This is a genomic window from Ruegeria pomeroyi DSS-3 (assembly GCF_000011965.2).
GTDB classification, from domain to species: domain Bacteria; phylum Pseudomonadota; class Alphaproteobacteria; order Rhodobacterales; family Rhodobacteraceae; genus Ruegeria_B; species Ruegeria_B pomeroyi.
Map to the genome: position 1 here is coordinate 2,405,433 of NC_003911.12, position 54,449 is coordinate 2,459,881.

A 54,449-nucleotide genomic window follows, 5' to 3' on the forward strand; every position below is an offset into this window, starting at 1 on the left:
CGACGGATCAGGCTCAGCATCGGGTGCGTCTCATAGCGCTGCATCCGGTCCTGCAACACCAGGGGCAGCGCCGCCGCCGCCTCGGAAATCAGCTTGACCGACCGGAACCCCACCGGATTGCCCGCAAACCCCGTCCGCGTCAGCGAGGCGGTGTCGCGCGGGCTCCAGGCGACCCGGCCCGCGTTGTGCCAGGCCACCACCGGCCCCGCCGCGCTGGCCTTGGCCTCGGGCGCTTCCGCTCCGGCTCCACGACGCAGGAAATCAAAGATCATGGCAATGCTCCTATCTTCTCGCCCGGCGCCGGATGCGCTGCGGCCTTGTTGATCAGAGTTATCGTCGAAGATTGTTCAGGACCCGGAAACAGAGCGTTCGCAGCTAGTGCAACAGCCCGCACCGCTCACAGCACCCGCACCCGCGGGCGCCTGTAGGCCGCGGCAGGTGCGATCATCAGCTCGTGCAGTGCCCAGACCAGCGCATCCACGCGGTCGGGCGATCCCTGCCCCTCATACCCGCGCGCGGTCATCTGGCCCATCTGTTCTTCCAGCGCGGTCAGGCCCGCCACATGGCGCACCCGCTCCTGTTCATAAAGCGCCGCCACCGGTTCGGCCCGTGCCACCTTGCCCCGCGCCGCATGCACCGCCTTGAAGGGCACCAGCGGGTCCACCTGGCGCAGCACCTCCTCGACCAGCTGGCCACCCTGATTGACCTCGGCCACCAGCCGCTCGGCGCCAAACGCATCCATCGCGGCAATCGCCGCCTTGGCCCAGGTGGTCGGCCCGGCGCCCTGCACCGTGCGATCCGCCAGCACCCAAGCGCGCCAGTCCTGCGGTGGCCCCTGCATCTGCGCACCCACAACCACCATGCCGCAGGCATCACCACTGGCCCCTCCGCTGACCGAGGGGTCCAGCGCCACCACCACCCGATCGAGTTCAGGCACGCTCGACGTGCGCGCACGGTCCAGCATCTCGGCGGTCCACAACGCCCCCTCGGCATCGGCCAGCAACACCCCGTCCAGCTCCTGCCGCCCCAGCCGCGTGCCCGCATAGCGCGCCCGCACCTCCTCCAGAAAACTCTCGGCCAGATTGGCCCGGTTCGCCTCGGTCGGCGCATGGGTCTGCACGGTGCTGGGAGCGGCCAGCAGGTCCTTCAGCAGCTTCACGTTGCGCGGCGTCGTGGTCACGCAGACCTGTGGCCGCTCCCCCAACCGCAGCGCAAATTGCAGCATGTCCCAGGTCTCGCCCGCCTTTTTCCACTTGGCCAGCTCATCCACCCAGGCCGCGTCGAATTGCGGCCCGCGCAGCCCCTCGGGGTCCTGCGCCGAAAAGGCCTGCGCCTCGGCCCCGTTGGGCCAGATCAGCTTGCGCTCGCTAGCCTTCCAATTGGGGCGGCGGTCGGGTGGCGAACAGGCCAGGATACCGCTTTCGCCAAACACCATCACATCGCGCACCTGATCATAGGTCTCGCCCACCAGCGCCACCCGCCGCGCGCGCCCCGCATCCAGCGGGCGCGAGCCCTCGACCCGGGCGCGCACCCATTCGGCGCCTGCGCGGGTCTTGCCCGCGCCACGCCCGCCCAGGATCACCCAGGCGCGCCAATCGCCCTCAGGCGGCAGCTGATGCGCCATCGCCCAGAACTCGAAAAGAAAAGGGAGGGCACATAACCCCCCCTCCCCGATTTCATTCAGAAACCGCTCCCTCTCGGCAACACTTGCGCAGGCGAGCAAGGCGGCACCCGATCTCAGATCGGGCGCGGTCAAGGTCCAGGGCATATCCGCCCTGGGCAATGCCTGCTTCTCGTCGGACTTGTTCGGCAAAACTGGCCTCCACTTTCTGACACTCACGGATCAGGCTGGCCGCCTGACCCATCTGCTTGCCATATCCGGCAAGATCACCATCCTCCCCGGCTCGGATCCGTTTCTGCAGGTCTTCCGCCGCATTACGCAGATCGCGAATGGAATTTTCCAACGACTGAAGCAGTTCAGCCGTCCGGGAAATCCGCTCCTCCGGGGTAATCAAAGTCATATGTGCTCGTGACCTCATGCGAGAGTGATCTCCGCACGAGAGAGACGAAAAAACGGCCACCGGGGTCACCCCCGGGGCCGTTTGCGCATCTCTTCTAGCATGACACAACTTATACACGAAACCGCACGGTGAGTCAAGGCCCTCGCGCAACAGCGCAACAGCCAACGCACTGATATTCTTAACAAAAGATTGATTTCTCTGTGACTGGCGTGCATTCGGGCTTTTCTCTCGCCACCGCCACCGCCATATCTCGGACATGCGCAGCGATCTCAACCATTTCGAAACCATTGCCCGCCAGACCGTCGACGCGATGCCGCCCGCCTTTCGCGCCCATGCGCGGGCTGTGCTGCTCTGCGTGGCCGATTGGCCGGGGCCCGACATGCTTGGCCCGCTCGGGATCGACGACCCGCTGGAACTGACCGGCCTTTACGAGGGTATCCCGATGACCGAGAAATCGGTCAGCGATTTCGCCGCCCCGCCCGACACGGTCTGGCTGTTCCGGGAACCGATCCTGGCCGAGTGGCGCGACCGCGGCGATATCGCGCTCGACGATCTGATCGCGCATGTGGTGGTGCACGAATTTGCGCATCATTTCGGCTGGTCGGACGAGGATATCGCCTGCATCGACGAATGGTGGGCCTGATCGGCCACCCAACTCGTCACCAACGGGATCCCCCCTAGGGATAGGTCCCATGTGTTCCCGTCGTTCCGCTGCTCGTGGCCTGCCGCTACGGTCGGAAAGGCCCCACCGAAACAGGGAAACTCTCAGCATGGCGATAGACATTGGCAAGGTGTCAACGGCGGCGAGAGGCGCCTGAACTGACAGCGACGGCGTCTCGCCAAGCGCTCAACCCCTTGCAGCGGCGGCAGATCCGCTCTCCGAACCCTTCGCTCCAGAACTCGGTGCTGCAGCGCAGGCACCGACGTTCTCGCGCCACATCGCCCAGGGCGCGTTTCTCCGCCTTGGGCGGCAATTCAACCTCGGCCCGAGACCTGTCCCCCATCAGACCTCTCCAGCCTGCACGCGGCCGTGCGCCTGTTGCAACCGGGTCGGCAGGCCTTCGTTTTCTGCAACCTGGATTGCCATCTTATCTCTCGCTCTTTGGCTGTCGACTCCGGCATCCAGCACACCCGTGTACAAACGCGGTGTTCGGGCATCCGAATAGAGATGCCTCAGATGCGCCTCCGAAACGCCATCAGCCGCCATCACAAGGCGCACCATCGGGTCGGCCAGCATGTCCTCAAGGAACAGATCCGACACTGCCTTACCCGTCAGCTTGTCGCGGGCGCGGGCGTGATCCAGATCGGCAAGCGAAACTGACAGGGTCCGCGCAAGCCCGGGATGCGATGCGCGCGCGTGAAGCTTGACCAGAACCGAAGCCTTCCAGGCTTCACGATCCAGGTGGCCCGGGGGCGAAACCAGTTCGGTTTCGATCTCATATTCTCCCGCCGGCAGCGTCTCGCCAAACCCCGGCAGGGTAAAGGAGCGAACAAATACTGCGACGGTCTTGCTGATCAAGTCCTCCATCGGCGCGCTCCCATCTCATGACGTGCAGTCCACGCCCCTTAGAAACAAGGGGCGCGTATTCCCGGCAGCGCTTAAGAAGGGTTGGATTTGGGCGCCGTTTCCTTGGAGGCTGTCTCCGGCTCGTTCGTCTTGGCAGGTGCTTTTGCCGGATCGACAGGCTGCGACGTCATTGCAGCCGCGGCCCGGGCAGTCAGGTCCTTGAAGGACATGTCATCATTCCTTTGATTTTCCGGATCGAAAACTCGCCATCCATGCCGGACGGGGATGTTTGACACCGGTACAATCTATATGGGGGCTCGCCCTTCGATTTGCGAGGGTGCGCGGGTCAGAAGACCATGATCAGACCCTCCACCCGGCGCGGGTCCGATCATTCGTTCAGGCGTTGCTCGAAATGCACAGGCTCACAATGTATCACGCAAGGCCGACCCAAACCGCCCCAAAAGGAGCGACCGGCCACGACAGCCGGTCCCCCGTTTCAGTTGCCCTGTTGCTGCGCCTCGATCGCGCGCCATTTGGCGACGTTGCGATTATGCTCGTCCAGCGTTTCGGCAAAGGCGTGGCCACCGCTGCCATCGGCAACGAAAAAGACGTAATCGGTCGTGTCCGGATTGACGGCTGCTTCCAGGCTTGCCAGTCCGGGATTGGCAATCGGGGTCGGCGGCAGCCCCTCGATCACATAAGTGTTCCAAGGCGTTACGCCGCGAAGCTCACTTTGACGCAAACCCCGTCCCAGCACCCCTTTGCCCTTGGTGATACCATAGATCACGGTCGGGTCGGTCTGCAGGCGCATGCCCCGGTCCAACCGGTTTACAAAGACGCTGGCCACCTGGCGGCGCTCTTCGGGCACGCCGGTTTCCTTCTCGATGATCGAGGCCAGGATCAGCATCTCCTCGCGGCTTTGCAGAGGCAGGCCGTCGACGCGCGCCTCCCAGGCGGCGTTGATCCGCAGCTCCTGCTTCTCCTGCATCTGGGCCAGCAGCGCGGCACGCTCCATCCCCACCGTCACGTCATAGCTGTCGGGGGCCAGCAGGCCCTCGCGCGGCAGCTCGTCCACCTCACCCGCCAGCACGTCCCAGGCCTTCAGACCTTCGACCACCTGCCAGCTGGTGACGCCCTCGGCCATGGCCAACCGGTAGCGGGTGTCGCGCTCGGCGCGCTTCTCGGCATAGACCGCGGGCGCCTCGCCCTCGCTTGGGTCGAACTCGACCAGTTCCACGAATTGTTCGGTGGCCGGATCCAGCTCGCGCACTTCCAGCAGCAGGCGGTTGACGCCGATGCGATAGACGATCTCGGTGCCGCAGCTGCTCGCGCCGCCACGGGTGATCTGGTCGATGATCTCCTCCATCGAGGCGCCTTCCTTGACCAGATAGCTGCCTGCCTTCAGCTGCGTCGCCTTTTCGGAATAGCGCGCGCTGATGCGGAACATGGCACCGCTGCTGACCGCGCCCGAGGCCTCAAGATCGCGGCTGACGCGGGTCATGTTCGACCCGCTCTTGACCTGAAGGCAGATCGCCTCGTCCAGCGGGCCCTGCGCGGTGTATTGCGACTTGCCCCAAAGGATCACGCCGGCCAGCAGGAACAGGCCAACCGCCAGAACGGTCAGCATGTTCGAGGCGAGAGCACGCCACATCAGTCGGCCTTTCCGAAGATCACGCTCGCATTGGTGCCGCCAAAACCGAAGGAGTTCGACAGAGCCACGTCGATCTTGCGCGCACGCTTGGCATTGGGCGCCAGATCGACCGGGGTCTCAACTGCCGGGTTGTCCAGGTTGATGGTTGGCGGGGCCACCTGATCGCGGATCGCCAGGATCGAAAAGATCGCCTCGATCGCGCCGGCAGCGCCCAACAGGTGCCCGGTGGCCGATTTGGTCGAGGACATGGTGACATTGGCCGCATGGTTGCCCAACAGCCGCTCCACCGCGCCCAGCTCGATCGTGTCGGCCATGGTCGAGGTGCCATGGGCGTTGATGTAATCCAGATCCGACGGCTCCAGCCCGGCGCTGCGCAGAGCGGCGCGCATCGAGCGTTCGGCCCCGTCGCCGGTCTCGGAGGGCGCAGTGATGTGATAGGCATCGCCCGACATGCCATAGCCCAAGACTTCGGCATAAATCTTGGCACCGCGCGCCTTGGCGTGTTCATAGTCCTCCAGCACCACGATGCCGGCGCCCTCACCCATCACGAACCCGTCGCGGTCGGCGTCATAGGGTCGGCTGGCGGCCTTGGGGTTGTCGGCATATTTGGTCGACAGCGCCTTGCAGGCGTTGAACCCGGCAATGCCGATTTCGCAGATACAGGCCTCGCCACCACCGGCGATCATCACATCCGCGTCACCGGCCCGGATGATCCGGCTGGCATCGCCAATCGCATGCGCGCCGGTCGAACAGGCGGTCACCACCGAGTGGTTCGGCCCCTTGAACCCGTGACGGATCGACACCTGGCCCGAGGCCAGGTTGATCAGCGCGCCGGGGATAAAGAAGGGCGACACCCGGCGGGGGCCCTTCTCCTTGATCAGGTTGGCGGTCTCGGCAATCGAGCCCAGCCCGCCGATACCCGAGCCGATCAGCACGCCGGTGCGCAAGCGGTCCTCTTCGTCCTCGGGCAGCCAGTTGGCATCCTTGCAGGCCATCTCGGCGGCCGCGATGGAATAGAGGATGAAATCCTCGATCTTGCGCTGCTCTTTCGGCGCCATCCAGTCATCGGGATTGAAGGTGCCATCGCTGCCATCGCCGCGCGGCACTTCGCAGGCATAGGTCGTGGTAACACCCGACGCCACCGCATCAAACCGCGTAATCGGACCCGCGCCCGATTGTCCCTCCAGCAGACGGGACCAGGTTTCCTCGACCCCGCTGGCCAAAGGTGTGATCAGTCCCAGTCCGGTTACAACGACTCTGCGCATGAAGTGCCTCTTGCCTGCTTGCTGTTCGAGAACCGCTCTTACCCTGCCCGGGCCCATATGGGCAAGAGCAAGGGTGCGGGCAAACCCGGCGGTCCCTTGCCTGTTGGTCACGAAATCCTGATGCGCAGCCGGGTTCTACTGGAACTGCGCCACCCGCTCGTGGGCGCTGGCGGCGATGCTCAGCGCGTCTTCCAGCGACAGCGACTTGCGGAACAACGCCCGCCCCACCAGCGCACCGGCAATGTTGGGCACATAGGCCAGGCGCGAGATATCGTCGGCCCCGCGCACCACGCCGCTGGCGATGACCGGGGTACGGGAATGCGCCGCCAGCCCCGAAATCAGGCCCAGCTTGGCCTCGACCTCTTCGACATCGCTGTCGATATCGGTCACCACGATGGCGGCAAAGGGCACATCGGCGAAGGCGTCGATAAAGGCCTCCGGCGTATAGGCGCTCTGGCTGCGCCAGCCATCGGTCATCACGTGCCCCTGCCAGACATCGACGCTCAGCACGATCTGGTCGGGATGCCGCTTGGCCAGTTCCTTGACCAACTCGGGGTCGCGCGCGGCAAGCGTGCCGATCACGATGCGCCCGGCGCCCTTGTCGATCCAGTGTTCGATCCGCTCGCGCGAGCGCATGCCGCCCGCCAGCTGCACCGGGATCTCGGCCTTGCGGATGATCTGTTCGACCAACTCGGCATTGCCGCTGGTGCCCGCGACCGCATCCAGATCGGTCAGGTGCATCCATTCGGCACCGGCGGATGCCCAGCCGGATACCGTTTCAAACGGGTCCACATGCCAAAGCATGGGCGCGTCCAGCCGCCCCCTTTCCAGGGTCACGCACCGTCCGTTCTGCAATTCCATCGTCGGGTAGATGATCATGGCCGCTCCTCCGCTGAAACATGTCCAGATGACTCTATCGCAGGATGCGCCCCGCGACACTGACCTGAAAGCGGAGAGTCACATCCCGATTGCGTCACCGGCGCGCGGGCGGACCGTCGCGACGCAACAGCGTGACCGGGCGGCCGCCAAATTCGGCCTCGCGCATCGGGCGGTATCCCAGCGATTGTGCCAGCCCCAGCGAGGGCGTGTTGTCCGGTGCGATCATCGCCACCAGACGGCCGGGAATCACCCGGTCGAACCAGTCATGCGCCGCCGCTACCGCCTCGCGGCCCAGCCCCTGGCCCTGCGCCTCGGGCGCCAGCACCCAGCCCGCCTCGGGATAGGCGTCGAAATCGGGCCCCATGTCGCGGCTGCTGTAGAAAAACCCGGCCTGGCCCACCAGGCGACGGGTCTTTTGCAGCACCACGCCCCATTGGCCAAAACCGGTCATGTGCCAATGACCCTCGTTGCGCAGGAACGCGTCCCAGCACTCGCCCCGGCTGCGGGGCTTGCCGCCGATATGGCGCACCACCTGTTCATCTGCCCAGATCTCGGCATAGCGGTCGAAATCCTCGGGCCGCATTCCGACCAGCCGCAGCCGTCCGGTGTTCAAGATCGGTATGGATCGGATCATTTCGCGCCCGTCCTGTCTCTGCCTCAACCCCAAGGTGCAAATCGGCGGGGGTCTTGGCAACCGGATTCGGGCAACTGCATGAAAAAAGGCGCCTTCCGGCGGGAAGGCGCCTGTTTGACCTTTCAGGTCTCAGCGAAGGCTCAGGAGGCTTCGCTGATGAACTTGACGGCGTCGCCGAAGGTCTGGATGGTTTCGGCCGCGTCGTCCGGGATCTCGATGCCGAACTCTTCTTCGAAAGCCATGACCAGCTCGACGGTGTCGAGGCTGTCGGCGCCCAGGTCGTCGATGAACGAGGCATTCTCGGTCACTTTGTCTTCTTCGACACCCAGGTGCTCCACAACGATCTTCTTAACGCGATCTGCGACGTCGCTCATGTCAGTTCCTCATTCCTACGGGGCCCACTGGCCCATTTTTGCCCTTGCCCGCTCGGGGTGGCTTGGTTTTGCCCGGTCCGGGCGGTTCAGGTTCCGGGGTGTCCCGGGTAACGCAGAAGGCCGACCCCATCGACCGGCCTTCCTCAGGATGCGCCGCCTATAACACAGACGCGCGCGTTGGCAAACGCTTTCGCATCTGGCCACCGCGCCGCTCACAACATGGCCATACCGCCGTTCACATGCAAGGTGGCACCGGTCACATAAGCGGCCTCGGGACTGGCAAGATACAGGACCGCCGCCGCGATTTCCTCGGGCGAACCCATGCGGCCAGCGGGAACCTGCGTCAGCAGGCCCGATTTCTGCTCATCCGTCAGCTTGTCGGTCATTGCCGTGGTGATAAAGCCCGGTGCCACCGCGTTGACGGTGATTCCCCGGCTGGCGACCTCATAGGCCAGCGCCTTGGACATGCCGACGACACCCGCCTTGGAGGCGGCATAATTGCCCTGCCCCGGGTTGCCGATGGCACCCACCACAGACGAGATATTCACGATCCGGCCCCAGCGCGCCTTCATCATGCCGCGCAGCACGCCCTTGCACAGTTTCATGGTGGCGGTCAGGTTGACGTCGATCACGCTTTGCCATTCGTCATCCGACATACGCATGAACAGGTTGTCGCGCGTGATGCCGGCATTGTTCACCAGGATATCGACCGAGCCCAACAGGTCGGCGGCCTGTTTCGGCAGCGCCTCGACGGCCGCCATATCGCTCAGATTGCAGGTCAGCACATGGGCGCGTTCGCCCAGCTCGTCGGCCAGCGCCTGAAGCGGCTCGACCCGGGTGCCCGACAGCACCACCGAGGCGCCGGCAGCATGCAGCGCGCGCGCGATGGCGCCCCCGATGCCACCCGAGGCACCGGTGATCAGGGCATTCTTTCCGGTCAGATCAAACATAGACTTATTCCTCTTATCCCCGACCATCCAGGCCGGGCCTTGCACGTTTAGGTGGGTTCAGGCGTCGCCAGCAAGGATTTTTTGCACATCTTCAGGTGTGCCCGCCGGTTTGCACGCGATCTCGCGGTTGATCTTGCGCACCATACCCGACAGCGCCTTGCCCGCGCCGATCTCCCAGATCTCGGTCACGCCCTGGGCGGCCATGTATTCGACGCTTTCACGCCAGCGGACCGAGCCGGTGACCTGTTCGACCAGCAACTGCCGGATCAGGTCGGGATCGCTCACCGCCTCGGCGCGCACATTGGCGACCAGCGGCACGGCGGGGGCCTTGATTTCGACCGCGGCCAGCGCCTCGGCCATGGCATCGGCGGCGGGCTGCATCAGGGCGCAGTGGAACGGGGCGCTGACCGGCAGCATGACCGCGCGCTTGGCGCCCTTGGCCTTGGCGATCTCGGCGGCGCGTTCGACCGCCGCCTTGGCGCCCGAGACCACCACCTGAGTGGGGTCGTTGTCATTGGCGGCCTGACAGACCTCACCCTGCGCGGCCTCGGCAGCCACCTCGCGCACCGCTGCAAGGTCAAGCCCCAGGATCGCCGCCATGGCACCCTGCCCGACCGGCACCGCGCTTTGCATCGCTTGCCCACGGGTGCGCAGCAGCCGCGCGGTGTCACCGACGCTCAGCGCCCCGGCAGCGGCCAGCGCCGAATACTCGCCCAGCGAGTGACCGGCGACAAAGGCGGCTTGGGTGATCGCCACGCCCTCGGCCTCGAGCGCGCGCATCGCCGCCATCGAGGTCGCCATCAGCGCCGGTTGCGCATTCTGCGTCAGCGTCAGGGTCTCGATATCGCCCTCCCAGATCAGCGCGCTCAGCTTCTCTCCCAGCGCCGCGTCGACCTCGTCGAACACGGCCTGCGCGGCCGGATAGGCCTCGGCCAGCGCCTTGCCCATGCCGATGGTCTGGGCGCCCTGCCCGGGAAACACGAATGCGGTCGTCATCTCTGTCCCTTCGCTCTCTGAAACGTTAACGCCGGGTGTAGCCGCCCCGCCCGCGCCGCACAAGCTCTGCATCCCGACACGGGAGCTGTGCAAAGGCGCATATTGTGCAGCGGCGGCACAGACCGCAGGTTGCAAGGAGCAACGAGCATTCGGAGAGCGTGATGACCCTGACCAATACCCCACACAGCTATGGCGGCGTGGCCAAGGGCCTGCACTGGTTGACCGCATTGCTGATCGTGACCCTGCTGCCGCTGGGCTGGGTTGCCGATCAGGCCGCCGGGCGGGCCACCGCCGGGGGCGCCGGCGCCGAAGAGATCGCACGCGCCGCCTGGCTGTTCTCGGCGCACAAGACATTGGGCATCGCTCTGTTTGCGGTGGCCTTGCTGCGCATCTTCTGGGCGCTGACCCAGAAACGCCCCGGGCTGCTGAACGCCGACCACCGGGCCGAGGCGCTGGCGGCCGAAACCGTGCACTGGCTGCTCTATGGCGCCTTGGTGCTGGTGCCGCTCAGCGGCTGGATCCACCATGCCGCGACCGAGGGCTTCGCTCCGATCTGGTGGCCGCTGGGCCAATCCCTGCCGATGGTGCCCAAAAGCGCCGCGCTGGCGGAACTCACCGCCGTGCTGCACCGCGCCTTTCTGCTGGTGTTGCTGGGGGCGCTGGCGCTGCATGTGGCGGGCGCATTGAAACACCACCTGATCGACCGCGACGCAACCCTGCGGCGGATGCTGCCGGGGCGGATCGACTTGCCCATGCCGCCCAAACAGGTCCACAGCGCCGCACCGCTGCTGCTGGCGCTGCTGGTCTGGCTGGGCGCATTTGGCGCTGGCGCATGGGTGAACACACATTCCGCCCCGCACGCACCGGCAGAGGTGCAACGCACGGCGCTGGCACCGGTGGCCTCGGACTGGCAGGTAAGCGAAGGCACGCTGGCGATCACCGTCACCCAGCTGGGCAGCGCCGTCAGCGGCAGCTTCGCCGACTGGACCGCCGCGATCCGGTATGATCCGCGCGAGACACCCGGTCCGACGGGCGAGGTCACCGTCACCATCGCCATCCCCTCTCTGGCGCTGGGATCGGTCACCGCCCAGGCGATGGGCGCGGATTTCTTCGATGCCGCGCAGTTTCCCACCGCGGATTTCACCGCCACGCTGCACCGCACCGAAACCGGCCACGAGGCACGGGGCGAGCTGAGCCTGCGCGGCGCCAGCGTCCCGCTCACCCTGCCCTTCGATCTGGAGCTTGACGGCGATACCGCCCGCATGCGCGGCACCGTCACGCTCGACCGGCGCGATTTCGGGATCGGAGCCAACATGCCCGACGAAAGCTCGCTGAAATTCCCGGTCACGGTCGATGTATCCCTGACCGCCACACGATAGAGCAGCGAAAAAAGCCGGGTCCCGACGGGCCCGGCCTTTTGTGATAAATGGTGCAACATCGGGCCGAACGCATTCCAGGCGAAGCGCGATGTCCGAAAGTGACGCCCGAAGATTTCTTCGGGCGTTGTCTGTGAAGGTTGGCGGCAATGCGGGATAAAGTTGGCTTTGGCCGCTATTCTACCGATGTCCGCTGTTGCGCGTCATCGGTAGACGAAACCCAAGACGGATGATTGATTTCGACCCGCCTTCCATTGTCGAATACGTTAAACATGGAAGAAAGACACATTTGATATTGCATATCTCTAAAGCGAAATATGCGATTTCCCGACGGGGGTTCAAATCTGTCCAAGATCGGGTGGCTTGCCCCATTTATGTCGTCTGCTAGCTTTGCAAGCATTGATCCAGTTCGCATCGCTATCTGACCTTCTAGCTTTCGTAGGACCTTCTGCGTTACTGGGTGCGCGGAAAGCTCATCTTGGATCAACTCAGTAACATCTTGCACTGTGAATTCGTCCTCCTTGACTAAACCAAGTGCACAAAGATACAAATTTTGTAAAAGCAAGTCTGATACGTAACCATCTTTCAAATACTGCCCCATAAGCGCAGTTTCTCGTGCTGGATCAACAATCCAACTTGCAACAGTAGTTTGATTGATGTGAAAACGACGCCTTAGCCATTCTCGCTCTCCCTTTTCTATTCGCTCAAGGCTCAGGAACCTGTCTTGCTGTCCCTGCAAGGCAACTTCTTTGCAAAACTCGTGCAAACGTTGTGCATTGCCTCTTGTGACAGTAATTGCGCGCCGGATCAAATAGTTAACAGCATTCGTTTCTTCGCGATACTTGAGGAGCGTTCTAAAGCCGCGTTCGACGAAGCGAGCGACGTCTTCATCGCTGAGTCGAGCGATTTCTTCCAGCTCGATAAGACGATTGGCAATTGTCTCAAGCCTCGGAACGCTTCGAAAATAGTTTCGAATGTTGCTCGGCGTTCCCACAATCGCAATTCTCACGTCAAACTTGGCAAACTGATCGTCATCGAGCAACGCAATAATGTTGCCCAGCTCCCTCAGCAAATCCCTTTGTTCGAAGATGAGCTCTAGATTCTCAAAAACGAGGAACGCCGGCCTTCTGCCTGCCAATTTTCGGCAATGCTTCAAGGCGTTAAGGAAAGCATCATGACCATCGAGCTCCGTTGAAAGCTCTTCAGTCTCGGAATATGTAATGAACCAAGAGAATCCGTGAGACTTAGCCTTCTTGACACGGCCAGTTCCATTACGCCGACCAACTGTTGAAACTAGCTCTTTTGCAATTGACTGCTGACTTGAAGCCCCAGAAAGGTTTACGGTGAGAAAAAAAATCCCCTTCTCTTTGAATACCTTCTTGTATAGCCACGACTTCCCGCACCCACTGTTGCCAAAGATGATGATGTGCAATGTGTCATTGGCAGACCTAGCCAAGTCATCTTCTACTTGGCCTCTGTTAATATACATTTTTCTATTTACTGGGCCGCGCGGCGTGAAAACGTCCTCTATGAAAACTCGACCAAAAAGTCGATGAATCTTTCTCATGTGATGGTTGTTCGAAAGCTCATTCGCCACAACAAGCCTTGTGAGCCTCTTCATTGAAAAAATCTCTCCGTTTGTGGTCAAGGCTATTGTCAGAAAATCGCTTGAACCCTAGCACTGCAATACACCTTCTCCAACACCGTTTTAACGTCAAGAGCGAGCATTCAGGCACGCCGTAGCATAGACGTCTTTGGGCTCGAAGCTGCCTGTGCGCTTCGAGCCCTCACCCTTTTCACATGCGCCATTTATTGCAAAGGGCTGGCCGACGGGCCCGGATTTCCGTGTCTCTGTGACAGAGGCCTTAGTCGGCCTTCATCGCCTCGACCGAGATGCGCAGTTCAACCTCGTCGCCGACGAAGGGCGCGAATTTGCCAAGGTTGAAATCCGAGCGTACCACGGTGGTGGTTGCATCGAACCCGGCCCAGGGCTTGCCCGCCATCGGGTGGTCGCCCATCTGGTTCAGCACCGCGTCCAGCACCACCGGCTTGGTCACGCCGTTCATGGTCAGATCACCGGTGATCTTAGCGGTGGTCTCGCCGGTCACCTCGATCGCGGTCGAGGCAAAGGTGATCATGTCGCCGTCCTTGGCGCCAAAGAAGTCACCCGAGAAGAAATGATCTTCGCGTGCCTGCCAACCGGTGAACATCGACAGGACCGGCATCGACACGGTCACCGACGACGCGGCGGGGTCTTCCTTGTCGAACATGATTTCGCCCTCGAACCCCGAGAACATGCCGGTGGTGGTGGAATAGCCCAGGTGGTTATAGCTGAACACGACCTGGCTGTGGCTGGAATCCAGCAGGTATTTCTCGGGGGCGGCGGTGGCGGCGCTGGCAAGGCCGGCCAGGATCAGCGCGGCGGCAAGGCGGGTGGATTTCATTCTGTCGCTCCATGTCTTGTCTTGTGGGTTCAGGCGGACGGCTGTCCTTGCCTTGACCCAGACATGGGGTAAGCGGGCTGCGCGGGCAATCTGCCCTGCTCCACAGACTCTGTTGAAGAATGAACAGTGACCGGGCTTCAGGTCGGGATGGTCACGAATCCGCTCAACTGGCTGCGCAGGGCCTGGCGGATTTCGGCCGAGGGGATCGGAAGACGCATCAGGATCGAACCGTCCACATCGCAGATCTCCAGATAATGCTCGTTGAACCGGGCCGCGCCCAGGCTGTCATAGCTGCGGCGCAGGATCGTCTGCGGGCGGCCACGGTTGTTCTTTTGCAGCACCCGCACCTCGCGCCGGATCGGGTCGAAATAGGCATCGGGCTGGTTGTCCTGATGATGGATCATCAACAGCGCCAGACCGCAGAAGAAGAAGAACAGCGACACGCCCAGCTTCATCAGCGCCGCATCGGCCCCGTTGTTGGACCCCGGCAGCAACCACATCGAGGCCGCACCAATCACCAGCGCGGTTCCGATCACCCGAAAGATCACGGTACGCAGCGGCCAGTTGGGGGCAAAGGTGATCATCAGCGGCACCGTCTCTTCAAAAGACGGCAGCGGCATCCGGTTGCGAAGCGTCTGTTGCTGTGCCACGTGCATGTCGGGTCGCGCTCCCTGCGCCAGGTTCTCCGCCGGGTTGTGTCCGGCAGGGTTAACGTTCGATAAACATTGCGACGGGAATGCGGCAGGCTCGGGGTAATTGAGCGGCACCTGGTCGTGCGCAACCTGGGCATGTGGCCAGAGATGTGAGCGGACCAAGCCTCTTGCCCCCGCCGCGCAGGCGTGTATATGGGGCCATCCTTTCACAGAATACGTGAACCGCGCAGTCTCTCGTGGCAGGGCCGTGAAAGGATCAGGGGCCCCGCCTATGAAATGCGCCTAGATAGAAAACAGGAGATCGCATGCCTCTCTATGAGCATGTCATGATTGCGCGTCAGGATCTGTCCAACACGCAAGCCGAAGGCCTCATCGAACATTTCGGTGCCGTACTCAGCGACAATGGCGGCAGCCTGGTCGACCACGAGTACTGGGGCGTCAAGACGATGGCCTACAAGATCAACAAGAACCGCAAGGGCCACTATGCCTTCCTGCGCACCGACGCACCCGCGTCCGCCGTGCAGGAAATGGAACGCCTGATGCGCCTGCATGACGACGTGATGCGCGTTCTGACCATCAAGGTCGACGAGCACGCCGAAGGACCCTCGGTCCAGATGCAGAAGCGCGACGAGCGCGACAGCCGCCGCGAACGCCGCTAAGCCCGCATTAGGAAAGGACATCAAGTTATGGCCGCTAAACCGTTTTTCCGCCGTCGCAAGGTGTGCCCCTTCTCGGGCGACAACGCACCCAAGATCGACTACAAGGACACCAAGCTGCTGCAGCGCTATATCAGCGAACGCGGCAAGATCGTGCCCTCGCGCATCACCGCCGTCTCGGCCAAGAAGCAGCGCGAACTGGCCCGTGCCATCAAGCGCGCGCGCTTCCTCGCCCTGCTGCCCTACGCCGTGAAGTAAGGAGATAAGCACATGCAAGTTATCCTTCTCGAACGCGTGGCCAAGCTGGGTCAGATGGGCGACGTCGTGGACGTCAAATCGGGCTATGCCCGCAACTTCCTGCTGCCGCAAAGCAAGGCGCTGGTCGCATCGGATGCGAACATCGCCCAGTTCGAAGCGCAGAAAGCTCAGCTCGAAGCCCGCAACCTGGAAACCAAGCAGGAAGCCGAGGCCCTGGCCGTCAAGCTCGACGGACAGCAGTTCGTCGTGATTCGCTCGGCATCGGATGCCGGCGCGCTGTATGGCTCGGTCACCCCGCGTGACGCCGCCGAAGCCGCCACCGAAGCCGGCTTCTCGGTCGACAAGAAGCAGATCGCCCTGATCGCTCCGATCAAGGACCTGGGTCTGCACACCGTCGCCGTGCGCCTGCACCCCGAGGTCGAGGTCAGCATCAACCTGAACATCGCACGCTCGCCCGAAGAGGCCGAGCTGCAGGCATCGGGCAAGTCGATCCAGGAACTGGCCGCCGAAGAAGAGGCCGCCGCTGAATTCGAGATCGCCGAACTGTTCGACGATCTCGGCGGCGCCGCGTCCGACGACGACGACCAGGCCCCCGCCAGCGACGAAACCGCCTGATCGGTTTCCCGCAGGGGAACAAGATTGAAAGGCCGCGCTGCCCGCGCGGCCTTTTTTCATGGACGACGCCCCGCCGCTGGCTGTAATCCGCCCATCCGCGGGTACCGGACGCAATTCTCTCTTCGCAGACCGCGTCCAAGCGGGTATTTGCCTCGGGGATTGACGCGACCAAGGAGCCCCCGATGCAGTTCACCCGCCGCGCCCTGTTGCTGACCGGTCTTGCCCTGCCCGTTGCCGCCTGCGGGCGCGAACCGGAACCTGCCGCGACCTTCAATCCGCCGCTCTACCCCAACGAAACGCCCGAGCTGCGCGCCGCGATCAACCGCTGGGCCGATCACTATGAACTGCCGCGCAATCTGGTGCACAAGCTGGCGATCCGCGAAAGCACCCATCGCCCCTGGGCGGTCAACCGGCCCTATTACGGCCTGCTCCAGATCCTGCCTGCGACCGCCCGCACCATGGGCTATCGCGGTGGGCCCGAAGGGCTGCTGGATGCAGATACCAACCTGCAATATGCGGGCAAATACCTGCGCGGCGCCTGGCTGCTGGCCGATGGCAGCCAGGACCGGGCGATTCAGCTCTATGCCTCGGGCTACTACTACGAGGCGAAGCGGCGCGGCATGCTGGTCGAGACCGGTTTGCGCCCCGCCTCTTGACGCGACGTCAATAGATTTGTGAATCTGCAATACACCAACGCGCTGCAGGGCGCTGCGCCAGCGCCCTGGACCAGTGGCGCTCCCCAGGTTCCGACAGGATAAATCCCTTCGCTTACAAATGGTTCCAACCAGGGTGACGCCGGCGGCAACGGCCCGGAAATGATCAAATCTCGGCTCCGCCAAGCCGTTGATACCAAATCATTAGTAGACATAACCCCCGATCGGAGCCGCCTTAACCCTACCGCAACCTTAGCATGAAAATCGTTGCTTCGATGCGTGTGATGGGGCAAGCTGTGTTCGTGATGATCGAGTGTCGGGGGGTCTTGCCGGTGAAATACCTGCTGGTTCTGGAATATAGGCACTCGTCAAATGTAGGGCTTAACAGGTGAAGGTATGGATACAGTCGATACCGTAGTAGGGCGCCGCATCCGCGCCAGGCGCTCGGCGCTTGGTCTCAGCCAGGCCGAGCTTGGCCGGGCGGTCGGAGTGCGTTTTCAGCAGGTTCAGAAATATGAATCCGGTGCGAACCGGGTCAGCGCGTCGCGCCTTTGGGCGATTGCCGAAGTGCTCGATGTGCATATCAGTCATTTCTTCGAAGGCATCCAGGCACCGGACTCCGGCGTGATCGATGGCAGCGATGCGCCCGTCGACCGGCTGATGTTCCTGCAGGATCGCGATTCTGTAGAAATGGTCGAGATTTATAGCAGCTTGCCTCCAGCGCAAAAGCGTGCTGTTCTTGCCTTTGTCAGAACGATGGCGGTTGATACGCAAATGTCCGGGGAAAAAGTGCCCGGATAACGGGTCTTCCGCCCTGTTCTGATCGAACAGGTGCAGTAGATGGATATTGTCGATCTCGGGACTTTGCCAAAGTCGGAAGCCGTTTATTCGGACTTCCTTCTGCAAGTGCGCGAAAAGCTTGAGATGGACCATGCTGCCTATGCCGGGCTGAACCCGGCAGCTGGCGCCATCCACGGCTATGTCACCTACAGCGACGAGTGGAAGCTCCATTATCAGGAGCAGGGCTTCCACATGATCGACCCGACCCTGCACATGAGCCAGCGCAGCATCGCTCCGGTCGACTGGAGCCGCCTGGAGCGCAGCAATGATTTCCGCCGCGTCTTTCGCGACGCCCATGACTTTGGCATCGGCGATCAGGGCCTGACCATCCCGGTACGTGGTCCCTATGGCGATGTCGGCCTGCTCAGCGTCACCCGGGAATGCTCGACCGAGGAATGGCAGAAGCTGGTGCGCCATGTGATCGGCGACCTGCAATCACTGGCGGTGCATATCCACGACACGGTGATGAGTTCGGACATGCTGGGCCGAATCCTCTATCACCCGTCGCTCTCGACCCGCGAGGTCGAGATCCTGCAATGGGTGGCCGCTGGCAAATCGCAACAGGACATCGGCGATATCCTGTCGATCTCCCATCGCACGGTCGAGGTGCACCTACGCTCGTCTCGCGAGAAACTCTGCGCGTTGACGACCGCTCAGGCTGTCGGGCGTGCCGTGGGACTGGGTCTGATCTACCCCGGCTGAACCATCCAGTACATTTTTTCCGCCTCTACGGGAAACCCCCAATAGTCCCGACACGAGACTTGGGTAACGATTGGTGTACCGAAATCCACTCGTAGGGGGAAACAAATGATCATCGTGATCGACGCTTTGAACAAGCATCTATTCGGTGGGGTTCTGGATGACATGTTTCGGTTGCGTGCCCGAGTGTTTGGTGATCGTCTGGGATGGGATGTAACAATTGAAGATGGCAAGGAGATCGACCGTTTCGATCACCTTGATCCGGCCTATGTCGTCGGGCTTGACGACGACGGCAACGTAGTTGCGGCCGTCAGGGCGTTGCAGACCACAGGCCCGCATATGCTGGCGGATGTGTTTTCCGACATCCTCTGTGGCGAACCACCGATCCGCAGCGCCACGATGTGGGAATCCACCCGGTTCTGTGTGGACACGCAGCGGCTCAAACGCGGCAAGGACCGCAATTCGGTGTCATATGCCACATGCGAGCTGATGATCGGCTCGCTGGAATATGCCCGCCGCGCAGGGATCAGCGATATCGTCACCGTGATCGACCCGGTGATGGACCGGGTCCTCAAACGCTCGGACAACGCGCCGTACGACTATGTGGGCCAAACCGTGCCGATGGGCAAGGTACCGGCGCTCGCCGCCCTGCTCGATACCGGAGAGGAGCGCGTCAACCGCGTGCGTGAATTCGCAGGTATCATCCATGACGTGTTTCTGAGCGATGAGGACGCGCTGGCCCTGTTCAACGGGGCGCATGGCGAACAGGCCGATCAGCCAGTGGCCAATGCAGATTACAGCCCCACCACACCGCTGGAACGCTATCTGGTCGAACAGCTTCAGGCCGCCGGAACCGAAGAGGAAGTGAAAGCGGTGCAGGGCCTGATCGAGGCGCTGGCCGGGTCGCTGGAACCAAGCCGGAAGCAGCAGTTGCTGAATACCCCAAAACTGGTCGCGCGTGAGGCCTGAGCCACTCGCGAAGCAAACAAGACGCGTGACAAAAAGAGCCGCCCGATCTCTCGGGCGGCTCTTTTGATTTCTAGGTCCGTGAAAGGGCGGATTATTCCGCGTCCAGCGCTTCCAACGCCTTTTGCAGGTCGTCCTTGCTGATCTCTTTCTCGGTCACCTTGGCCTGGGCCACGATGTGATCGACCACCTTGTCCTCGAAGATCGGCGCGCGCAGCTGCTGCTGCATCTGCGGGTTCTTCTGCACGAATTCGAAGAACTGACGCTCCTGCCCCGGATACTGACGGGCCTGGCCCAGGATCGCCTGGGTCATCTCGGCATCGGTGACCTCAACCTCGGCCTTCTGGCCCAGTTCGGCCAGCAGCAGGCCCAGACGCACGCGGCGCTCGGCCAGTTTGGTGTGCTCTTCGGTCGCTTCGATCTCACCGTGGTTGTGATCGTGAACCTCGGGGTTCTCCTCGTGCCACAGCTGATGCGCGATCTGCTTGGCCTCAGCGTCAACCAGGCTGGGCGGCAGGTCGAACGAGACCTTGGCATCCAGCGCGTCCAGCAGGCCACGCTTCATCACCGCGCGCGAGGCACCGGCATATTCGGCTTCCAGACGCTCGGCGATCTGGCTCTTCAGCGCGGCCAGGTCCTCGGCGCCGAATTTCTTGGCCAGCTCGTCGTCGATCTCGGCGGCAACCGGTTCCTTCACCTCTTTGATGGTGCAGGTGAACACGGCTTCCTTGCCGGCAAGATGCTCGGCGCCGTATTCCTCGGGGAAAGTGACGGTGACGTCTTTTTCCTCTTCGGCCTTCACGCCCACCAGCTGCTCTTCGAAGCCGGGGATGAAGCTGTTGGAGCCCAGCACCAGCGGGTAATCCTCGGCCGAACCGCCTTCAAACGCCTCGCCGTCGACCTTGCCGACGAAATCCATCACCACCTGGTCGCCGTCCTTGGCCTTGGAACCCTTGCGGCGCGCTTTGAAGTCCTGCGCGGTCTCGGCCAGGTTGCCCAGCGCTTCGTCGATGGCCGCGTCGTCGGCCTTGACCACCAGCTTCTCCAACGCGATGTCGCTCATGTCGACCTCGGGGATCGCAGGCAGCGCCTCATAGGACATCGCGACTTCGACATCGTCGCCCTCTTTCCAGTCCTCGTTGGTCATCTTGACCTCGGGCTGGAGCGCGGGACGGTCACCGCTGTCTTCGAAATGCTTGTTCATGGCGCCGTCGATGGTTTCCTGCATCGCCTCGCCCAGCAGACGCTGGCCGAACTGCTTTTTCAGCAGCGCCATGGGCACCTTGCCCTTGCGAAAGCCCTTCATCTCGATCTCGGGCTGCGCCTCGACCAGCTTTTCGTTGACTTTGGCGTCCAGTTCAGCCGCGCTCACAACGATGTTGTAGCCGCGTTTCAGACCTTCGTTCAGCGTCTCGGTAACCTGCATATGGTAGTCCCCATAGGATTCGGGGCGCACGCACCGAGGCGCGCGCCATGCACAATTTGTGGCCTTCTATTTGTCCCGAGAGGCCGGTGCAAGGGGGTAGTGCCGCACTGGCCCCGCAATTGGTGGTATGAGACAAAAAACACGCCCCGGACCGGCCGGGGCGTGTCAAAGTCAAACGGTCAGGAACCGATCAGAAGCGCCAGCGCGCACCCAGCACGATGGTGCTGAGGTCCTGATAGCTGTTGGCCGCGTCGTCATATTCATAGTCCTGATAGGTGAAATAGACGTCGGTGTTATAGGCCTCGACCCGCTGCGCGATACCCACGCCCCAGCCCTTGGTCTCGGAGCCCGCGACGTTGAAGTCCGACCCGTCGTAGTAGTGCACGCCCACGCCGGTCTTGCCGAACGAGAACAGATCGACGTCATAAGCGACCTTGAAATACAGGTAGTCGGGGTCGGTGGCGCCTGCCGCATCATTGTCGCGGGTACCGCCCGCAAAGGTGAAGCTGAGCCCGTTCTTAAGCAGGACCGAGGCCGACCCCACCACATCCGAGCGATCGACGCCGTTGTTGTCGCGCACCTGATAGGCCAGGCCCGCATCCAGCTGCACGCCACCGGCGAACTCGCCCGAGTAACGCACTGCCGCATCGTAGTAATCCGACTGATCGGCAGTGTTCAGGATGTTTTCACCATAGGCAGCCGAGAAGGTGAACCCGGCGATCTCGGGGCTGTCATAGCGGATACGACCGCGGCGCGAGCCGTCGAACGTGTCAAGCGCATCGCCCACCGCCGGACCGGACAGAACCCCCGCCGTGTCACGGAAAAAGAAGCCTGCGTTGGCATCGGCGAGATAGGAATACAGCGCCACGCCCACATAGGACAGGTCGGATTCGGCGATGCCATCGGCCGCCATGCTGCCCTGACCCAGCGAGACCTTGCCCCAGTCGCCTTCCAGCGAGAAGTCGATATGGCGCAGGTCGTCCCGGGTCCAGCCGCTGAAGTTGTCGCCCAGCTGGTTGGTCTCGGTCGAGTTGGGCAGGCCCAGCCCGGCTTCGAACCGGAACCGGAAGGTGTTGTCGCCAAAGGGCTGCGCCAGACGCAGGCCGATGCGGCTGCGCGACAGGTCGTTGTCACGGATCTGGGTCTCGGTCTGCTGACCGTCATCGACCGAGATCAGGGCCGGGTTGAACTGGCCATAAAGGCGGACCGAACCGCCGGACTGGTTTTCATAGAGCAACTGTGCCGATGCCGGCGCGGCCAACGCCGCCGCCGCCAGGGCCAGAGCCGAAGTGGTTCTGAGTGTCGTGATCATCTTCTTTCCCATCAGATGGATGAAACGCAGGTTGCGTGCCCTCTGATGTGGCGGTGACGGGTCACTCTTCCATATGAGCGCGCCGGGGCGTGGCGCGCGCGTTGCATCGCTGCTACGCGGCGCGACTCGGGCAAATGTCAAAATCGTTTCATTACAAAACGATACAAAGATAACGCGTTTGCGAGCGCTGCGTGAAATTCAAAAAAAACGCGTCCTGCATGGCAGCTTTCTGCAAATGCGATGTGCGTTTTTGCACCCATCTCACGCAAGAGTGACGCCTGCCCTCCCCTTGACAGAGGCAGGCAGGCGCAAGGAGCCGTCAGGGGATCAGAATTTCCAGCGGGCGCCGAACAGGAACGCATCCACATCCTGATAGGCAGTACCCGGATCGGACAGTTCATGCGTGCGATATCCCAGATAGACTTGGGTGTTGATGCTGTCGAAATTCTGGTTGATGCCCAGGCCGATGGATTTCGACTCGCGCCCGGCCAGCCCGAAGTCATTGCCGTTATAGTAGTCGACCGCAAACGAGGTCATGCCCGCCGAAAGAAACTGCGCCTCGTACCCGGCCAGCACATAGGTATAATCGCCGCTGTTCTCGCGGCTGCCGGCGGCCAGGGCAAAGTTCAGGCCAGACTTGAACTTGACCGCGACCGAGCCAAAGGTGTCGTCACGATCGACGCCACCGCTGTCGCGGCGCGAAAAGCCGATACCGCCCTTGACCTTGGTTCCGTCGAACTCGCCTGCGTATTTCAGCGCGATGTCATAGTATTTGTCGCTGTTGCCCGGGGTCAGCACATCGGTGCCCGCAGCGAGCGAGACCGAGAAACCGTTGAAGCTGGGCGTGTCATAGCGCACCCGGCCCTGACGCCCGCCATCCAGGTTGGGCATGACCGAGCCGATGGTGACCCCCGACAGCGCACCGCCGGCGGTGCGGAACTGGAAGCCGCCCGCAAGATCGCCGACACTGTTATAGGTGGTCATGCTGTTGTTGTTCAGCGAGATGTCCGCAACCCCGTCGCTGGCCATCGACCCCTGCCCCACATAGATCGTGCCCCAGCTCTCGCTGGCATAGGAAAAGTCGATCTTGCGCAGGTCGGTCCGGTCCCAATCGGCACCCTTGGGTGTGTTTGTTTGGCTGACCCCACCGGAGGAGCGCAGGCCAAAGGCGGTCTCGAAATTGAACTTGAACGTGCCCTGATACATGGGCTGCACCACCCACAGGCCGACGCGGCTGTTGGAATGGGCGTTATCGACAAAGCTGTCCTTGCTTTGCACCCCGTCATCGACCGATTGCCAGGCGGGCGAGAACTGTCCGTAAATCTTGACATAGCCGCCCGAGGCATTGTCCCACTTCAGTTCCGCCGCTGCAGGAACGGCCGCCATGGCAGCCACCAGCGCGACAGCCGTCGCTGTTTTGATCTGTCTGGTCATGTCATCTCACCATTCAAAAGGGTTGGCGTTTCACAAGTCTCAATTGGAGATTGGATCGCCTGTTTCCAGACATCGTGCCGACAGGCAGGCTTTTATTGGCATTTTGGCAACACGGAATCGTGAAGTGCATAGAGAGACCTGTTTTCAAACAAGAGCTTGCCGGTGGGCATCAAACCAGCGGGGACATGCGCAAAAGAAAATCCGCGCCGCAGCCCTGCGCGCCGCACATGGCACCTAACCGTGCCGCGCAACATCGTGCGCCGCGCCCGATCACGCCCGCCCGCCGAAGAGAATCCCGGAACAAGCCAACCGCGTGGCAGGTCTTGCCCTGACTGGAGGTGGAAAAAGCATCCTCCATCGCCGCGCGCGGCAGGCCAATCGAGAATGGTGCGGGTGAAGGGACTCGAACCCCCACGCCAAAGGCGCCAGAACCTAAATCTGGTGCGTCTACCAATTCCGCCACACCCGCAGTCACGGCGCACTGAAACCTCGCCGTGACGCGCTGAATAGCAAAGCTTTCAACCGAGCGCGAGAGGCAATCTGCCGATGCCCGAGACGATGCCGCAAAGGCACGCATGGGTGGATTTATCTAAAAACGGCAGCAAATCGCCGCGACATGTACATGATTTTGCCATATTCTGGTCCGCAAAAATAACGAGCAGATCAAAGTGAGCCAATCATGAACGCAAAGGCGGCCCCTCTTGCTGCGGGCGGTGTCTCGTATGCCAGCCCCGATGTTGTACCCCTGCCCGAGGTCGGGTTCCTGGCCGGTACCATCCTGCTGACCCAGGATGGCGAGATGCCGGTGGAGTTCCTGTCTCCTGGCGACCGGATCATCACCCGCGATCGCGGCTTTGTTCCCTTGCACCACATCACCCGCGCACCCCAGAGCGTGCGCGCAATCCGCATTGCCGCAGGGTCGCTGGGCGATACCCGGCCCGATTGCGACCTGATCCTGCCCGCCGGACAACCCGTGCTGATCCGCGACTGGCGGGCGAAGGCGCTGTTTGGCACCGCGCAGGCCATGGTGCGGGCCGATGCGCTGGTGGATGGAGAGTTCATCTGCGATCTGGGTCCGCGCGAAATGCAGCTGTTCCAGCTGCATTTCGACTCTGCCCATGTGCTTTATGCCGGTGGGCTGGAAGTGGCGGGCCAATGCCTGCCCGCCGCGGGCCGGCTCGCCGCCTAAACCCCCAGTTTCCGGAATACTGCCGGCAATTGCTCCGGCAGATCCTCGGCGATCAGGCCGGGGCCGAACTCCAGCGCGCATTCCACATGCAGCCAGGCGGCGGTCTCGGCCGCCTGCATGGGCGCGAACCCGCGCGCCAATAACCCGGTGACGAAACCAGCCAATACGTCGCCCGACCCGGCGGTAGCCAGCCAGGGTGCTGACCGCAGGTAATGGGCCGAGTTCACCGAACAGCGCCCGTCGGGCGCCGCGATCACCGTGTCCGGCCCCTTGAACAGCACCACACAGCCCGCGCGTTTGGCGGCCTCGCGGGTGGCATCGACCTTGGAATAGGCCGGGCCGCTCTTCGGCTCCTTGCGGAGCCTCTTCGCGATATCCGGAAACAGCCGCGCAAATTCGCCTCCATGAGGGGTCAGAACGCAAGCCTCATGCAACAGAGCAAACAGCTCGGCCGGGTCTCCGGCATAGGCCGTCAGCGCATCGGCATCCAGCACGGTGGCGCGTTTGGCATTCAGCGCCACCGGCACCAGATCACGCGCCCGCTCCACCCCCATGCCCGGCCCCAGGCAAAGCGCATTGAGGCGGGTATCCTCCAGCACTGCCGCAAACCCATCGGCGCCCTCGATCCGCGTCAGCATCAACGCGGTGATCTGGCAGGCAACCTCCTGCTGCGCGCCGGGCGACACCCCCAGCGTCACCAGCCCCGCCCCGATCCTGAGCGCACCGCGCGCCGCCAACCGGGCCGCGCCGGTCTTGCCAGAGCCGCCGGAGAGGATCAGGGCGTGGCCGTGCGTGTATTTGTGGGACTCCGCCGCCTTGTCCGACAGCCTTGGTTGCGCCAGACGCACAATTTCGCTGGCAAGCTCCCTTGCGACAGCGCGACTCGACGGCAAGTCATCCAAGCCGATGCTTTTCACCACTGTTCTTCCGCAAAAAGCCGGTCCATCTGAAATTCGATGCCCGACTTTCTCGCGATGAAAACTCACAGACAGTTCAAATTTCAGCTTTCCACGCCCGGTCTCATCCTGGGTATCAATGAGAGGCTTTCCGCTGTCGGCACATAATCCAGAAGGAAGATCAATTGCCACACGACGTGCGTTGACCACCTCTGTTGTGAGCACACCGATCTTCTCATGCAGCCACATCTCGCTGCCGACCGGGCGAACCAACCCAGTGCCAAAAACCGCATCTACTATGAGATCGACCGCTCCAACCTCTCCGGTTTGCCAATTCCAGTTTTCTGGCTCAAACTTCGCAAAGGCCTGAACCTCCCCCGCCTGGCACCACCGCTCATAGTTCACCCGTGCATCCGGCGGCAGCTTCTCGGGGTCGCCATAGAGAAACACCTCTACGGCCCAACCACGCTCGTGCAACAATCGCGCCACCACGAACCCGTCGCCACCATTGTTGCCCGGCCCACAGAGGACCACGGCTTTCTTCATTTCGCCCGAAGTACTCCAGGGGGTCTGAGGGGTTGGCCCCCCAGCCTCTCCCAACTCCGGCCATTCCTCGAATATCGCCTCGACCACCCCGCGCCCGGCGCGTTCCATCAGCTCCAGCCCGGTTACCTCACCCGAGGCGATCGCCGCCTGTTCGATGGCCCGCATCTGCGCTGCGGTCAGCAGTTCGCTCATGCCCTGCCCTTTCACCGATTCACTTCTGCACAATCCTTGTGCATCTTGCCCAAATTTTCACCTGTCGCCCAAAATTGCTGCACCGCAGCCCGGCCGGTTTCGCATTCGCGTTGAGCCACCAGCTTAGACGTGATCTGAGGCGGGCTGACAAGCTTGCAAGGAGCACCGCGATGAAGAAGATCGAAGCGATCATCAAACCGTTCAAGCTGGACGAGGTCAAAGAGGCGCTGCAGGATATCGGCGTCCAGGGCCTCAGCGTGGTCGAGGTCAAGGGCTTTGGCCGTCAGAAAGGCCATACCGAGCTGTATCGCGGTGCCGAATATGTGGTCGATTTCCTGCCCAAGGTGAAACTCGAAGTGGTGCTGGACGACGATCAGGTCGACGCCGCCATCGAGGCCATCGTGAGCGCCGCCAAGACCGACAAGATTGGCGACGGCAAGATCTTTGTCTCGACCGTCGAACAAGCCATCCGCATCCGTACCGGCGAGACCGGTTCGGACGCGCTTTGACCCGAACACACTCTAGCAGAGGACAAGAGAGTATGAGCAAGGACGCAGTTCTTCAGCTGATCAAGGACGAGGGTGCCGAATATGTCGACATCCGCTTCACCGACCCGCGCGGCAAGCTGCAACACGTGACCATCGTGTCCGATCTGGTCGACGAGGATTTCCTGGAAGAAGGCTTCATGTTCGACGGTTCGTCGATCGCCGGCTGGAAGTCGATCGAAGCCTCGGACATGAAACTGATGCCCGACACCGAAAGCGCCTATGTCGATCCGTTCTACGCGGAAAAGACCATCTGCATTCATTGCTCGGTGGTCGAGCCCGACACCGGCGAGGCCTATGACCGCGACCCGCGCGGCACCGCCGTCAAGGCCGAGGCCTATCTGAAGGCATCGGGCATCGGCGATGTGGCCTATATGGGTCCCGAGGCCGAATTCTTCCTGTTCGACGACGTGCGCTTCTCGAACACGATCAACAAGGTCTCCTATGAGGTCGACGCAACCGACGCTTCGTGGAATTCGGATGCCGAGTTCGAGACCGGCAACATGGGTCACCGTCCCGGCCTGAAGGGCGGCTATTTCCCGGTCAACCCGATCGACGAGGCGCAGGACCTGCGCGCCGAGATGCTCTCGACCATGAAGCGCATGGGCATGAAGGTCGACAAGCACCACCACGAAGTGGCCTCGTGCCAGCACGAGCTGGGCCTGATCTTCGGCACGCTGACCAAGCAGGCCGACGAGATCCAGAAATACAAATACGTGATCCACAACGTGGCGCATGCATATGGCAAGTCGGCAACCTTCATGCCCAAGCCGATCTATGGCGACAACGGTTCGGGCATGCATGTGAACATGTCGATCTGGAAAGACGGCAAGCCGCTGTTTGCCGGTGACAAATATGCCGATCTGAGCCAGGAGGCGCTGTATTTCATCGGCGGCATCCTCAAGCACGCCAAGACGCTGAACGCCTTCACCAACCCGGGCACCAACAGCTACAAGCGCCTGATCCCCGGTTTCGAGGCCCCCGTTCTGCGCGCCTACTCGGCCCGCAACCGCTCGGGCTGCGTCCGTATCCCATGGACCGAAAGCCCCAAGGCCAAGCGCGTCGAGGCCCGCTTCCCCGATCCGTCGGCAAACCCCTATCTGTGCTTTGCCGCGCTGCTGATGGCCGGCCTCGACGGCATCAAGAACAAGATCGATCCGGGCGAAGCCATGGACAAGAACCTCTACGACCTGCCCGCCGAGGAATTGGCCGACATCCCCACCGTCTGCGGCTCGCTGCGCGAGGCGCTGGAATGCCTGGCCTCCGATCACGACTTCCTGCTGCAGGGCGACGTGTTCACCAAGGATCAGATCGAAGGCTATATCGAGCTGAAGATGGAAGAGGTCCACAAATACGAACACACCCCGCACCCGGTGGAGTTCGGCATGTACTACAGCTGCTGATCGCAGCCTGTGTCGCAGATCGGGGCGTCCTTCGGGGCGCCCCTTTTTCATGGCGTGTCCTGCGTGGTTTTCCCCTTTGTGCCGCGGGCGGGGCGCGGCTAAGCTGCGGGGGATTGATTGACAAGGATCATTTGATGCGCCTGACTGTCCGCTCCCTCCCGCTCCGCCCTGCCCTTGCGCGCCCGGCGCTGTCGCTGGCCCTGTCGCTGGCGCTGGCGCTGCTGACGTCGCCCGCGCTGGCCCTGACCTGTGGCAACACCGGCGCCGGGTTCGAGGCCTGGAAGGCCGAGTTCGCCAAGGTGGCCCGCCGCCAGGGTGTCGGCAAGCGCGGGCTCGATGCGCTGGCCCAGGCCCGCTATGCCACCCGCACCATCGCCGCCGACCGCAATCAGAAAAGCTTCAAGTATTCGCTCGAGAAATTCATGCAGGTGCGCGGCGCCGATACGATCGTGGCGCAGGGCCGCAAACGCAAGGCGCGCAATCCCGAATTCTATGCAGCGCTGGAGCGCCAATATGGCGTGCCCGCCGGTATCCTGATCGCGCTGCACGGGATGGAGACCGCCTTTGGCTCGTTCATGGGCGACAGCGCGGTGGTGTCGGCCATCACCACGCTGGCCTATGACTGCCGCCGCTCGGATTTCTTTATCCCGCATGCGCTGGCCGCGCTGGAACTGGTGGACCGCAGCGCCATCACCGGCGCCACCAAGGGGGCCAAGCATGGCGAGTTGGGCCATACCCAGTTCCTGCCCGGCAACGCGCTGACCTATGGGGTCGATGCAACCGGCGACGGGCGGGTGGATTTCTACGACATGACCGACGCGCTCGCCTCAACGGCGAACTTCCTGCGGCAGAAAGGTTGGCAGCCCGGGCGCGGCTATCAACCGGGAGAGCCGAACTTTGCCGTGATAAAACAGTGGAATGCCGCTTCAGTCTACCAGCAGGCCATCGCCATCATGGCGCGGCGCATAGACAGCTAGAAGTTGCACGCTGCCATCGCCCGGACACCCGATTGACAGAAAGTTGTCATTTTTAACCAGTTTTTAGGGGTATTCTTCGTTTCTCAGCACTCACCAATCCTTGAAAAAATGTTCAATTGCCCCGTGATGATGCTTTTTCGGCCCCATTTTCTCCACCATGGGTCTCTAGTTTGATCCTCGGCACAACTTGCAATGGAGGACGTCACTGTGGCACAGACAGGCAAGTATCACGGTGGACTAGTATTCCTGGTTAACGAGGATGGCGCGATGGACCGGTTCAGCCGGATCGTAAGCGCTACATTAGAGGACTACGGCCACGCCGTCGATCGGCAGACGCTGTTGAACGAGTATGAAGCACGCATTCTGTCCAGTCAGTTCCTGGTCAGATTGTCCCTGCAAACCGCGGTCGAGGATGGCTCTCGCGCCCGTCGGGTGGATGCGGCGGCGGGGTTGAACAACCGCCTGCACGAGAGCAAGGAAAAGGTCCGTAACCGTCTGGTGATCTCGCTCACCCCGGTCTCGGAACAGACCGATGACCGCGACGTGACCGAGCTGATGCTGGTGGTGATGCTCTACCGGATGGTGGATCTCTATACCAGCGAGCTGATCGAGTGGCTGGACCCCAATGTCCGCCTGACGGTCGACCAGTTCCTGGGCGCATTTGCCAATGTCTCGCCGCGCCGGGTGCGCAGCCGACAGCAAATCCTGTATCATCAGGGCAACCGCTTTGCCCCGATCGACGACACCGCCCCCGATCTGGCAAGCCGCTACGACACCATCGTCGGCCAATACCCCCACGAAGGTGAAACCGGCCTGGTCGCGCTGACCGATCAGGAGGTGCTGGCGCTGGCCTTCCGCAGCGATCCGCGCCCTGACGAGCTGGACGGGCTGAGCCCCGAGGAGCAGGCGCAATCCGATATCCGCCGGCTCGCCACCTGGGGCATGACCGGCTGCCTGGTCTTCGTCTCGGCGCCGATCGCGGTCTCGCTGGCCGCCGTCAACCTGATCCGGGGCGAGGATTTCCGCCTCAATACCCAGGTGCTGTCGCTGACGGCCGGGCTGGTCTTCTTCCAGAGCTCGGGCGCCCTGGCCAACGTTCTGTCGCTGCTGCCGATCTGAGCAGCACAACACCGACGCGATCCGCCCCGCCCGATACCGGCGGGGCGAAGTCGTTTCAGGCGCGGGCCAGCGGCACGTCACCGCGCGCCAGGACATAGGTGTGGATCGAAAAGACCACCGCGCGGGTTTCGGGCAGGCGCAGGATGCATTGCCGCTCGCTGCGCAGATATCCCGCATCCGCCGGCACCGGCGCGCTGCGGCGGTCATGGATGCTGCGCGGCTGGTGCAGCTCGGCCTCGGCGTACCAGAGCGCGTTGAACCGCCACAGCGGCCGCCCCGTCTGGACCCCGTCAAACAACCGCTGCACCCGCCGCGCGATCCCCGCGTCATAGCTGCCCACCGGCTCGTGAATGGCGATCAGCGGGCGCATGAACTTTTCGGCCAGGGTCCAGCTGGCCGGAAAGCACAGCACCGCCCCGGTCAGCACATGTTCGTCGCCCTGTTTTTGCAGGATACAGAAATCCTCCTGCACCAGACGGCCCAGGCTGCGCAACGGATCGGCGCGATCAACCGTGACGCGGACCCCATCGGGCCGGGTCACCTGCGCGCCCGTGCCCGGATAGGCCAGCCCCTGCACCAGGTCGAGCAGTTCGAGCGCCGCCGCACGCGCGCCCTCATCCAGCGCCAGAACCGCCTCGGGGCGGTCGGTCATCAGCGCCTCGCGCCGGGCCATCTGCCCGGCAAAGGCCTCGTCCCGGTGCAGCCAGTCCGCCGGATCGAGCGGCGCGATCCCCGGCAGCGGCCGGGGGGCATGGATATCGTAGGGAAGTGTCTGTTGCAGGATCTCGGTCATGTCCGTGGCCTAGCATCGCCCGGGGCGTGAAAACAGGCCAAAAACGACACAGAAACCCGTCGCGAAGGGATGCGACTCGGCAGCTTGTCCCCGGTCACAGTCAGCGAAACCAGGGCGAAGGAGGCCGAGATGACCCAGCATTATCGCGACACCCGCAAGATCGATCCCACCCGGGGCGCCACCCTGGGCGACGGCAGCCCCAACGACAATGACCGGATCGAGATCGGGCCGACCCAGCTGGCCTTTGCCGAATGGGCGCAGGCGGGGCTGGAGCTGCCCGACCTGACCCGGATGCGCGAACATCGCTGGAAACGGCTGACCCGGGCCATTGTCGATCGCGGTTACGGCGGCCTCTTGATGTTCGACCCGCTCAACATCCGCTACGCCACTGACAGCACCAACATGCAGCTGTGGAACACCCATAACCCGTTCCGCGCGGTGCTGCTGTGCGCCGATGGCTACATGGTGATCTGGGACTACAAGAACTCGCCCTTCCTGAGCACGTTCAACCCGCTGGTGCGCGAGCAGCGCTCGGGCGCGGATCTGTTCTATTTCGACCGAGGCGACAAGGTGGATGTGGCCGCGGATGTGTTCAGCAACGAGGTGCGGGTGCTGATCGAGGCGCATTCCGGTGGCAACCGGCGGCTGGCGGTCGACAAGATCATGCTGCACGGGCTGCGCGCGCTCGAGGCGCAGGGGTTCGAGATCATGGAGGGCGAGGAGGTCACCGAAAAGACCCGCGCCATCAAGGGGCCTGACGAGATCCTTGCCATGCGCTGCGCCCATCACGCCTGTGAAAGCGCCATTGCAGAAATGGAGCGGTTCGCGCGCGCCAATGTCGGCGACGGCAAGACCACCGAGGACGATATCTGGGCGGTGCTGCATGCCGAGAATATCCGGCGCGGCGGTGAATGGATCGAGACGCGACTGCTGGCTTCGGGGCAGCGTACCAACCCCTGGTTCCAGGAATGCGGGCCGCGCATCACCCAGAAGAACGAAGTCATCGCCTTTGATACCGATCTTATCGGATCCTACGGCATCTGCATCGACATCAGCCGGAGCTGGTGGATCGGCGATCAGGCCCCGCGCCCGGACATGATCTATGCCATGCGGCACGCGCATGAGCATATCATGACCAATATGGAGATGCTGAAACCCGGGGTGATGATCCCCGAACTGACCGCCAATTGCCACCGGTTGGACGACAAGTATCAGGCGCAGAAATACGGCTGCCTGATGCATGGGGTGGGCCTGTGCGACGAGTGGCCCCTGGTCGCCTATCCCGACAAGGCGGTGGCGGGCGCCTATGACTATGCGCTGGAGCCGGGCATGGTGTTGTGTGTCGAGGCCTGTGTGGGCGAGGTGGGCGGCGATTTCTCGATCAAGCTGGAAGATCAGGTGCTGATCACCGAGGACGGGTACGAGAACCTGACCAGATACCCGTTCGATCCGGCGTTGATGGGACAGGCCTAGGCCGATCCCACCAGCCGCACCGGATCAATCCGGCCAGGTCGAGCGTTTGACATTGCCATGCCAGTCCTCTTGCAGCGGCGCCACGGCAGAGATGCCGTCTTGCGGCTCTGGCCAAACCTGACCAAGGGCAAATCCGACCGCTAGCGCCAGGGCCAGCGCAAACAGCGGGCCGGGCCGGGAAAGGGCGGGCGCAGGGGTGATGGCGGAATGGGTCATGGGGTTCTCCTGTCCAGATGGGTGACCTCACCACAGGTAAGGGCGAACTCTTCATTCCGAAAATGAATGATTGAATGATACTACATCACAAATCATGAACATATCGTCGCTTCCCGGCTTCTACGATCTGTCTGCTGTCACCTCCCCGTGATCTGGCTGAAAAACCTGTTGCCCGCCCGCCCATGGCTCACATCTAGTGGTCTCCCACGTATAGGAGCCCCCAGATGCCCACCGAACGGATCACCTTTGCCGGCCATGACGGCAGCCAGCTGGCCGCCCGGCTGGACCTGCCCCAGGGGCCGGTTCTGGCCACCGCGCTGTTTGCCCATTGCTTCACCTGTTCCAAGGACATTCCCGCCGCGCGCCGGATCGCAGCGCGGCTGGCGGCGATGGGGATCGCGGTGCTGCGCTTCGACTTTACCGGTCTGGGCCATTCCGAGGGCGAGTTCGCCAATACCACCTTCACCTCGAATGTCGGAGATCTGGCCGCCGCCGCGCGCTATCTGGCCGGGCGCGACATGGCGCCGGCGCTCTTGATCGGCCATTCGCTGGGCGGGGCGGCCGTGCTGCGGGCGCGGGCGCAGATCGCCTCGGTGCGCGCGGTGGTGACCATCGGCGCCCCTGCCGATCCGGGTCATGTGGCGCATCATTTCGAGACCGCCCTGCCCCGGATCCAGGCTGAAGGCGCGGCCGAGGTCTGCCTGGGCGGGCGCCCGTTCCGGATCGGGCGGGACTTTGTCGAGGATATCGCCGCAAGCGCCCTGCAACCGGCCATCGCCGATCTGCGCGCCGCGCTGCTGGTGCTGCACGCGCCGCGCGACGAAACGGTGAGCATCGACAATGCCAGCCAGATCTTCATGGCCGCGAAACATCCCAAAAGCTTTGTCACGCTGGACGATGCCGACCACCTGATCAGCCGGGCACGCGACGCCGAATATGCCGCCGAGGTGATCGCCGCCTGGGCCGGGCGTTATGTGGACCTGGCCCCGCCGGCACCGCCCCCCGGCGCACCCGAAGGCATCGTGCGGGTCAGCGAGGCCGACCCGGCGGGGTTCCTGCAGGATGTACAGGCCGGCCCCGATCATCACGCGCTGGCGGACGAACCGCTGTCATACGGTGGCACCGACCGGGGCATGTCGCCCTATGGGTTCGTCTCGGCGGGTCTGGGCGCCTGCACCTCGATGACCATCCGCATGTATGCCCGCCGCAAGGGCTGGCCGCTGGAGGGCGTCAGCGTCGATATCTGCCATGACAAGGTGCATGCCCAGGATGCCGATACCGGCGCCAGCGGCAAGATCGACGCCTTTACCCGGGTGATCCGCCTGATCGGGCCGCTGGATGGCGCCCAGCGCCAGCGGCTGCTGGAGATCGCCGACAAATGCCCGGTGCATCGCACGCTCGAAGCCAGTTCGCATATCGTGACCCGGCTGGACGAGGCGGGCTGAGCCTGCCCATGAAAAAAGCCCGGACCATCCGGCCCGGGCTTTTGTCGTGTCGCAAAGGGGCGGGATCAGCCGCGGGCGTTGCCCACCAGCTTCCACAGGCCCGGGATCAGCACGGCGGCCAGCACCAGTTTCAGCGCGTCGCCCACCAGGAACGGGGTCAGGCCCCACTGCAGGATCGGCTTGTCCCAGCCATAAAGCTGGCCCAGCCACAACAGGCCCGGCACGTAGATCAGCACATTGGCCAGCACCAGCGCCAGCGCCATCTTGGCAAACGACCGGTCCCAGCCGCGGGCCGCCAGCGCGCCCAGCAGCACGGTGGCCATCAGATAGCCGACCAGATAACCGCCGGTACCGCCCATCATGTAGGTCAGCCCGAATTTCTCGGCCGAGGAGGTTGCGAAGACGTCAAAGCCCAGCGCACCCACCAGCAGGTAGCCCATCATGGTCACCAGACCCAGCCGCGCGCCATAGGCGGTGCCCAGCGTCAGAACGGCAAAGGTGCCCATGGTGATCGGCACCGGCCACATCGGCACCTTGATCTTGGCGGCGATGGCCAGCGCGGCGATGCCGAGCACCACCAGAACCGCTTGCTTTGCCAGACGCGCGGTGCCTTCGCGCGGGCCGATTGCGTCGGCCAGAACAGTCATGCTCATTCGGTTGTCTCCCAGTTCAGACAGGTATTGGCGCACAGAAATGCCCTGTCCGCGCCCGCGCCGCAAGACGTTTACGCTATCGCCGCCGAAAATCGGTGACCATCTCGTAATCCTTGCGCGGTCCGTTGACCGACCATCTGACCCGCCATAGCGGCCAGCGGCCAAAGTCATAGCGCGCATCATAGCTGTCGGGCGGGCAATCGTGATGATCGCCCGGCTCTGCTTGACCCAAGGTTAAGTGGTGGAAAAACCTGCCGTCTTCGAAATGAATGGCGATGCCGCCCGGACCCGGACGCCACAGATAGCGGCGGGTGCCGTGAAAGGGCGGCTGGCCCGGCATGAACAGCGTCACCTGCTCGTCATAGGTCAGCCCGCTCTCGCTGCGGCGCAGCGTCGCGCCCCCTTCGGCGCGCAGTTTCTGCCCCGCCAGACGGTCGTCGATGACGCGATCCAGCAGCCAGTCGCCCACAAATTCTGCAATGTCCTGCGGCAGGGTCATTCGGCATAGGTCCCGTCGGTGATATCGCCCCCCTGCCCGACAAAGCGGACCCTGTCGCCATCGCTGGCCACCGTGTAACAGGCCCAGAGATCGGAGGGCGGCCAGAGCGAGCAGTAAAGATCGCCGCGCAGGCTCCATTGGCCCAGGCTGGGCCGATCGGTCACATAGACCGTCCCGCCCGAGGCGTCAAAACTCTGCCGCGCCCCCCCCTCATAGACCAACACCCGTCCCACCAGCGCGGCGCGTATCTCGTCTCCGGCCAGCGGCATGAACCCATCCGCCACCGCCCAGGTGGGCACAGCCGCCAAAATCAGGGCAAACCGTCTCATATTTCCGCTCCTGCCTTGTCCCGCGATGCGGCTGGGTCTATGACCCGCGCCAACAGGTCCTGCCAATCACAAAAAGGTGTCGCTGCCAATGATCCCCCGCTACTCCCGCCCCGAGATGGTTGCAATCTGGTCGCCCGAGACCAAGTTCAAGATCTGGTACGAGATCGAGGCGCATGCCTGTGACGCCATGGCCGATCTGGGGGTGATCCCGCGGGAGAATGCCGAGGCCGTGTGGAAAGCCAAGGATGTGGAGTTCGACGTGGCACGCATCGACGAGATCGAGGCCGTCACCAAACATGACGTCATCGCCTTTCTCACCCATCTGGCCGAACATGTGGGCAGCGAAGAGGCACGTTTCGTGCATCAGGGCATGACCAGTTCGGACGTGCTGGACACTTGCCTGAACGTGCAGCTGGTGCGGGCCGCCGACATCCTGCTGGAGGGCGTCGACAAGGTGCTCGCCGCGCTGAAGAAGCGTGCCTATGAGCACAAGGACACCGTGCGCGTGGGCCGCAGCCATGGCATCCATGCCGAACCCACCACCATGGGCCTGACCTTCGCCCGCTTCTATGCCGAGATGGACCGCAACAAGGCCCGCCTGCAAGGCGCGCGCGACGAGGTCGCCACCGGCGCCATCTCGGGCGCGGTCGGCACGTTTGCCAATATCGACCCGGCGGTCGAAGAGCATGTCTGCGCCAAGCTGGGCCTGCGCCCCGAGCCGATCAGCACCCAGGTCATCCCGCGCGACCGCCACGCGATGTTCTTTGCCACGCTGGGCGTGATTGCGTCCTCGATCGAGAATATCGCCATCGAGATCCGCCACATGCAGCGCACCGAGGTGCTGGAAGGCGCCGAATTCTTCTCGATGGGGCAAAAAGGCTCGTCGGCAATGCCGCACAAGAAGAACCCGGTGCTGACCGAGAATCTGACCGGTCTGGCGCGCCTTGTGCGCATGGCGGTGATCCCGGCGATGGAGAACGTGGCGCTCTGGCACGAGCGCGACATCTCGCATTCCTCGGTCGAGCGCGGCATCGGCCCCGACGCCACCGTGACGCTGGATTTCGCTCTGAACCGTCTGGCCGGTGTTGTCGACAAGATGCTGATCTTTCCCGAGAACATGCTGGACAACATGAACAAGTTCCCCGGGCTGGTGATGAGCCAGCGGGTGCTGCTGGCCCTGACCCAGGCCGGTGTCAGCCGCGAGGACGCCTATACCATGGTGCAGCGCAACGCCCTCAAGGTCTGGGAAGAGCGCGTCGATTTCCGCGAACAGCTGCTGGCCGATGCCGATGTGGTGGCGGCCCTGGGCACCGACGGCATCAACGAGAAATTCGACATGGGCTATCACACCAAACATGTCGACACGATCTTTGCCCGTGTTTTTGGCAACTGACCGCCCAGACGGACATAACCGCTGACACAACGGCGTGAGCCCCCTTTGCGCAAGGGGGGCTCTGCGCTACACTCCTCTCCAATATCAACGGGAGGAGAGATCATGACCCTCAGGACGATATGCTGTGCCGCTGCGCTGGCCCTGGTGCCGGTTGCCTCACTGGCGATGGGCTGTTCCAGCCGTGGCCATGAACAGACCCAATCCTGCGCCCCGGGCATGCAATGGGACGCCGCCTCGCAAGCCTGTGTCGAGGTGATCAACAGCTGATCCCGCGCCGAACCGGCCGGGCGATCCGGGCGCTTGTCAGGGCGTCCGCAAGATTTCTGCGACCCACCCCACAAATGTTACCGGAGTTCCCCTCATGCGTTTCCCGTCCCTTCTTGCCCTGGGCCTGACCCTGCCGCTTGGCGCCTTTGCCGCTGGTGGCGACAGTACCGGTGGCAGCACCTGGACCAACCCGCCCAAGGAGACCCAGACCACCAAGGAATGCAAAGGGGTCAAGGTCTGGGACGACAAGAAAAAGCGTTGCGTGGCGCCCAAGAATTCCGGCCTGGATGCCGATACGCTGTATGACGCGGTGCGCGAGCTGGCCTATGCCGGGCGGCCCGCCGATGCCCAGGGCGTGCTGGCGGCGATGCCGGATCAGAGTGACGACCGCGTGCTGACCTATTGGGGGTTCACCCACCGCAAGCTGGGCGATCTGGACCGCGCGGCCTTTTATTATCAGGCGGCGATCGCGGCCAATCCCGACAATATCCTGGCGCGCAGCTATATGGGTCAGGGTTTTGTCGAGGCGGGCAAGACCGATCTGGCCATCGCCCAGTGGCGCGAGATCACCGCGCGCGGCGGCGAAGGCAGCTGGGCCGAGGTGTCGCTGCGCGAGGCGATCCGCAGCGGGCTGACCTACAGCTACTGAGTTCAGCCTTTCTTTACCGCCGCCCCGGTAATCTGCCTGCGACTCTGATGACGGATGACGCAGGCAGATGCAGGACGACAATGCGCTGATGCCCTTTGACGCCGAGATGTTCGATTTCGACGATGCTCCGGCGGTGACAAGGATGGGCGGCCAGCCGGTGGCCGACGCGCCCCGGCGCGTGCCCCGGCAATTGAGCAATCTGGAAAAGGCGGCCGTGGTGGTGCGGCTGCTGCTCAATGCGGGGGCCGAAATCCCTCTGGAGGAACTGCCCGAGGAATTGCAGGCCCGCCTGACCAAGCAGATGGGGCAGATGGGGCTGGTCGACCGGATCACGCTCGACGCGGTGGCCGAGGAATTTGCCGAGGCGCTCGACGGGATCGGGCTCAGCTTTCCGCATGGGCTGGCCGGGGCGCTCAGCGCCATGGACGGCAAGATCGCCGCAACCACCGCCGCGCGCCTGCGGCGCGAGGCCGGGGTGCGCCAGATGGGCGACCCTTGGCAGCGGCTGCGCGCCCTGCCGCCCGAGGAGTTGGCCGAGATCGCCCAGGCCGAAAGCACCGAGGTGGCCGCCGTGCTGCTGTCGAAGCTCGACACCGCCAAGGCGGCGGCGCTGCTTGGGCAATTGCCCGGCCCGGTGGCGCGGCGCATTACCTATGCGATCTCGCAGACCGGCCGGGTAACGCCCGAAGCGGTGGACCGGATCGGCTGGTCTCTGGCCGCGCAGCTGGATGCGCGGCCGATCCTGGCCTTTGCCGACCGGCCCGAGAAGCGGGTGGGCAATATCCTGAACCAGTCGGCGCCCGCAACGCGCGACCAGATGATGTCGGCACTGGACGAAGAGGATGCCACCTTCGCCTCCTCGGTGCGCAAGGTCCTGTTCACCTTTACCGACATCCCAGCCCGCCTGTCGCCGCGCGATGTGCCTGCCGTGGTGCGGGTGGCCGATCAGGACCAGCTGATCCTGGCCCTGGCCGCCGCCACCGAAGGGGACGAGGCCGCGGTAGCCGAATTCCTGCTTGCAAACATGTCCACCCGCATGGCGGACAACCTGCGCGACGAAATCCGCGACAAGGGCAAGGTCAAGCGCAGCGAGGGCGAGGCGGCGATGACCGCCCTGGTCGGCGTCATTCGCGGGCTGGCGGATGACGGCACCCTGCAACTGATCGACCCGGACGAGGACAGCGAGGACTGATCCCGGCAGGCCGTTTTCCGGCACGGAAAACGGCTCGGAAAGCAGATGCTTTCCGGACCGGAATTTTTGCAAAATTCCGGCAACCCGCCGCACGGTCATGGACAGGCCGGATCCGGGGCGCTATCAGCTTCACATGTTCAGCATTCCACCTCTCCTGCTCCGGCCCGGCTCCAGATGACCGCCACCGCGCGCCAGGCCATCGGCTTCATGGTCCTCGCAATCCTGTGCTTTTCGCTGATGGATGCCTCGGTCAAGGCGCTGGCGCCACGGATCGGCGTGATCCCGGCACTCTGGGCGCGCTATGCGGGGCAGATGCTGCTGGTGCTGCTCCTCGTGCTGCCGCGCCTGCGCCGGGTCATGCGCACCGCCTATCCCCGCCTGCAACTCTTGCGCTCGCTGATGCTGATGTGCGCGACCGGTTTCTTCTTTCTCGGCATCAGTCGCATCCCGCTGACCGATGCCACCGCGCTGATGTCTGTCAATCCGGTCTTCATCACGCTGGGCGCCGCCCTGTTCCTGGGCGAGCGCCTGGGGCCGCGCCGCCTGCTGGGCATCGCCCTGGCCCTGACCGGCGCGCTGATCGTGCTGCGCCCGGGCTCGGACCTGTTCCAGCCCGCAGCGCTCTACCCGCTTGGCGCGGCGACCTGCTATTCGACCTATGCCCTGCTGACCCGTCGCGTCGGCCCGGACGAGGATGTCTGGACCTCGCTCTTTTACACCGGCCTCGTGGGCACGGCGGTGCTGAGCCTGATCGTGCCCACCCATTGGCAGCCCCCCGGCCCCACTGCCTGGGGCCTGATCGCGCTGGTGGCTCTGTTCGGCACGCTGGGCCAGCTCTGCCTGATCCGCGCCTTTTCCCAGGGCGAGGCGGCGATGCTGGCGCCCTATGCCTATTGCGGCCTCGGCTTTGCCGCGATCTGGAGCGCGCTGTTCTTTGGCGAGTATCCCGACCTCTGGACCATTCTGGGCGCGCTTGTGATCGCCGGAGCGGGTCTGTATGTGTGGCATCGCGAGATGCACAGCCGCTAAGAGACCCCGATGCCCGTTGAAAAATCCGAACTCAGCCGAGGCGCGCGCGCCTCGTATTACGCGCAATATCTGCTGCTGCGCGGGCTGATCGGGGGAATGCGTCTGCTGCCCTATGATCGCCGGATCGCCGCCATGGGCCGGTTGATGAGCGCGATTGGCCCGCTGGTGGGGTTCAGCAAGCGCATTCGCGCCAATCTGGAACTGACCTGCCCCGACCTGCCCGAGGCCGAGATCGCACGCCTGTGCCGCGCGGTACCCGACAATGCGGGCCGCGCCATCATGGAGCATTTCTCGCCCGACGAATTCACCCGCCGTCAACAGGGTGCCCGGGTCAGCGGCCCCGGGATCGCGGCCTTTGACGCGGCCATTGCCCGGGGCAAGCCGGTGATGCTGATCACCGCTCATTTCGGCCATTACCTGGCCACCCGCGCCGCGCTTCAGGCGCGCGGCGGCAAGCCGATCGGCTGCCTCTATCGCCGGATGGCCAATCCCTTTTTCAACGAAATCTATGTGGATGCCTTCCTGCGCACGGGCAAGCCGATGTTCGAACAGGGCCGGCGCGGCATGATGGAAATGGTGCGCAGCCTGAAACAGGGCGGCATCATCGCCATCGTCTCGGACCTGCACGCCCATGGCGGCGCCGAGCTGAGCTTTTTCGGCAAGCCCGCGGTCACCTCGGTGCTGAATGCCGAACTGGCGCTGAAATATGACGCGGTGCTGATCCCCTGCTATTCCGTGCGTCAGGAAAACGGGCTGGATTTCGAGATTGTGATGCACGATCCGGTCGCCCATACCGACCCGATCACCATGACCCAGTTCCTGAACGACGATCTGGAGAAGATGGTGCGCCAGCACATGGGGCAATGGTTCTGGATCCACCGGCGCTGGAAACCCTGGCTCGACCTTGGCGCCCAGGACGAGGATGTGCCGGGCTGATCAGTCCACCCGGGCCGCCGCCAGGATCGGTCCCGGCCCCGCCTGCTGCACCAGTACCACCGCCGGCAGATCGCCCGTTGCGGTCAGGCTCAGGCGCCGTTCGCCGCGGCCGTCCCACTGGCCCACCACCTGCCAGCTGTCCACCACATTGGCATAATCCATCTCGCGCCCGGCCAGCTCTCCGCGCCGGATCGAGGCATGGCGCAGCGGCGTATAGCGCACCAGCTGCACCGCATAGGGGCCACCGGGCGCCCCCGTGCCCGGGGTCAGTGTGACGGTGATGTCATCGCCCACGCGGCGCGCGGCAATGCCGACCGGCGCCGGGCGTGCCTTGTGCGCCTCGATCAGCGCCAGCACCTCTTCCTCGCGCGCGCCGACCACATCCTCGACCCCCTGGATGATCATCTGCGGGGTATAGATCATCGAGCGCCCACCGGCGCGGGCATAGGCCTGCTGGCGCAGGGTATGGGCGGGATCGGCATATTCGTCGGCCCAGCCGATATAGTCCCAGTAATCCACATGCAGCGCCAGTCCGATCACATCGTCCCTGCGCGCCAGCCGGTGCATGATTGCATCCGCCGGTGGGCAGGACGAGCAGCCCTGCGAGGTGTAGAGTTCCACCACCACAGGCCCCTCGGCCCGGGCGGCGATGGGCAGTGCCGATGCGGCAAGGGCAAGGCAGAGCGTCAGGGCTTTCATCCGGGTCGGGTCCATCGCTGGGCAAGGGGATGATCCAGTTTTACCGCCCCGCCGATCACAGCGCCAATCAAGGTTTCTTGAACCTGTGGAAACATATGTATACCATTGCATACCGCATCTTGCACCCCCATGTGTGCAATGGTATACAAAAATTGACGCACCCCCCGTCTTGGTGCTTGAACCCAAGGCGGGCGTGATGCAGATAACCCGCAGCGAATCCCATTTCCACGCTCCAAGAGAGGGAGGCCACGATGCCCATCAAGGTTGGACAGGACACCGCCAAGACGCGCCGCACGCTCAGCGTCAATGGCAAATCCATTTCCTATTACTCGATCCCCGCCGCCACCGAGGCCGGTCTGGGGGATTTCTCGAAACTGCCCGCCGCGCTGAAGGTGGTGCTGGAGAACATGCTGCGGTTCGAGGATGGCGGCTTTTCCGTGTCGGTCGACGACATCAAGGCCTTTGCCGAATGGGGCGCCAAGGGCGGCCAGAACCCGCGCGAGATCGCCTATCGCCCGGCCCGCGTGCTGATGCAGGATTTCACCGGCGTTCCCGCCGTTGTCGACCTGGCCGCGATGCGCGACGGCATCAAGGCGCTGGGTGGTGACGCGCAGAAGATCAACCCGCTCAACCCGGTTGACCTGGTCATCGACCACTCGGTCATGATCGACGAATTCGGCAATCCGCGCGCCTTCCAGATGAACGTGGACCGCGAATACGAGCGCAACATGGAGCGTTACCAGTTCCTGAAATGGGGCCAGGGCGCGTTCAACAACTTCCGCGTGGTGCCGCCGGGCACCGGCATCTGCCACCAGGTGAACCTGGAATATCTGGCCCAGACCGTCTGGACCGATACCGATCAGGACGGGGTCGAAGTCGCCTATCCCGATACGCTGGTGGGCACCGACAGCCACACCACCATGGTCAACGGCATGGCCGTTCTGGGCTGGGGCGTTGGCGGGATCGAGGCCGAGGCCGCGATGCTGGGCCAGCCAATCTCGATGCTGATCCCCGAGGTCATCGGTTTCGAGCTGACCGGCCAGATGGTCGAGGGTACCACCGGCACCGACCTGGTTCTGAAAGTGGTCGAGATGCTGCGCGCCAAGGGCGTGGTGGGCAAGTTCGTCGAATTCTACGGCACCGGCCTTGACCGTCTGCCGCTGGCCGACCGGGCAACCATCGCCAACATGGCGCCTGAATACGGCGCCACCTGCGGCTTCTTCCCGATTGACGACAAGACTCTGGCGTACATGCGCAATACCGGCCGCGACGAGGACCGGATCGCGCTGGTCGAAGCCTATGCCAAGGAAAACGGGTTCTGGCGCGATGCCGATTACGCCCCGGTCTATACCGACACGCTGAGCCTGGACATGGGCACCATCGTGCCCGCTATCTCGGGCCCCAAGCGTCCGCAGGACTATGTGGCGCTGACCGATGCCAAGACCGCATTCACCCGCGAGATGGCTGAGACCTTCAAGCGCCCGATGGGCAAGGAAGTCGCGGTCAAGGGCGAAGACTATACCATGGAATCGGGCAAGGTCGTGATCGCCTCGATCACGTCGTGCACCAACACCTCGAACCCCTATGTGATGATCGGCGCCGGTCTGGTGGCGCGCAAGGCCGCCGCTCTCGGCCTGAACCGCAAGCCCTGGGTCAAGACCTCGCTGGCGCCGGGTTCGCAGGTCGTCAGCGCCTATCTGGAGGCCGCAGGCCTGCAAGAGGATCTGGACAAGATCGGCTTCAACCTGGTGGGCTATGGCTGCACCACCTGTATCGGCAACTCGGGTCCGATCCAGAAGGAACTGTCCGAGGCGATTGCCGAGGGCGATCTGGTCGCCACCTCGGTCCTGTCGGGCAACCGCAACTTCGAAGGGCGGATCAGCCCGGATGTGCGCGCCAACTACCTGGCCTCGCCGCCGCTGGTGGTGGTCTATGCGCTGGCCGGCACGCTGGACATCGACCTGACCTCCGAGCCGATCGGCACCGACAAGGATGGCAACGATGTCTACATGAAGGACATCTGGCCCACGCAAGCGGAAATCGCGGAACTGGTCGACAGGACTGTGACCCGCGAGGCGTTCCAGTCGAAATATGCCGATGTGTTCAAGGGTGACGAGAAATGGCAGGCGGTGGAAACCACCGATGCGGAAACCTATGACTGGCCCGCGACCTCGACCTATATCCAGAACCCGCCCTATTTCCAGGGCATGGGCACCGAGCCGGGCACCATCTCGAACATCTCGGGCGCCAAGGTGCTGGCGATCCTGGGCGACATGGTCACCACCGACCACATCTCGCCCGCGGGCTCCTTTGCCACCACCACGCCTGCCGGCAAATATCTGACCGAGCGTCAGGTGGCCCCGCGCGAGTTCAACTCCTATGGCTCGCGCCGTGGCAACCACGAGATCATGATGCGCGGCACCTTCGCCAACATCCGCATCAAGAACGAGATGCTGGACGGCGTCGAAGGCGGCTATACCAAAGGGCCCGATGGGCAGCAGACCTCGATCTACGAGGCCTCGATGGCCTATCAGGAGCAGGGCACCCCGCTGGTGGTGTTCGGCGGCGAACAATATGGCGCCGGCTCCTCGCGCGACTGGGCGGCCAAGGGCACCGCGCTGCTGGGCGTCAAGGCGGTCATCGCCGAAAGCTTCGAGCGTATCCACCGCTCGAACCTGGTGGGCATGGGCGTCATCCCGTTCGAATTCACCGGCGGCGACAATCGCAAGTCGCTGGGCCTGAAGGGTGATGAAACCGTGGCGATCAGCGGGCTGGACACCATCCAGCCCCTGCAAGAGGTGCCCTGCACCATCACCTATGGCGACGGGTCCGAAAAGACCATCACGCTGAAGTGCCGGATCGATACCGCGCCCGAGATCGAATATATCGAGAACGGCGGCGTGCTGCATTACGTGCTGCGCAACCTGGCCAAAGCCAGCTGAGCCTGAGCGAACGGACCGAAGAAAGGGCGCCTTGCGGCGCCCTTTTCCGTTTGCGAGGCGCTGCCCCGCACTCCGGAGTATTTGCGGCGAAATGAAGGGGCGTTCGGGCGCCGCTTGTGGCCCGGCCAATCCGGAGAAATTTCGTATTCCGCAGACAAGTTTAGGCGCTGTTAAACGAATTGACGGAATCTGACCGGGATCAGGAGGCGTCCATGCGTGAAGTTGTCATTGTCAAATCCACTCCTCAGCGCGGGAAATTCAACGCATTTGCGGAGCTGGTTGGAAAGCTGGTCTCCGAAACCCGGGACTTTCCGGGTTGTCTTGGCGCCTATCTGATGCTGGCGCCCGAGCGCAACGAACAGGTGGTCATGCATATCTGGGAAACCCCCGACGCGCTCGAGGCCTATCTGACCTGGCGGGCGGATCGGGGCGATTTCCTGGAGATCAACGAATATCTGGAAGTCGAGCAGGACTTCAAGACCTACCAGCTTGCCTGAGGCGCCGCCCGCGCCCCTTCACTCTGTCGCAAATACTCCGGGGGACCGGGCGGCGGGGGCGGCGCTCCCTATTTCGCCGCGGCCTTTTCCAGCGCCGGTCGGATGGTGCTGTCGATCACCCGCGCGGTGATCGGACCGGCAAAGCGCAGCATGATAGTGCCATCGCCCGCGATCACATAGGTCTCGGGCACGCCGTAGAGGCCCCAGTCAAGCGCGGTGCGTCCTTGTTCGTCACGTCCCAGCGCGGCATAGGGGTTGCCCAGCTCGTCCAGGAAGGCCTGCGCGTTTTCCACCTTGTCCTTGTAGTTGATGCCGTAGACCGGGATACCCTCGCCCGCGAGCTTTTCAAGGCTCGGATGCTCGGCCCGGCAGGGCGCGCACCAGCTGGCCCAGTAGTTGACCAGTTTCACCTTGCCGTCGCGCAGGGTGGCATCGTCAAAGCCCGGCGCGCCGGGAAAGGCGGTCAGCACCAGCGGCGGCGCCGCTTGCCCCTCGCGCGCCGACGGCAGCGCATCGGGGTCGTCGCGGAACATGCCGACAGCCGCCAGCAGAACGAAGGCGCCGAAAATCAGCGGCGGCGCCACCATCAGCGGCGAAATCCTAGCCATTGCGCGAAATCCTTTGTTCGATCTTTTCCATCTCGGCGCGCAGCTTGCGGCCGCGCCGCAGGCTGAGCACCACCAGACCGATCAGCAGCACCAGCGAGGCGCCATAGGCGCTCAGCACCGTGGCGGCATATTTGCCCAGATCGGGGATCATCCGTTTGCCCTTTCCCGTGCGATCAGCGCCTTGATCCGGCGCGCCCGGATCTCGGTTCCGGTGCGGTAAAAGACCAGCGTGACGAACAACAGACCAAAGCCCAGCAGGCACAGAAGCAGCGGATAGGCATAGACATTGCTCACCTTCTCCTCGGTATCGGTGCCACTGACCGCGCCCGCGCGCAGCACCGAAGCGCCCTGATGCAGGCCCTGGTTCCAGAAATAGACCGCATAGCGGCTGAGCACGGCAAAGACCGATCCCACCAGGCACAGGACCGAGGTCAGATCGGCGGCGGTATCGCCATCCTCGATCGCCTCCCACAAGGCCATGTAGCCGAGGTAGAACAGGAACAGCACCAGGAACGAGGTCAGGCGCGGATCCCATTCCCACCAGGTGCCCCACATCGGCTGGCCCCAGATCGCCCCGGTGATCAGCGCGATCAGCGTCATCACCGTGCCCACGGGTGCCGCCGCACGCGCGGCCAGCGCGCTGACATGGTGGCGCCGGATCAGCCAGACCAGCGAGGTGACCAGCATCATGAACCAGACGCTGGTGGCCAGAAAGGCCGCGGGCACGTGGATATAGATGATCTTGACGGTCGAGCCCTGCTTGTAATCGTCAGGCGTGAAGAAAAAGCCCCAGACCAGACCACCCACAAGGGTGATCGCGGTCAGCACCCACAGCGCGGGCAGCACCCGCTCGGTCAGGGCCAGGAACTTGCGCGGGTTGGCATATTCCCAGAGCGCGTTGAGTCTCGTCGATATCGTCATGGGTCCTATCTAGTGCGAAGCGGGGCGGTTCTCAATTGACTTGCGTCAACGCAGATTGACGCGGAGCACAGCGGCGCTGGCAAAGGGTAACAAAGCGATCACGGCGGCGGTGATCCCCGCCAGCATCAGAAGAGGGGTGGCCACCTCCATCCCCGCCGCGCCGCGCCGCGCCACCTCGGCGCCAAAGATCAGCGTGGGCACGTAGAGCGGCAGCACCAGGAGCGACAGCAGCAGCCCGCCGCGTTTCAGCCCCACGGTCAGCGCGGCGCCGAATGTGCCCACCACGCTCAGCGCCGGTGTGCCCAGCAAGAGCGAGACCACCAGCCAGACAAAGCCGGCGGTGGGCAGGTTCAGAAGTACCCCCAGCACCGGCGCGGCCAGCACCAGCGGCAGGCCGGTGGTCAGCCAATGGGCCAGCGCCTTCATCGTCACCACCGCTTCCAGCGGCAGCGGCGCGGTGGCCAGCAGGTCGAGCGTGCCGTCCTCCCAATCAAGCGCCAACAGGCGGTCGAGCGACAAGAGGCAGGCCAGAAGCGCGCCCAGCCACAGCACCCCCGGCGCGATCGAGGACAAGAGCGCCGATTGCGGCCCCACCGAAAACGGCACCAGCACCGTGACGATCAGGAAAAAGGCCAGCCCCAGGCCAAAGCCGCCCCCGGCCCGAAAGGCCAGCACCAGGTCGCGTTTCAACAGGGCGATCACAGGAAATCTCCATCCGGGTCGTCAAGCGGCGCCGGGCGGGCGCGATAGGGGCCGACATCCAGCACCTCGGCGTCCAGCCCCAGGTCGATATGGGTGGCGATCAGGGCCGAACCGCCCTGCCCCAGATGCGCGCGCACCGTATCGGCGAACATCGCAACCGCATCGCGGTCGAGCGAGACGGTGGGCTCGTCCAGCATCCAGATTGGGCGCCCGGTCACTAGCAGCCGCGCCAGGCCCAGCCGCCGCTTCTGCCCCGCCGACAGGTTGCCCGCGTGACGGTCGGCCAGATCGCCGAGCGCAAAACCCTCAAGCGCCGGGGTGATATCCCGCCCGCCAAAGACGGCGGCCCAGAACAGCAGGTTCTCGGTGACGCTGAGCGTGGGTTTCAGCCCGTCGGAATGGCCGGCATAGGCGATCTTGTCCTCAGCGCCCTCGATCCGGCCCGCCAGCGGCGGTTGCAGCCCGGCCAGCGTGCGCAGCAGCGTGGTCTTGCCCGCCCCGTTCGGACCGCGCAGGATCAGCGCGCGGCCGGGGGTGAGCGTGAAACTCAACCCTTCGAGCACGGGAATGCCGCCGCGGGCAATGGCAAGATCGGTGACGGTAAGTGTCATATCCTTCGCTTATCCCATTGGCGCGGGGGGCAAAAGGCGGGATTTGCCGCATCGGGCGCGCGGTGCGCCTTGCGGGCGCGCGCGGGGGGCGCTGCCCCTCGCGCCCACCGGAACATTTGCAGCGAAATGAAGAGCAGGCTCAGACCGGGAGGGCGGCAAGCGCGATGCGGCGCCCCTCGCCCAGGAGAACGTTATAGGTGCGGCAGGCCGCGGGCGAGGTCATCGCCTCGACCCCGAATCCGGCCTGTTCGAGGCTGTGGCGCAGGGGCTGCGGGATATGGGCAACCTCGGCGCCGGTGCCGATGAACAGAACGTCGACCTGGCCCGCCAGCGCCAGCAGCGGCGAGGCGTCCTGATAGCCGGCCCAGGGGCCGGGGCCGGCCGGTCCGGTCAGCAGCGCGCCGTGATGGACCACGCCGCCGACGCGGAAGAAGCCCGGCCCATAGCCATCGACCGGCCGGGCGTCGGAATAGGTCACTTCGGTCAGGCGCATGTCACTCTCCCAGGGTCCAGAACGGCAGCCCCGCCAGCGCCGCGAACAGGATCAGCCCATAGGCGGCGAGGCGATAGGCGCGCTCGTATCCGGGCACAAATAGCGCCGTGCCCAGCACGGTGCCAAGCATATTCGGCACGATCAGCGCCAGACCGGTGACGATCCAGGCCGGATCGAGCCGCCCGGCCAGCCCCATCATCGCCAGCACCATCCAGTCATAGCCGAACAGGAAGAAGGTGATATTGGCCCGGATCGCCGCCGCCGGTTTCGCGCTGGCCATGTAGACGAAGATCACCGGCGGACCCGGCAAACCGGCTACCCCGCCCAGAAAGCCCGAGGCGGCCCCGGTGGCGGTGACCGCGCCGGGGCGCAGCGCGCCATGATAGCGCCATCCCAGCACCAGACCGGCCAGCATGCTCAGCGACACGCCCGAGACCAACAGGCGGAACACGCCGGGATCGAGCAGGAACAGTGTGAACAGCCCCAAAGGCAGCGCCAGCATCGCCCCGAGCAGAAGCCGCGCCAAATCGCCCCGGTCGACGTGGCGCGCGGCGCGCGGCAGCATCGGCAGCGGCCCGACGATATCCATCAGCACCAGCGTGGTGATCGCCGCCACCGGTCCCAGCACGACCCCCGCCAGCGGCATGTAGATCAGCGCGGTGCCGAAACCTGCAAAGCCGCGGGTGCAGCCCGCCAGAAAGGCGGCGGTGATCAGCAGCGCGATCTCGGGCGTGGAAAGAGCGAAGAGAGGATCCATCAGCGGTAACCTGCCCCGACCCCGGCCGCGCCTCTAGCGCCAAGCCGGGATCGGGCGTGGTACCAGATCTCAGGCGTCGATATCGGCGAACTGGTTGCCCGAGGTATTGGTGGGCTTGGACCAGTCGCGCTTGACGCCCAGCCACAGCAGGATGGTCGAGGCCACGAAGATCGACGAATAGGTCCCCACGATGATGCCCCAGATCATCGCAAAGACAAAGCCGCGGATCACGTCGCCGCCCAGCACGTAGAGCGAGACCAGCGCCAGCAGCGTGGTGATCGAGGTCATCAGGGTCCGGCTCATCGTCTCGTTGATCGACAGGTTCAGGACCTCTTTCAGGTCCTTCTGCTTGTACTTGCGCAGGTTCTCGCGGACCCGGTCGAACACCACCACGGTATCGTTCAGCGAATAGCCGACAATGGTCAGCAGCGCGGCGATGATGGCCAGATCAAATCGGATCTGAAGCTCGGAGAAGATGCCGATGGTCAGCACCACGTCATGCACCAGCGCGGCCACCGCGCCCAGGGCGAACTGCCATTCGAAGCGCAGCCAGATATAGACCAGCACCGCCAGGATCGCGAGGGTGACCGCCAGGATCGCGGTCTGGATCAACTCTCCCGAAACCTTGGGGCCGACGGATTCGACCGAGACGAACTTGATGTCCGGGGCAACGCTGCGCAGGGCCTCCTGCACCTTGGCGATGGTCTCGGACTTGACCGCCTCGGCCTCGTCCTGGGCCTGAATGCGGATCATGGCCACGTTCTCGTCAGGGCCGAAAGTCGGGTCGAACACCTCGGTGATCGTGATATCGCCCAGGCCCAGCGGGTCGAGCGCGCCGCGATAGAGGCCCACATCGACGGCTTCGGTGCTTTCGGTGCGCACCGTGGTGCCGCCGCGAAAGTCGATGCCGAAATTCAGGCCCTGGATCAGGAACGAGGCAAAACCGACCAGAACCAGCAGGGCCGAGATGCCCAGCCAGATCCGCCAGCGGCTGAAGAAATCGAACGAGGTATCGTCGGCAATGAGTTTCAGGCGCATGTCAAACCTCGATCGTCTTGGGACGGCGGCGTTCGAACCAGGTCACCACCAGCAGGCGGGTGACAAAGATCGCGGTGAAAACCGAGGTGAGAATGCCCAGCCCCAGCGTGATGGCAAAGCCCCGGACAGGGCCCGAGCCCATGGCGAACAGGATCACCGCCGTGATGAAGGTGGTGATGTTGGCGTCCAGAATGGCGCTCAGCGCCTTTTCATAGCCCAGTTCGATGGCCCGTGCCGGGCCCTTGGCAGTCTTCAGCTCTTCGCGGATGCGCTCGAAGATCAGCACATTGGCGTCCACCGCCATGCCGACCGTCAGCACGATACCGGCGATACCCGGCAGGGTCAGCGTGGCGCCGATCACCGACAACAGGCCAAACAGCAGGCCCACGTTCACGATCAGTGCGATATTGGCGAAGATGCCGAACAACCCATAGCTGGCCCACATGAAGCCCAGCACCGCCACGAATGCAACCACGGTCGCGACCTTGCCCGCGTCGATGCTGTCCTGGCCCAGTTCCGGGCCGATGGTCCGTTCCTCGAGGAACTCCAGCCCCGCAGGCAGGGCACCGGCGCGCAGGAGAACGGCCAGATTGGTGCTTTCCTCGACGGTGAAATTGCCGGTGATGATGCCCGAACCGCCCGGAATGTGGCTCTGGATCACCGGGGCACTGATCACCTCGCCATCCAGCGTGATGGCAAAGGGCGCGCCGACATTGTCGCGGGTGTAATCGCCGAATTTGCGCGCGCCCGAGGTGTTGAAGCGGAAGTTGACCGCCGGGCGGCCGTTCTGGTCAAAGGCGGGCTGGGCGTCGACCAGTTCCTCGCCGGTGACCACGGGGGCGGCTTCGATGGTGTAGAACACGCCCTCTTGATCCAGCGAGGGGGCCAGTTTCTCGCCCACGCCGACACGGGCATTGGCATCGGTTCCGCGCGAGATCACCGGGTTGAAGGTGAGCTGGGCGGTGGTGCCGATGATCTCTTTCAGTTCCGAGGCGCTGCCGATGCCGGGCACCTGAATCAGGATGCGGTCGGCGCCCTGACGCTGGATGGTGGGTTCGCGGGTACCGACCTCGTCGATGCGGCGGCGCACGATTTCCAGCGCCTGGCGCACGGTGCGGTCATCGGTGGCAAGGCGCTCGGCCTCGCTGAGGGTCACGATGACCTCGTCGCCCTCGCCGCGCACCTCGATATCGTTCGATCCGGCCCCGGTCAGGGTCTGGATCGGGCGGGCCAGCCCGCGCACCAGTTCCAGCGCGCGGCTCATGCCCTCGGGCTGGCTGATCTTGACCCGGATCTCGTCCGGTTTCGAAGGCTGCTTGCGGATGGTGCCGACGGTGTCGCGCGCATCGCGCAGGCTGTTGCGGATTTCCGGCCACATGGCGTCCATCCGGGCGGCATAGACATCCGAGACCTTCACCTCGGCCAACAGATGCGCACCCCCGCGCAGGTCGAGGCCAAGATTGACCAGCGAAGACGGCATGAAATCGGGCCATTGCGCGGCCGTAGCCGTCAGCTCGGGCGTTTCGCCGCGCAGCTCGATCGCGGCGCGGGCATCGTTGCTCTGTTCAACGCGGGTATAGAACGCGTTCGGCAGGGCCAAAACCAGCCCGCCGATACAGACAAGCCAGATCAGGACCCGTTTCCAGGTATCTATTTGCAGCATGACCCTGCCTTTTTTCGCCTCGTTCGGCTCAGTTCGCCGGTTCGGTCTTGTTCAGCACCTGCGCGATGGTCGACTTGACCACGCGCACCTTGACGCCCTCGGCGATCTCGACCTCGATCTCGCCGTCTTCCTTGACCTTGGCGACCTTGCCGATCAGCCCGCCCTGGGTGATCACCTGATCGCCGCGACGCAGCGCGCTGACCATGGCCTGATGTTCCTTGACCTTCTTCTGCTGCGGCCGGATCAACAGGAGATACATGATCGCGAAGATCAGAATAAGCGGGAGAAACTGGGCAATTGCGCCACCATCCATGGGACATTCCTTTGTGCTGAGTGACGGGGAACAGCCCCGCGAAATTTCCGGGAACCTATGCGCAGAACCGTGGCATTGCAAGCCGCCCCGGGCACGATAAGGGGGCTATGCTTGTACAAGCGCGCAGCTATAGTCAAAGGACCCGAGACAGAAAAAGGTGACATATGCTCCGGTCGCTGATTGTCCTGCTGCTGACCGCGCTGATGCTGGCGGCCCCGCCGGCCCTGGCGCAGCAGACCACGCCCGGCGACACAGCCACCCAGCCCAGCCTGCTGGCCCCGGTCATCGTTGACGGCGAGCGGCTGTTTGTCCTGCGCGGCGCCAGCGGCCTGCCCGCCGAGCGGCGCGCGGCCGAGGTGGTCGAGCGGATCGAGACGCTGGCCGATGGTTCAACGGCCACCAGCGTCGCCATCACCACCAAAGACAGTGATTTCGGCATCGTGATCCTGGCCGACGGGGTCGAGATCGTTACCGTCACCCCGGCGGACGCGTCAATGGAGCGGATGCAGATCGAGACCCTGGTCGCTGTGCAAAGCAGCGCGATCCGTGCTGCGATCCTGAACTATCGTGCCGCCCGCACCGACAGCGCCCGCAGGGAAAGCGCGGTCCAGGTGCTGGCCTGGACCGCCGGCTTTGCCCTGTTCACCATCCTCGGGATCTGGTTGCGCCGACGGCTCAACCGCTGGTGCACGCGCCTGGTGCGGCGCTATTTTGCCAGGCTCGAAACCGCCACCAACGCCCAGGTTCAGGCCGATGCCATCGCCGCGCTGATCCGCTTCGGGTTCAGCTTCGTACTTCTGGCCCTGTTCTTCCTGGGCATCTACTACTACCTCTCGCTGGTGCTGCTCTCGTTTGCCGAGACGCGATATGTGGCGCATCTGCTGCTGACCTATGTGACAACACCGGTCCTGAACATCGTGTTCGGCTTTGTCAGCTATCTGCCCAATCTGATCACGCTGGTGATCATCGCCCTGATCACCCGCTACGTAATCCGTGGCCTCAAAGTGTTCTTTGACGCGGTTGAGGCGGGCAGTTTCGATCTGGGCGATTTCGAGCGGCACTGGATCGGCCCCACTTTCAACATCCTGCGGGTGCTGGTCGTGATGATCGCGCTGGTGTTCTCGTTTCCCTATATTCCGGGGTCGGATTCGGCCGCGTTTCAGGGGCTGACCATCCTGGTGGGCGCGATGCTGTCGCTGGGCTCGAACTCGGTGATGAACAACATCATCTCGGGCCTCTTCGTGATCTATCGCCGCTCGACCTCGATCGGCGACCGCATCCGCGTGGGCGAGCATGTGGGCGATGTGGTGCAGATCAAGCTGATGGAGACCCATCTGAAGTCGATCAAGAACGAGATGATCTCGATCCCCAATGCACAGCTGCTGAACTCGGACGTGATCAACTATTCCAAGCATATCGACGGCAACGGCCTTCTTGTCTACACCACGGTCGGCATCGGATACGAGGAACCCGCCGACAAGGTCGAGGCGATGCTGATCGAGGCGGCCGGGCGCACCAAGGGGCTCAAGGCCAGGCCAGCGCCCTTTGTCCTGTGGGCGGGGCTGGCCGATTACGCGGTCAACTACCAGATCAACGCCTATACCACGCGGGGTGCGATCATCCCCAAGATCACCTCGGATCTGCACCGCAACATCCTCGATGTGTTCACCGAAAACGGGGTGCAGATCATGACACCCTCGTATGTCGCCGACCCGCCCGAGCCCAAGATCGCGCCCGCCGGCTGGGACGGCGTGCTGGCGCATCAGCGCAAAGAGAGCTAAGCGCCCGGGTCACCGCGCAAAATCCGTTGCAAAACGCCGCGAATCGGCGCTTTGATTTTTTCGCGCAAGCCGCC

At 63.6% G+C, this 54,449-nt stretch carries 60 protein-coding genes and 1 tRNA gene (1 of these 61 only partly in view); 25 read left to right on the forward strand and 36 right to left on the reverse strand.

Going from position 1 to position 54,449, the window contains the following annotated elements:
* The 3 genes from SPO_RS11485 to SPO_RS11495 all read right to left on the reverse strand — a co-directional run.
* A protein-coding gene (locus tag SPO_RS11485) for a phage portal protein (protein WP_011047985.1) crosses the window boundary here: on the reverse strand, positions 1-272 show its start. It extends 901 nt beyond the left edge of the window; 272 of the gene's 1,173 nt are visible here — the first part of the coding sequence; it begins with the start codon at positions 270-272; its stop codon lies beyond the left edge, outside the window.
* Between the two features lie 125 nt (positions 273-397).
* Positions 398-1,624 (reverse strand): DNA-packaging protein, encoded by a 1,227-nt coding sequence (locus SPO_RS11490; RefSeq protein ID WP_011047986.1) that lies wholly within the window; start codon positions 1,622-1,624, stop codon positions 398-400.
* A gap of 52 nt (positions 1,625-1,676) precedes the next feature.
* Positions 1,677-2,021 carry a hypothetical protein gene (locus SPO_RS11495; RefSeq protein WP_044028337.1) on the reverse strand — a complete coding sequence of 115 codons (345 nt, stop codon included), beginning with the start codon at positions 2,019-2,021 and terminating at the stop codon, positions 1,677-1,679.
* A 256-nt stretch (positions 2,022-2,277) separates the two neighbouring features.
* Between SPO_RS11495 and SPO_RS11500 the strand changes: the two genes are divergently transcribed.
* Positions 2,278-2,664 carry a metallopeptidase family protein gene (locus SPO_RS11500; RefSeq protein ID WP_011047988.1) on the forward strand — a complete coding sequence of 129 codons (387 nt, stop codon included), beginning with the start codon at positions 2,278-2,280 and terminating at the stop codon, positions 2,662-2,664.
* A 360-nt stretch (positions 2,665-3,024) separates the two neighbouring features.
* Here the strand turns inward: SPO_RS11500 and SPO_RS11505 are convergent, their stop codons facing one another.
* The 9 genes from SPO_RS11505 to fabD form a co-directional block, all read right to left on the reverse strand.
* Complete coding sequence (locus SPO_RS11505) at positions 3,025-3,549, reverse strand: hypothetical protein (protein WP_011047989.1); 525 nt, start codon at positions 3,547-3,549, stop codon at positions 3,025-3,027.
* A 71-nt stretch (positions 3,550-3,620) separates the two neighbouring features.
* Positions 3,621-3,758, reverse strand: coding sequence for a hypothetical protein (locus SPO_RS23100; protein ID WP_158454171.1), 138 nt, complete (start codon positions 3,756-3,758; stop codon positions 3,621-3,623).
* 266 nt (positions 3,759-4,024) lie between these two features.
* Positions 4,025-5,179 carry an endolytic transglycosylase MltG gene (gene mltG / locus SPO_RS11510; protein WP_011047990.1) on the reverse strand — a complete coding sequence of 385 codons (1,155 nt, stop codon included), beginning with the start codon at positions 5,177-5,179 and terminating at the stop codon, positions 4,025-4,027.
* Positions 5,179-6,444: a beta-ketoacyl-ACP synthase II gene (gene fabF / locus SPO_RS11515; RefSeq protein ID WP_011047991.1), complete on the reverse strand. Its 1,266-nt coding sequence runs from the start codon at positions 6,442-6,444 to the stop codon at positions 5,179-5,181. Before fabF ends, mltG begins: the two co-directional genes overlap by 1 nt.
* Positions 6,445-6,579: 135 nt before the next feature.
* Positions 6,580-7,323, reverse strand: a complete 744-nt coding sequence (locus tag SPO_RS11520) for a 1-(5-phosphoribosyl)-5-[(5-phosphoribosylamino)methylideneamino] imidazole-4-carboxamide isomerase (protein ID WP_011047992.1) — start codon at positions 7,321-7,323, stop codon at positions 6,580-6,582.
* A 94-nt stretch (positions 7,324-7,417) separates the two neighbouring features.
* A complete protein-coding gene (locus SPO_RS11525) occupies positions 7,418-7,957 on the reverse strand; it encodes a GNAT family N-acetyltransferase (RefSeq protein ID WP_011047993.1) in 540 nt (179 codons plus the stop codon).
* A 140-nt stretch (positions 7,958-8,097) separates the two neighbouring features.
* Positions 8,098-8,331, reverse strand: a complete 234-nt coding sequence (locus SPO_RS11530; RefSeq protein WP_005982462.1) for an acyl carrier protein — start codon at positions 8,329-8,331, stop codon at positions 8,098-8,100.
* 212 nt (positions 8,332-8,543) lie between these two features.
* Positions 8,544-9,281: a 3-oxoacyl-ACP reductase FabG gene (fabG, locus tag SPO_RS11535; RefSeq protein ID WP_011047994.1), complete on the reverse strand. Its 738-nt coding sequence runs from the start codon at positions 9,279-9,281 to the stop codon at positions 8,544-8,546.
* Positions 9,282-9,338: 57 nt separating this feature from the next.
* Positions 9,339-10,277 (reverse strand): ACP S-malonyltransferase, encoded by a 939-nt coding sequence (fabD, locus tag SPO_RS11540; protein WP_011047995.1) that lies wholly within the window; start codon positions 10,275-10,277, stop codon positions 9,339-9,341.
* 161 nt (positions 10,278-10,438) lie between these two features.
* Here fabD and SPO_RS11545 point away from each other — a divergent pair, with 161 nt between their 5' ends.
* Positions 10,439-11,656 (forward strand): cytochrome b/b6 domain-containing protein, encoded by a 1,218-nt coding sequence (locus SPO_RS11545; protein WP_011047996.1) that lies wholly within the window; start codon positions 10,439-10,441, stop codon positions 11,654-11,656.
* A 172-nt stretch (positions 11,657-11,828) separates the two neighbouring features.
* Here SPO_RS11545 and SPO_RS11550 read toward each other — a convergent pair whose 3' ends face one another.
* From SPO_RS11550 to SPO_RS11560, 3 genes are all read right to left on the reverse strand, one after another.
* On the reverse strand, positions 11,829-13,220 hold the full coding sequence (locus SPO_RS11550) for an ATP-binding protein (RefSeq protein WP_158454172.1): 1,392 nt from the start codon (positions 13,218-13,220) through the stop codon (positions 11,829-11,831).
* A gap of 298 nt (positions 13,221-13,518) precedes the next feature.
* Positions 13,519-14,097: a YceI family protein gene (locus tag SPO_RS11555; RefSeq protein ID WP_011047998.1), complete on the reverse strand. Its 579-nt coding sequence runs from the start codon at positions 14,095-14,097 to the stop codon at positions 13,519-13,521.
* A gap of 137 nt (positions 14,098-14,234) precedes the next feature.
* Positions 14,235-14,753 (reverse strand): hypothetical protein, encoded by a 519-nt coding sequence (locus SPO_RS11560; protein ID WP_051420354.1) that lies wholly within the window; start codon positions 14,751-14,753, stop codon positions 14,235-14,237.
* 302 nt (positions 14,754-15,055) lie between these two features.
* Here SPO_RS11560 and rpsF point away from each other — a divergent pair, with 302 nt between their 5' ends.
* The 7 genes from rpsF to SPO_RS11595 all read left to right on the forward strand — a co-directional run bounded on the left by rpsF (position 15,056) and on the right by SPO_RS11595 (position 19,440).
* Positions 15,056-15,409, forward strand: a complete 354-nt coding sequence (gene rpsF, locus SPO_RS11565) for a 30S ribosomal protein S6 (protein ID WP_011048000.1) — start codon at positions 15,056-15,058, stop codon at positions 15,407-15,409.
* Positions 15,410-15,436: 27 nt separating this feature from the next.
* Positions 15,437-15,664: a 30S ribosomal protein S18 gene (gene rpsR, locus SPO_RS11570; protein ID WP_008328567.1), complete on the forward strand. Its 228-nt coding sequence runs from the start codon at positions 15,437-15,439 to the stop codon at positions 15,662-15,664.
* Positions 15,665-15,676: 12 nt separating this feature from the next.
* Positions 15,677-16,279, forward strand: coding sequence for a 50S ribosomal protein L9 (gene rplI, locus SPO_RS11575; RefSeq protein WP_011048001.1), 603 nt, complete (start codon positions 15,677-15,679; stop codon positions 16,277-16,279).
* A 182-nt stretch (positions 16,280-16,461) separates the two neighbouring features.
* Complete coding sequence (locus tag SPO_RS11580; RefSeq protein WP_011048002.1) at positions 16,462-16,935, forward strand: lytic transglycosylase domain-containing protein; 474 nt, start codon at positions 16,462-16,464, stop codon at positions 16,933-16,935.
* A 393-nt stretch (positions 16,936-17,328) separates the two neighbouring features.
* The gene (locus SPO_RS11585) at positions 17,329-17,733 is read left to right on the forward strand and encodes a helix-turn-helix domain-containing protein (RefSeq protein ID WP_011048003.1); all 405 of its coding nucleotides are present in this window, start codon (positions 17,329-17,331) and stop codon (positions 17,731-17,733) included.
* Between the two features lie 39 nt (positions 17,734-17,772).
* Entirely contained in the window at positions 17,773-18,474 is a 702-nt protein-coding gene (locus tag SPO_RS11590; RefSeq protein WP_011048004.1) for a LuxR family transcriptional regulator, read from the forward strand.
* Between the two features lie 105 nt (positions 18,475-18,579).
* Positions 18,580-19,440, forward strand: a complete 861-nt coding sequence (locus tag SPO_RS11595; RefSeq protein WP_011048005.1) for an acyl-homoserine-lactone synthase — start codon at positions 18,580-18,582, stop codon at positions 19,438-19,440.
* A gap of 91 nt (positions 19,441-19,531) precedes the next feature.
* Here SPO_RS11595 and tig read toward each other — a convergent pair whose 3' ends face one another.
* The 4 genes from tig to SPO_RS11615 all read right to left on the reverse strand — a co-directional run bounded on the left by tig (position 19,532) and on the right by SPO_RS11615 (position 24,078).
* Positions 19,532-20,863 (reverse strand): trigger factor, encoded by a 1,332-nt coding sequence (gene tig, locus SPO_RS11600; protein ID WP_011048006.1) that lies wholly within the window; start codon positions 20,861-20,863, stop codon positions 19,532-19,534.
* Positions 20,864-21,053: 190 nt separating this feature from the next.
* A complete protein-coding gene (locus tag SPO_RS11605) occupies positions 21,054-22,187 on the reverse strand; it encodes a porin (protein ID WP_230981735.1) in 1,134 nt (377 codons plus the stop codon).
* 315 nt (positions 22,188-22,502) lie between these two features.
* Positions 22,503-23,609 (reverse strand): porin, encoded by a 1,107-nt coding sequence (locus SPO_RS11610; RefSeq protein WP_030003221.1) that lies wholly within the window; start codon positions 23,607-23,609, stop codon positions 22,503-22,505.
* A gap of 385 nt (positions 23,610-23,994) precedes the next feature.
* Positions 23,995-24,078 (reverse strand) — tRNA-Leu (locus SPO_RS11615).
* A 210-nt stretch (positions 24,079-24,288) separates the two neighbouring features.
* On the opposite strand from SPO_RS11615, the gene SPO_RS11620 reads away from it, so the two are divergent.
* Positions 24,289-24,798, forward strand: a complete 510-nt coding sequence (locus SPO_RS11620; protein WP_011048009.1) for a Hint domain-containing protein — start codon at positions 24,289-24,291, stop codon at positions 24,796-24,798.
* Here SPO_RS11620 and SPO_RS11625 read toward each other — a convergent pair.
* On the reverse strand, positions 24,795-26,432 hold the full coding sequence (locus SPO_RS11625) for a bifunctional ADP-dependent NAD(P)H-hydrate dehydratase/NAD(P)H-hydrate epimerase (protein WP_044028343.1): 1,638 nt from the start codon (positions 26,430-26,432) through the stop codon (positions 24,795-24,797). The genes SPO_RS11620 and SPO_RS11625 overlap by 4 nt on opposite strands.
* A gap of 170 nt (positions 26,433-26,602) precedes the next feature.
* Between SPO_RS11625 and SPO_RS11630 the strand changes: the two genes are divergently transcribed.
* The 4 genes from SPO_RS11630 (at position 26,603) to SPO_RS11645 (ending at position 30,476) form a co-directional block, all read left to right on the forward strand.
* Entirely contained in the window at positions 26,603-26,941 is a 339-nt protein-coding gene (locus SPO_RS11630) for a P-II family nitrogen regulator (RefSeq protein ID WP_011048011.1), read from the forward strand.
* A gap of 32 nt (positions 26,942-26,973) precedes the next feature.
* Positions 26,974-28,380: a type I glutamate--ammonia ligase gene (gene glnA, locus SPO_RS11635; RefSeq protein WP_011048012.1), complete on the forward strand. Its 1,407-nt coding sequence runs from the start codon at positions 26,974-26,976 to the stop codon at positions 28,378-28,380.
* Positions 28,381-28,514: 134 nt separating this feature from the next.
* Positions 28,515-29,357, forward strand: a complete 843-nt coding sequence (locus tag SPO_RS11640) for a lytic murein transglycosylase (RefSeq protein WP_011048013.1) — start codon at positions 28,515-28,517, stop codon at positions 29,355-29,357.
* A gap of 192 nt (positions 29,358-29,549) precedes the next feature.
* On the forward strand, positions 29,550-30,476 hold the full coding sequence (locus SPO_RS11645) for a hypothetical protein (protein WP_011048014.1): 927 nt from the start codon (positions 29,550-29,552) through the stop codon (positions 30,474-30,476).
* A gap of 55 nt (positions 30,477-30,531) precedes the next feature.
* On the opposite strand, the gene SPO_RS11650 is transcribed toward SPO_RS11645, so the two are convergent.
* Positions 30,532-31,269 (reverse strand): heme-dependent oxidative N-demethylase family protein, encoded by a 738-nt coding sequence (locus tag SPO_RS11650; RefSeq protein ID WP_011048015.1) that lies wholly within the window; start codon positions 31,267-31,269, stop codon positions 30,532-30,534.
* A gap of 129 nt (positions 31,270-31,398) precedes the next feature.
* On the opposite strand from SPO_RS11650, the gene dddP reads away from it, so the two are divergent.
* Entirely contained in the window at positions 31,399-32,742 is a 1,344-nt protein-coding gene (dddP, locus tag SPO_RS11655; RefSeq protein WP_044029245.1) for a dimethylsulfonioproprionate lyase DddP, read from the forward strand.
* A 24-nt stretch (positions 32,743-32,766) separates the two neighbouring features.
* Here dddP and SPO_RS11660 read toward each other — a convergent pair whose 3' ends face one another.
* On the reverse strand, positions 32,767-32,958 hold the full coding sequence (locus SPO_RS11660) for a hypothetical protein (protein WP_011048017.1): 192 nt from the start codon (positions 32,956-32,958) through the stop codon (positions 32,767-32,769).
* Between the two features lie 224 nt (positions 32,959-33,182).
* Between SPO_RS11660 and SPO_RS11665 the strand changes: the two genes are divergently transcribed.
* Complete coding sequence (locus tag SPO_RS11665; protein WP_011048018.1) at positions 33,183-34,403, forward strand: bifunctional alpha/beta hydrolase/OsmC family protein; 1,221 nt, start codon at positions 33,183-33,185, stop codon at positions 34,401-34,403.
* 65 nt (positions 34,404-34,468) lie between these two features.
* On the opposite strand, the gene SPO_RS11670 is transcribed toward SPO_RS11665, so the two are convergent.
* The 3 genes from SPO_RS11670 to SPO_RS11680 all read right to left on the reverse strand — a co-directional run bounded on the left by SPO_RS11670 (position 34,469) and on the right by SPO_RS11680 (position 35,884).
* Positions 34,469-35,056, reverse strand: a complete 588-nt coding sequence (locus SPO_RS11670) for a biotin transporter BioY (protein WP_011048019.1) — start codon at positions 35,054-35,056, stop codon at positions 34,469-34,471.
* Between the two features lie 76 nt (positions 35,057-35,132).
* Positions 35,133-35,555, reverse strand: coding sequence for a DUF6314 family protein (locus SPO_RS11675; protein WP_011048020.1), 423 nt, complete (start codon positions 35,553-35,555; stop codon positions 35,133-35,135).
* Complete coding sequence (locus SPO_RS11680) at positions 35,552-35,884, reverse strand: hypothetical protein (RefSeq protein WP_044028344.1); 333 nt, start codon at positions 35,882-35,884, stop codon at positions 35,552-35,554. The genes SPO_RS11675 and SPO_RS11680 overlap by 4 nt, the downstream gene beginning before the upstream one ends.
* 88 nt (positions 35,885-35,972) lie before the next feature.
* Here SPO_RS11680 and purB point away from each other — a divergent pair, with 88 nt between their 5' ends.
* From purB to SPO_RS11705, 6 genes are all read left to right on the forward strand, one after another.
* Entirely contained in the window at positions 35,973-37,277 is a 1,305-nt protein-coding gene (gene purB, locus SPO_RS11685; protein ID WP_011048022.1) for an adenylosuccinate lyase, read from the forward strand.
* Positions 37,278-37,379: 102 nt separating this feature from the next.
* Positions 37,380-37,544, forward strand: a complete 165-nt coding sequence (locus SPO_RS23105) for a hypothetical protein (RefSeq protein WP_158454173.1) — start codon at positions 37,380-37,382, stop codon at positions 37,542-37,544.
* 94 nt (positions 37,545-37,638) lie between these two features.
* The gene (locus tag SPO_RS11690) at positions 37,639-38,193 is read left to right on the forward strand and encodes a tetratricopeptide repeat protein (protein ID WP_011048024.1); all 555 of its coding nucleotides are present in this window, start codon (positions 37,639-37,641) and stop codon (positions 38,191-38,193) included.
* Positions 38,194-38,260: 67 nt separating this feature from the next.
* On the forward strand, positions 38,261-39,385 hold the full coding sequence (locus tag SPO_RS11695; RefSeq protein WP_044028346.1) for a flagellar motor switch protein FliG: 1,125 nt from the start codon (positions 38,261-38,263) through the stop codon (positions 39,383-39,385).
* A gap of 174 nt (positions 39,386-39,559) precedes the next feature.
* Entirely contained in the window at positions 39,560-40,414 is an 855-nt protein-coding gene (locus tag SPO_RS11700; RefSeq protein WP_044028348.1) for a DMT family transporter, read from the forward strand.
* 9 nt (positions 40,415-40,423) lie between these two features.
* Positions 40,424-41,350, forward strand: a complete 927-nt coding sequence (locus tag SPO_RS11705) for a lysophospholipid acyltransferase family protein (protein WP_011048027.1) — start codon at positions 40,424-40,426, stop codon at positions 41,348-41,350.
* Here the strand turns inward: SPO_RS11705 and SPO_RS11710 are convergent, their stop codons facing one another.
* Positions 41,351-42,049: a DUF1223 domain-containing protein gene (locus SPO_RS11710; protein WP_044029246.1), complete on the reverse strand. Its 699-nt coding sequence runs from the start codon at positions 42,047-42,049 to the stop codon at positions 41,351-41,353.
* 251 nt (positions 42,050-42,300) lie between these two features.
* On the opposite strand from SPO_RS11710, the gene acnA reads away from it, so the two are divergent.
* Together acnA and SPO_RS11720 are read left to right on the forward strand one after the other, a co-directional pair.
* Positions 42,301-44,991, forward strand: coding sequence for an aconitate hydratase AcnA (acnA, locus tag SPO_RS11715; protein WP_011048029.1), 2,691 nt, complete (start codon positions 42,301-42,303; stop codon positions 44,989-44,991).
* Between the two features lie 212 nt (positions 44,992-45,203).
* Complete coding sequence (locus SPO_RS11720) at positions 45,204-45,488, forward strand: antibiotic biosynthesis monooxygenase family protein (RefSeq protein ID WP_044028350.1); 285 nt, start codon at positions 45,204-45,206, stop codon at positions 45,486-45,488.
* 68 nt (positions 45,489-45,556) lie between these two features.
* Here the strand turns inward: SPO_RS11720 and SPO_RS11725 are convergent, their stop codons facing one another.
* The 10 genes from SPO_RS11725 to yajC form a co-directional block, all read right to left on the reverse strand.
* Entirely contained in the window at positions 45,557-46,096 is a 540-nt protein-coding gene (locus SPO_RS11725; RefSeq protein WP_011048031.1) for a DsbE family thiol:disulfide interchange protein, read from the reverse strand.
* Entirely contained in the window at positions 46,089-46,247 is a 159-nt protein-coding gene (ccmD, locus tag SPO_RS11730; protein WP_193385765.1) for a heme exporter protein CcmD, read from the reverse strand. Before ccmD ends, SPO_RS11725 begins: the two co-directional genes overlap by 8 nt.
* Entirely contained in the window at positions 46,244-47,017 is a 774-nt protein-coding gene (gene ccmC / locus SPO_RS11735) for a heme ABC transporter permease CcmC (protein ID WP_011048032.1), read from the reverse strand. Before ccmC ends, ccmD begins: the two co-directional genes overlap by 4 nt.
* 45 nt (positions 47,018-47,062) lie before the next feature.
* Positions 47,063-47,719 (reverse strand): heme exporter protein CcmB, encoded by a 657-nt coding sequence (gene ccmB, locus SPO_RS11740; RefSeq protein ID WP_011048033.1) that lies wholly within the window; start codon positions 47,717-47,719, stop codon positions 47,063-47,065.
* Entirely contained in the window at positions 47,716-48,330 is a 615-nt protein-coding gene (gene ccmA, locus SPO_RS11745; protein WP_011048034.1) for a heme ABC exporter ATP-binding protein CcmA, read from the reverse strand. Before ccmA ends, ccmB begins: the two co-directional genes overlap by 4 nt.
* Before the next feature lie 139 nt (positions 48,331-48,469).
* A complete protein-coding gene (locus tag SPO_RS11750; protein WP_011048035.1) occupies positions 48,470-48,823 on the reverse strand; it encodes an Mth938-like domain-containing protein in 354 nt (117 codons plus the stop codon).
* Between the two features lies 1 nt (position 48,824).
* Positions 48,825-49,580 carry a sulfite exporter TauE/SafE family protein gene (locus SPO_RS11755; RefSeq protein ID WP_011048036.1) on the reverse strand — a complete coding sequence of 252 codons (756 nt, stop codon included), beginning with the start codon at positions 49,578-49,580 and terminating at the stop codon, positions 48,825-48,827.
* Positions 49,581-49,649: 69 nt separating this feature from the next.
* Positions 49,650-50,618, reverse strand: a complete 969-nt coding sequence (gene secF / locus SPO_RS11760) for a protein translocase subunit SecF (RefSeq protein ID WP_011048037.1) — start codon at positions 50,616-50,618, stop codon at positions 49,650-49,652.
* A 1-nt stretch (position 50,619) separates the two neighbouring features.
* On the reverse strand, positions 50,620-52,281 hold the full coding sequence (gene secD, locus SPO_RS11765) for a protein translocase subunit SecD (RefSeq protein WP_011048038.1): 1,662 nt from the start codon (positions 52,279-52,281) through the stop codon (positions 50,620-50,622).
* Positions 52,282-52,309: 28 nt separating this feature from the next.
* On the reverse strand, positions 52,310-52,594 hold the full coding sequence (yajC, locus tag SPO_RS11770) for a preprotein translocase subunit YajC (protein WP_044028353.1): 285 nt from the start codon (positions 52,592-52,594) through the stop codon (positions 52,310-52,312).
* Positions 52,595-52,758: 164 nt separating this feature from the next.
* Between yajC and SPO_RS11775 the strand changes: the two genes are divergently transcribed.
* Positions 52,759-54,375: a mechanosensitive ion channel family protein gene (locus SPO_RS11775; protein ID WP_011048040.1), complete on the forward strand. Its 1,617-nt coding sequence runs from the start codon at positions 52,759-52,761 to the stop codon at positions 54,373-54,375.
* The last annotated feature ends 74 nt before the right edge of the window (positions 54,376-54,449 follow it).

Excerpts from the sequence above, each read along its gene's own strand:
- SPO_RS11630 (WP_011048011.1), top strand. The coding sequence starts at position 26,603 with ATGAAGAAGATCGAAGCGATCATCAAACCGTTCAAGCTGGACGAGGTC.
- SPO_RS11490 (WP_011047986.1), bottom strand. The coding sequence starts at position 1,624 with ATGGCGCATCAGCTGCCGCCTGAGGGCGATTGGCGCGCCTGGGTGATC.
- SPO_RS11695 (WP_044028346.1), top strand. The coding sequence starts at position 38,261 with ATGCAGGACGACAATGCGCTGATGCCCTTTGACGCCGAGATGTTCGAT.
- acnA (WP_011048029.1), top strand. The coding sequence starts at position 42,301 with ATGCCCATCAAGGTTGGACAGGACACCGCCAAGACGCGCCGCACGCTC.
- secD (WP_011048038.1), bottom strand. The coding sequence starts at position 52,281 with ATGCTGCAAATAGATACCTGGAAACGGGTCCTGATCTGGCTTGTCTGT.
- ccmA (WP_011048034.1), bottom strand. The coding sequence starts at position 48,330 with ATGACACTTACCGTCACCGATCTTGCCATTGCCCGCGGCGGCATTCCC.
- SPO_RS11750 (WP_011048035.1), bottom strand. The coding sequence starts at position 48,823 with ATGCGCCTGACCGAAGTGACCTATTCCGACGCCCGGCCGGTCGATGGC.
- SPO_RS11595 (WP_011048005.1), top strand. The coding sequence starts at position 18,580 with ATGATCATCGTGATCGACGCTTTGAACAAGCATCTATTCGGTGGGGTT.
- SPO_RS23100 (WP_158454171.1), bottom strand. The coding sequence starts at position 3,758 with ATGTCCTTCAAGGACCTGACTGCCCGGGCCGCGGCTGCAATGACGTCG.
- SPO_RS11625 (WP_044028343.1), bottom strand. The coding sequence starts at position 26,432 with ATGAGCGAACTGCTGACCGCAGCGCAGATGCGGGCCATCGAACAGGCG.
- dddP (WP_044029245.1), top strand. The coding sequence starts at position 31,399 with ATGACCCAGCATTATCGCGACACCCGCAAGATCGATCCCACCCGGGGC.
- SPO_RS11605 (WP_230981735.1), bottom strand. The coding sequence starts at position 22,187 with ATGGGAAAGAAGATGATCACGACACTCAGAACCACTTCGGCTCTGGCC.
- SPO_RS11550 (WP_158454172.1), bottom strand. The coding sequence starts at position 13,220 with ATGAGAAAGATTCATCGACTTTTTGGTCGAGTTTTCATAGAGGACGTT.
- purB (WP_011048022.1), top strand. The coding sequence starts at position 35,973 with ATGATCCCCCGCTACTCCCGCCCCGAGATGGTTGCAATCTGGTCGCCC.
- SPO_RS11775 (WP_011048040.1), top strand. The coding sequence starts at position 52,759 with ATGCTCCGGTCGCTGATTGTCCTGCTGCTGACCGCGCTGATGCTGGCG.
- SPO_RS11560 (WP_051420354.1), bottom strand. The coding sequence starts at position 14,753 with ATGCACGTGGCACAGCAACAGACGCTTCGCAACCGGATGCCGCTGCCG.
- SPO_RS23105 (WP_158454173.1), top strand. The coding sequence starts at position 37,380 with ATGACCCTCAGGACGATATGCTGTGCCGCTGCGCTGGCCCTGGTGCCG.
- SPO_RS11520 (WP_011047992.1), bottom strand. The coding sequence starts at position 7,323 with ATGATCATCTACCCGACGATGGAATTGCAGAACGGACGGTGCGTGACC.
- SPO_RS11710 (WP_044029246.1), bottom strand. The coding sequence starts at position 42,049 with ATGAAAGCCCTGACGCTCTGCCTTGCCCTTGCCGCATCGGCACTGCCC.
- glnA (WP_011048012.1), top strand. The coding sequence starts at position 26,974 with ATGAGCAAGGACGCAGTTCTTCAGCTGATCAAGGACGAGGGTGCCGAA.
- ccmC (WP_011048032.1), bottom strand. The coding sequence starts at position 47,017 with ATGACGATATCGACGAGACTCAACGCGCTCTGGGAATATGCCAACCCG.
- SPO_RS11555 (WP_011047998.1), bottom strand. The coding sequence starts at position 14,097 with ATGAAATCCACCCGCCTTGCCGCCGCGCTGATCCTGGCCGGCCTTGCC.
- SPO_RS11495 (WP_044028337.1), bottom strand. The coding sequence starts at position 2,021 with ATGACTTTGATTACCCCGGAGGAGCGGATTTCCCGGACGGCTGAACTG.
- rpsR (WP_008328567.1), top strand. The coding sequence starts at position 15,437 with ATGGCCGCTAAACCGTTTTTCCGCCGTCGCAAGGTGTGCCCCTTCTCG.
- mltG (WP_011047990.1), bottom strand. The coding sequence starts at position 5,179 with ATGTGGCGTGCTCTCGCCTCGAACATGCTGACCGTTCTGGCGGTTGGC.
- SPO_RS11525 (WP_011047993.1), bottom strand. The coding sequence starts at position 7,957 with ATGATCCGATCCATACCGATCTTGAACACCGGACGGCTGCGGCTGGTC.
- SPO_RS11700 (WP_044028348.1), top strand. The coding sequence starts at position 39,560 with ATGACCGCCACCGCGCGCCAGGCCATCGGCTTCATGGTCCTCGCAATC.
- SPO_RS11620 (WP_011048009.1), top strand. The coding sequence starts at position 24,289 with ATGAACGCAAAGGCGGCCCCTCTTGCTGCGGGCGGTGTCTCGTATGCC.
- SPO_RS11680 (WP_044028344.1), bottom strand. The coding sequence starts at position 35,884 with ATGAGACGGTTTGCCCTGATTTTGGCGGCTGTGCCCACCTGGGCGGTG.
- SPO_RS11500 (WP_011047988.1), top strand. The coding sequence starts at position 2,278 with ATGCGCAGCGATCTCAACCATTTCGAAACCATTGCCCGCCAGACCGTC.
- SPO_RS11610 (WP_030003221.1), bottom strand. The coding sequence starts at position 23,609 with ATGACCAGACAGATCAAAACAGCGACGGCTGTCGCGCTGGTGGCTGCC.
- SPO_RS11660 (WP_011048017.1), bottom strand. The coding sequence starts at position 32,958 with ATGACCCATTCCGCCATCACCCCTGCGCCCGCCCTTTCCCGGCCCGGC.
- secF (WP_011048037.1), bottom strand. The coding sequence starts at position 50,618 with ATGCGCCTGAAACTCATTGCCGACGATACCTCGTTCGATTTCTTCAGC.
- SPO_RS11665 (WP_011048018.1), top strand. The coding sequence starts at position 33,183 with ATGCCCACCGAACGGATCACCTTTGCCGGCCATGACGGCAGCCAGCTG.
- SPO_RS11755 (WP_011048036.1), bottom strand. The coding sequence starts at position 49,580 with ATGGATCCTCTCTTCGCTCTTTCCACGCCCGAGATCGCGCTGCTGATC.
- rplI (WP_011048001.1), top strand. The coding sequence starts at position 15,677 with ATGCAAGTTATCCTTCTCGAACGCGTGGCCAAGCTGGGTCAGATGGGC.
- tig (WP_011048006.1), bottom strand. The coding sequence starts at position 20,863 with ATGCAGGTTACCGAGACGCTGAACGAAGGTCTGAAACGCGGCTACAAC.
- SPO_RS11725 (WP_011048031.1), bottom strand. The coding sequence starts at position 46,096 with ATGGCTAGGATTTCGCCGCTGATGGTGGCGCCGCCGCTGATTTTCGGC.
- fabF (WP_011047991.1), bottom strand. The coding sequence starts at position 6,444 with ATGCGCAGAGTCGTTGTAACCGGACTGGGACTGATCACACCTTTGGCC.
- fabG (WP_011047994.1), bottom strand. The coding sequence starts at position 9,281 with ATGTTTGATCTGACCGGAAAGAATGCCCTGATCACCGGTGCCTCGGGT.
- ccmD (WP_193385765.1), bottom strand. The coding sequence starts at position 46,247 with ATGATCCCCGATCTGGGCAAATATGCCGCCACGGTGCTGAGCGCCTAT.
- yajC (WP_044028353.1), bottom strand. The coding sequence starts at position 52,594 with ATGGATGGTGGCGCAATTGCCCAGTTTCTCCCGCTTATTCTGATCTTC.
- rpsF (WP_011048000.1), top strand. The coding sequence starts at position 15,056 with ATGCCTCTCTATGAGCATGTCATGATTGCGCGTCAGGATCTGTCCAAC.
- SPO_RS11585 (WP_011048003.1), top strand. The coding sequence starts at position 17,329 with ATGGATACAGTCGATACCGTAGTAGGGCGCCGCATCCGCGCCAGGCGC.
- fabD (WP_011047995.1), bottom strand. The coding sequence starts at position 10,277 with ATGACGACCGCATTCGTGTTTCCCGGGCAGGGCGCCCAGACCATCGGC.
- SPO_RS11650 (WP_011048015.1), bottom strand. The coding sequence starts at position 31,269 with ATGACCGAGATCCTGCAACAGACACTTCCCTACGATATCCATGCCCCC.
- SPO_RS11645 (WP_011048014.1), top strand. The coding sequence starts at position 29,550 with ATGGAGGACGTCACTGTGGCACAGACAGGCAAGTATCACGGTGGACTA.
- SPO_RS11580 (WP_011048002.1), top strand. The coding sequence starts at position 16,462 with ATGCAGTTCACCCGCCGCGCCCTGTTGCTGACCGGTCTTGCCCTGCCC.
- SPO_RS11690 (WP_011048024.1), top strand. The coding sequence starts at position 37,639 with ATGCGTTTCCCGTCCCTTCTTGCCCTGGGCCTGACCCTGCCGCTTGGC.
- SPO_RS11720 (WP_044028350.1), top strand. The coding sequence starts at position 45,204 with ATGCGTGAAGTTGTCATTGTCAAATCCACTCCTCAGCGCGGGAAATTC.
- SPO_RS11590 (WP_011048004.1), top strand. The coding sequence starts at position 17,773 with ATGGATATTGTCGATCTCGGGACTTTGCCAAAGTCGGAAGCCGTTTAT.
- SPO_RS11530 (WP_005982462.1), bottom strand. The coding sequence starts at position 8,331 with ATGAGCGACGTCGCAGATCGCGTTAAGAAGATCGTTGTGGAGCACCTG.
- SPO_RS11545 (WP_011047996.1), top strand. The coding sequence starts at position 10,439 with ATGACCCTGACCAATACCCCACACAGCTATGGCGGCGTGGCCAAGGGC.
- SPO_RS11675 (WP_011048020.1), bottom strand. The coding sequence starts at position 35,555 with ATGACCCTGCCGCAGGACATTGCAGAATTTGTGGGCGACTGGCTGCTG.
- SPO_RS11640 (WP_011048013.1), top strand. The coding sequence starts at position 28,515 with ATGCGCCTGACTGTCCGCTCCCTCCCGCTCCGCCCTGCCCTTGCGCGC.
- SPO_RS11670 (WP_011048019.1), bottom strand. The coding sequence starts at position 35,056 with ATGAGCATGACTGTTCTGGCCGACGCAATCGGCCCGCGCGAAGGCACC.
- SPO_RS11505 (WP_011047989.1), bottom strand. The coding sequence starts at position 3,549 with ATGGAGGACTTGATCAGCAAGACCGTCGCAGTATTTGTTCGCTCCTTT.
- SPO_RS11705 (WP_011048027.1), top strand. The coding sequence starts at position 40,424 with ATGCCCGTTGAAAAATCCGAACTCAGCCGAGGCGCGCGCGCCTCGTAT.